A 56169-nucleotide genomic window follows, 5' to 3' on the forward strand; every position below is an offset into this window, starting at 1 on the left:
ACCAAAGGCCTTGAGGTCGTCCAGGGTGGGCGCGGCGTGTTCCAGGCCACGTATCAACGGAATGCGCCGGCCTGCCAGGCCGCCGATGTGATAGCCCAGCAGCGGATAGAAACTGTCATCGACGTGACCCAGCGCCGGCACGTCGACGATCAGCCGGGCCTTGCGCGGGTCGTCGAGATGGCAGCCGGTCAACGGCGCTCGCCCGCACAGGGCAATGCAGATATCGAGGAAGTCCGGGTACTTCTGCGTACGCGCGCCCAGCACGCTGTTGGCGTAGACCACGGCGTTGGATTCAGCCCAGACGATTTGTTCGCCGGCCTTTGGCGCGGTGTCCAGCAGGTAGGGGGCGCAGGTGAAACTCAGTTGCGCGCCCATCGCCATGTAGGCATCGCCCAAGGCACTGGCCGGCTCGCCCAAGGCCGGATCGACACCCAGTTCCCGCCAGCGCCGCTGGTCCACGGAGATGGAGTTGAGCGTGGTGGGGACGCGAACCTTTGCCCCCCACTGCACCAGTTGCTCGGCAAAGCGCAGGCTGGCTGGACCTGTGTAGATGCAGCCGTCGATGTGGGCCTGGGTCACGTCCAGCAGTTGCGTGGCGCCCTGGATCTCGGCCATGCGCAGCACGATTTGCATCGCCACTTGGGCAGCCTTGCCGTGGGTGCCGTCGAGCAATGCCCGGTCCTGTTCGTTCAGCTCCAGGGTTGAGAAAGTGGACGGCTGCGGCGCTGCGTCGGAACCTTGCCAACCGTCGTTTGGGGGCCGGCCAGACAGTGTCAGGACGTCGCCTTCCAGGCGCACGAAACCTTGGCCGCGCAGCCCATTGAAGGCCTCATGCCCCACGCACACCACCGGCAGCGAGCGTTGGAAAATCACCTGCGCCACCAGCACGCCCAGGGTCAGGATTTCATCGGCTTCGGCGAGCACCAGGGCCGCGGGTGCGTGGCCGTTGCTGATCAGCTCCATCAAGACGCTGCTGCCAGTGCAGGAGCCGCGTCCGCTGGGGATCGCCAGCACGCGCCCCGCCAGGCGCTGACCACTCAAGGGATGGTGGCGGTCGATGACCTCGCCGCTGGCTGGATCGACCCCGCCCCAGAAACTCAGCCCCACCTCGGCGAACAGCAGGGCGCCCTGGGCGGCACCCTCCACCAGGCTGCGGCCTTTCACACGGACAGGCGTGCTTGGCATGCGCCGATCCTCAGTAATAGACCTGGGGAACGGTCAGGTTGGCCGGCGGGATGTCGCTGCCCACCCATTTGACGAACAGTTCCTTGTAGCGACCCGTGCGCACCTGCTGGTTGACGAACAGGTTGAGGTAGTTGAGCAGGCCGTATTCGCTGCGCTTGGCACCGAGGGACACGTAGTCGATGACGTAGGGCGCGTCACCGGCGATCTTCAGGCCCTTGTACTTGCCCGACTTGATGGTCGCGGCGGCCACGGTGTTGGTTACCACGGTGGCATCGATGTGCCCCTGGGCGACGGCCAGCAAGGTGTCGTTCTGCGACTGGTAGGCGCGGAAGCTGCCGCTGCCCCAACTCTTCTGGTCCTTCTCCAAGGCGATGGCTTCGTAGGTGCTGCTGGTATTGCCCAGGGCTTTGCCCTTGAGGTCGGCGTAGCTGTTGATGCCGGTGTTGTCGCGGGTCAGCACGACCATCTGGAAGGCGAAATAGGGCACAGTCAGGCCCACGGTCTTGGCTCGCTCCAAGGTGTCGGATGTGGAGGCGACGATGACATCGGCGCGACCGGACAGCAGCGCGGGGATTCGGTCGGAGAATGGGGTTTCCACCACTTCGGCATCTACACCGAGGACCTTCGCCAGATCGTTGCAATAGTCCACGTCGAATCCCGCCGGTTTATTGCTTCCGTCGCGAAAGCCCATCGGGGGGAAGTCCAGGGTCACGGCGCAACGCAGCTTGCCGGAGCCGATGATGTCGTCGAGCTTGTCGGCGTGGGCGGGGGCGATGAAAAGCGGGGTGAGGACAACGCTGAGGGCTACGGCCAATGCAGGGTTTTTCATAAATGCCTCGCTGTCGAATAAATGCGGTGAGATATCGTATTGAGGATTTCGTATACGATATTAGATAAGCAATCAGCGTGCCTGTTTCTGGTAGAGCCGCAGTAATGCCACCGGAGGGCTGGTCTAGAGGCTTTCATGCCGGGCGGTAACGAGCAGGGCAAGGGTGGTGCTGGCGCCAGGGTGTTACAGATGGGAGCACCCACGGGGCTCGATGCCCCATGAGGGAACAAGGGTCAGCGCTGATTCTCGCGATATTGGCTGGGGGACAGGCTGGTCAGGGCCCGGAACTGGCGGCTGAAGGCGCTGTGGTCGGTGTAACCGCAGCGCAGGGCGATCTCGGTGATCGGCAGGTCTTTGTCGAGTAACAGCCGCGAGGCTTCTTCCAGCCGTGCCTTGTGAATCATCTGTCGCGGCGTGAGTTGGAAGATGCGCTTGCAGTGCCGCTCCAATTGCGCCACCGACAATTCTGCAATGGCGGTCAGCTCGGCAAGGCTGATGGGGCGGGCGAAGTGTTGCTTGATATGGGCGTCCACCGCCGCCAGTTTGTGGAACGCCGGATGGCCCGATTGCGGCAGTTGCAGGTCGCGGGAAATACCGGCCAGGCCGACGATCTGGCCGTTTGGATCGTGCAGGGCGAGCTTGTGGGTCAGGCACCATACGGGTTGGTTGCCGTAATACAAATGCAGTTCGAGCTGGTCGGCCAGCTCCCGCCCGCTGGCCAGCACCCGGCGGTCCTGTTCGGTGTACAGCGGGCCGAAGCGCTCGGGGAACACCTGTTCGGCGGTGAGGCCGAGCAGGTCGCCGCTGTGTTTGAAACCGCAGCGGCGGGCCAGGGTCTGGTTGACGAAGGCGTAGCGGGCCTGCTTGTCCTTGATGAAAAACACCACGTCCGCGAGGGTGTCCAGCAGCGCGGAGATGGGCTGCAGGCTGCGCAGCAGGGTGTCGAGGTCGCAGGGGGCGAAGGGGGTGAGCGAGGGGTACATGGCCGGCGTTGTCTTTTTTGTGGGAGCGATGTCGGAGTGTCAATCGAAAATGCGCCGTCTGTCACGCCGCTATCGCGAGCAGGCTCGCTCCCACAGGGGATTGGGGTGAGTGCAGATCAGTCAGGTGGGTGGGGTTTCTTCCAGGGCCAGCAAGGTTTCGATTCGCGCCGGGCTGAAGGGCGGGCGGGGGGCGGGCGGTGTCCAGCCGAACAGGTGTTCCAGGGCGGCGCCGCACACTCGGCCCTGGCAGGCGCCCATGCCGCAGCGGCTTGCCAGTTTTGCTTCGCGCCAGTTTTCGTGGCCGACCAGTTCGCCGTACGGTACGTCTTCGCAGCGGCAGACCAGGGTGTCGCTGCGGGCCAAGGTCTTGAGCCGTGGATCGAGGACGAAGGCCTGGTTCAATGCCCCGGCGAAACCCTGCCAACGTGCGCGGCGCGGCCACAGTTGCTGGGCAGCCGCGCTATTGCCGACGGCGGCATGGCCGGCGATGGCGCCTTCCACCAGCGCCAGTTCGCTGCCGCCGAAACCGGTGCATTCGCCTGCCGCATAATGTTCATGGCGAGTGGTCGCTTGCCAGGCGTCAACCGCCAGCGCCTGGTCTTCAACCGCGCAACCCAGGGCCTGGCCTAATTGGGTATTGGGAATGAGCCCGAAACCACAGGCGAGCCGGTCGCAGGCCAATTCAATCGTCTTGCCTTGCTGATGCAGGCGCACGCCCTCCAGCCGTTCCCGACCGAGCGCTTCCACCACGTGGGTGTCGGTGCGGTAGTGCCGGTCGAACAGACTGAACGATTGGAAAAACTTCCCCGGCCAGCGCGGCAGTTGTGCGGCGAAACCGGCGACGGCGCCGCGACGGGCCTGCTCGGCGATGCGCAGCACCTGTGCACCTTGATGCTTTGCCGTGGCGGCGCTGGCCAGCAGCAAGGGGCCGCTGCCGGCGATGACCAGCCGTTCGCCGCGCACCGGCAAGCCACCCTTGATCAGCGCCTGCAAGCCGCCAGCACCGGTCACGCCGGGGAGTGTCCAGCCGGGAAACGGGAGCAGTCGTTCGCGGGCACCGGTGCAGAGAATCAAGCGCTCGTAGCTGATCTGCCAGCCGCGCTCGGCATCTTCCACCAGCAAGGTTTTATCCGCCGCGCAGGCGATCACACGGGTGCCGGCATGGCAACGTACGTTGGCGCAGGTTTGCAGTTGCTCGCGCAGGCGTCGGGCGGCGCTGGGCAGGTTGGCCTGGGGGCCGTCGCGCCAGATCTGCCCACCGGGCAGCGGGTTGTCGTCGAGCAGCACGATGCGCGCGCCGCTGCTGGCTGCGGCGAGGGCAGCGGCCATGCCGGCGGGGCCGGCGCCGATGATCAGCAGGTCGGTGGTTTCGTTCATGGTCGGGTCTGGACCTGCATGCCGTCGAGGCACAAGGTCTGGCAGGCCAGGCGTCGACGACCGTCGATCAGCACCCGGCACTCCTGGCAGATACCCATGCCGCACAAGGGCGCACGGCGCTGGCCGCTGACCGAGGTGCGACTGCAACCATCCGCGCCCAACGCCAATGCCGCCGCGACGCTGGTGCCGTTGGCCACTGACAAGGGCTGGCCGTCGAGGAATAGATCAGGCATAGGAGCAATCCTCCAGGGGTAAAGGGATATCAGCGCCCAACGCCCATCCCGTGGCGAGGGAGCTTGCTCGCGCTGGGGCGCGCAGCGGCCCCGACAACGATCTGACAACTCGGTGTATCAGGCCAGTCCAGGGGACTGCTGCGCAATCCGGCGGGAGCAAGCTCCCTCGCCACAAGGACTTGTGTCGGGCTTCAAGCATGGGCCGGCTCTCCAAGGAAACGCTGCGGCAGGTAAGCTTGAGGCGCGAGCGGCGAGGTTTCGTTGAACAGTTGGGCGACCAGCAGGTCAGCCGTCGCCGGTGCCGTGGTGACCCCCAGGCCTTCGTGACCCACCGCCAGCCACAGTCCCTGGCGCTGTGGATGTTGGCCCACCAGGGGCAAGCCGTCGGGGCTCGCTGCACGAAAACCGGTCCAGGCCCTGATGCCGTTCAAATGCGCCAATCCTGGCAGGTATTCGACGGCGCGCTTGAGCATCTTCGCCAGCATCCAGCCTTCCACCCGGGGGTCAAGCGTGCCGAACTGCCGCGAGGCGCCAATGAACAATTGCCCGGTCGGGCGCGGCTGTATATTGCACGCCACTGACGGTCCGCTGGCGTTATGGGCGCTGGTGACATAGCCCAGTTCCACCAGGGTGTGGGTGACGGTAGCGGGGTAGCGGTCGGTGATCAGCAGGTGGCCCTTCTTCGGCACGATCGGCAGCTCCGGGCACAAATCAGTGGCCTGGATGCCATTGGCGAGGACCACCGCTTCGGCGCTCAACCAGCGACCGTCGTCAAGGCGCACGCGATGACCGTCAACTTCGCTGACCTGCGCCCGCTGCTGGCGAATGGTGGGCGCGTCCAGCATCCAGCGCGCGGCCGCCGGGGCGTAGAGGATGCCGTCACCCTTGATCAGCAACCCACCTTCCAGCCCCGGGCGCAGCTCGGGTTCACGCTGATGCAGCGCGGCGTGGCCGATCAGCTCACAGGCTTCGCCATGGGCCAGCAGGTTCAGGTATTTGCTATGGGCCACCGCCATTTCTTCGGCATTGGCCGCCAGCCACAAGGTGCCGTTGTTGCGCCAGGCGCAGCCGTCGGGCAGGGCTGGGGCCAGCTCGCGCCAGCGTTGCAGGGAATATTGACTGAGGGCCAGCTCCGCCGGGTTGTCATCGAGCACCAGCAGGTGCCCCATGCCGGCCGCCGTGGCGCCGTGCCAACCGGCGTCCAGCACCAACACGTTGACGTTGCGTCGGGCCAATGCCTGGGCACAGGCCGCACCGATGATGCCCGCGCCGATGATGATCACGTCGGCGACATGGCCCTCGCTCACGGACGAATGCCCCAGGCGAACGGGTCATCGGTTTCGATAATCAGTGTGGTTTCGGCGCTGATGTAGGCGCGACCGCGAATGGTCGGCACGATGCGCTCGCCCGAGCGCTCGTAGGAGGCCTCGAACTCGCTGCCTATGACGCTGGCCTGGCGCCAGATCTGGCCGGGTTGCAGTTTTCCATCGGCCGCCAGGCACGCCAGTTTGGCACTGGTGCCGGTGCCGCAAGGGGAGCGGTCATAGGCCTTGCCCGGGCAGAGTACGAAGTTGCGGCTGTCGGCTTGCGGGTCGTCGGCAAACAGTTCGATGTGGTCGATCAAGCCGCCGTCCTCGCCGCGAAAACCCTGCTGCTCCAAGGCTTGCTGTACGGCGTAAGTGTAGGCGGTCAATGCGTCGAGGTTATCGCCGGCCACACGCTGGCCATGTTCGGCGATCAGGAAAAACCAATTGCCGCCCCAGGCCACGTCGCCCACCACCTGACCGATGCCGGGCACCTCCAGGGCCAGGGCCTTGCGGTAACGGTAGGCCGGCACGTTGCGTACGCTGACCGAGCGGTCTTCGTGCAAGGTTGCCTGTACCGTGCCCACCGGGGTTTCGATGCTGTGCACGCCGGGGCCGATCCTGCCCAGGTGGGCCAGTGATGCCACCAGGCCGATGGTGCCGTGGCCGCACATGCCCAGGTAGCCGCTGTTGTTGAAAAAGATCACGCCGGCACAGGCGCTCGGGTCCACCGGCTCGCAGAGCAGCGCCCCCACCAGCACATCGCTGCCCCGCGGTTCCAGCACGCAGGCGGTGCGCCAGGCGTCGTGTTCCGTGGCCAGGCGTTGCTTGCGCTCGGCCATGCTGCCCTGGCCCAGGTCAGGAAAACCGCCAATGACCAGTCGGGTCGGTTCGCCGCCGGTATGGGAGTCGATCACGGTGATGCGTTTCATGGGAGGGCCACGTCCGTTCAGATGAGTGACGGCAAGCGTGGCCCGCGCCAGGGGGCGACGGCTTGATGGTTTTACCTGTCGCCGATGACGAAATCGGCACAGTGCCGGCCCATCAATGGCTGGAAGGCAGGAACTTGAACAAGGTCTCGCAGACCCCGGCGATGTGTTCGTCCAGCAGCATCACGGCTCGCTCGACGTCACCGGCGCGGCAGGCCTTGATGATTTCCCGGTGCTCGTGATCGGCGCGCTCCTTGCCGGCCGAAAGGCTCATCTGCATGCGCAAATAACGCTCCAGCTTGTCGTGGACCGAGCGGATCAGACTCACCATGAACGGCCGCTGCGCCGGTTCGTAGAGGCAGGCATGCAGCTGCCAGTTCAGTTCCGCCCAACGCCCTACGTCGTCTTCACCGATGAACTCCCGGCAGATGCTTTCGGCGCGGGCGAAGGTGGCTTCGGTCATGTTGGGAATCGCCAGGCGCAGTACTTTGTCTTCCAGCAGCATCCGCACTTCGAACATTTGCGCCAGCTCTGCCTCGGAAATGCGCGTCACCATCGCCCCGCGATTGCGCTGGAACATCACCAGGCCCTCGGCCTCCAGGCGCTTGAGGGCTTCGCGCACGGGGATCTTGCTGACGTTGAACTGCCGGGCGATGTCATCCTGGCGAATAGGCTCGTCCTCGGCAAAGTGCCCGGCCACGATGGCATCGCGCAGATGGCGGGTGATGATTTCCGAGGTGGAAGGGGTGTTGCCCAGATCAGGCAGGTTGAACTTGGATAAAGTCACGGCGGCGGGTCGTTCGGCTTAGGTGGGGATATGGTATACGACTTTGCCGAGCGCAGTGTCGAGCTGTCCAAGGCTTCCCCAATCCTTCAGTCAGCCTCTGTGGCGAGGGAGCTTGCTCCCGCTCGATTGCGCAGCAATCGCAGAATGTTGGGGTCGCTGCGCAACCCAGCGGGAGCAAGCTCCCTCGCCACAGGTTGGTTGTTTCAGCCGTGGGACAGGTGGCTCACATAAGCCTCGGTCCGGACGATGCGCCATCCGGTAACAGACACCCCAGCCAACAACGCCAGGCCGAACACGATCAACGCCACGTCCGCGCCGAAATGATCGGCCAGCAACCCGGTCACCACCACCGGGATGCTGAACCCGACATAGGCGAACAGGAAAAACCCGGCACTGACCCGGGCCTTTTCCGCGCCAGCCATGGCCGTGACGGCCGACAACCCACCCAGGTACAGGAAACCGTAGCAAGCGCTGCTGGCGCCCAGCGCTCCCAGCAACACGGCGAGCAGGGAGCCGGCGCTCGCGCCCCAGGCCAGCAACGCGTAGCTCGCAGGCAGGATCAACAGGCCCAAGCCCGTGGCCCTGGCCGGCTGCATGCGTCGAACCCAGGGCTGGAAGAGCAAGCCGCAACTGATCACCGTAAAGGTCGACAGGCCCGACCAACGCTGCAAGTCGTGGGTCGCCAGCACCGATGGCAATATGGCAATGACCAGGCCCGAGGTCGCCCAGGCCAACAGCATGGAAAAACTGTAGGGCAGGCTGCCGGCGGGAAACAACGGCAGGCGCAGCAACGGTGCATCTTTGATTTTCTGCGCCGGGTCCGGTAAGCGCCAGACCACGACGATCGCCATTGCAGCCAGCATCAACTGCAACCAGAAGCTGCCGGGCGTGGCGCTGTGATGGACGAACAGGAACAGACTGGTCAACGCCGCGCCCAGGCCAAAGCCCAGGGAGGTGCTGGCGGTGACCCGGTTGGCCGGCGAGCGGGGATCGCGGGTTGCCATGAGCTCGGCCATATAGGCGGTTGATGTGGCCGAGGCCAGCCCTGTGCCGACCCCCATCATCAGGCGCGCCACGCCCAGGGCTTCCAGGCTCGGCCAGAGCAGTGTCACCAGCGTCGCCAGCATCGACAGCCCGAGGGCGACCAGGATCAACGGCTTGCGTCCCACCCGGTCGGCCAGCCCGCCGAACGCCAGCAGGACCGGCAGTACGCCCAGCACATAACCGGAAAACGCCACCGCCGTGGCTCCGGCCCCGTAGCCGGACAACTGCGCGTAGGTGGTGTACAGCGGCGCCTGCAGGTTGACCGCAAGGGTGATCAGGCAAAGGCCGAAAGCCAGTCCCCAGGAATGTCGATGCGATGGGTTCAAGGGTGTTCCTTAGAGGTGTGCATGAAGTCTCGGGGACTATCACTGCCGGGCACAGCGCAAACAAGGAACAGACCCAGGCCATTTGTGCTTAACTGTTCGCTCGAAATTCGAGAACACTTAGCCAAGAGTGCCAGCCGTGGACCTGAAGATTGATCGCAACGTTGCCGAGCCTGTGATCCGGCAGCTCGTGACGCACCTCATGGGCTGGATCAACGCCCATGGCATCCGCCCCGGTGCGCGCATGCCGTCCATTCGTCAACTGGCCCGGGAAAACAGCTTGAGCCTGTCGAGCGTGATCAAGGCCTATGATCAACTCGTTGCCAGCGGGGTACTGGAGTCTCGACATGGCGCGGGTTTTTTTGTCGCGCAGCAGTTGGTCCGACCCGTGGAGCCGGAGCCGGAAACGGATAACGCGCGGTGGCGGTTGTTCGACAATGAGTCGACGCAGCTCAAGCTGGGGTGTGGCTGGCTGCCCGATGCCTGGCGCGACGACACCGACCTGGGCCAGGCGATCCGCCAAGTGGTGCGCAGCGACAACCATGCGTTGTTCAACTACAGCACCCCGCTGGGCTCGCCTCATCTGCGCCTGCACCTTCAAAAGCGCCTGGGCCTGATCGATATTCATGTCGACCCGACGCAAATCATCACCACCCAAGGTGCCAGCCAGGGCCTCGACCTGCTGGTGCGAACCCTGCTCAAGCCCGGTGACCTGGTGCTGGTGGAAAGTCCTGGCTACTACAACCTGTTCAATCTGCTGAAACTGAATGGGGTCAAGACCGTGGCGGTGCCGAGAACCGCCCAAGGCCCGGACATCGTCCGCCTGGAACAGCTTCTCGGCGAGCATAAGCCCTCGTATTTCTTCATCAACAGCATGTACCAGAACCCCACTGGCACCAGCCTGGCGCCAAGCGTGGCTTATCGTCTGCTGCAACTGGCAACGGCCCATGACTTTCGCCTCATCGAGGACGACATCTACGCCGATTTCCAGAATGGTCCGACCTCACGCCTAGCCTCCCTGGATGCCCTGGACCGGGTGATCTACCTGGCGAGTTTTTCCAAGACGCTGTCCAGTTCGCTGCGCATCGGTTACGTGGTCGCCCATCCCGAGATCATCCAGCGCCTGGCCGAAGTCAAGATGATTACTGGCATCGGTTGTTCGCTGCTGGCAGAAAACGTGGTGGCGACGTTGCTGGCCAACGGTGCTTATCGCAAGTTGATCCAGCGCTTGCGCCAGCGCCTGAACAAGCAGATGGCAAATACGCTGCGCCAACTGGACCCAGCCCACTGGGAGGTGTTTGCCGAGCCGCTGGGGGGGATGTTCGTCTGGGCCAGGCCTCGGTACCTGGCGGCACAACGGGTGCAGCAGATCGCCCGGGAGCTGCAAATCCAACTGTCCCAAGGCTCGACGTTCCTGCCCCAGGGCGAGGCGTGCGATTGGTTGCGGTTGAATGTGGCCTATACCCAGGATCATCGGGCGCAGGTGTTCTTCCAGCGGGTGGAGCAGGAGTCGACTGCGGTGGCTCAGTAGGGTTTGGGAAATTGTTCTGCGTCATCGCGAGCAATCCCCTGTGGAGCAAAGCTTGCTCGCGATGACGGACTGACCGGTCACAAAAAATATCGGCGTTAATGGGAATAGATATCAAACAGAAATGAGTTGCTGTATCTTTCGCGACACATTCTTGTCAGCCTCCCGACGTGGAGGCTTTTTTCCATTAGGATTGTGCATCGATGCGTCGGATACTCGTTTCACTGTGTGTGCTCCAGGCTTATTCCGTTTCCACCTGGGCTGAACAGCCAGTCCCTGCCAAGCCGGCTTCCCTTGAGTTGCAAGCCACGGATATCGTCGGTAGCGCCGACTATGAATCAGCACAGGGACCGGTGAAGGGCTATCACGCCACCCGTTCGGCCAGTGCCACCCGTACCGACACGGCGATCCATGAAACCCCGCAATCCATTTCCGTGGTGTCTCGCGACGTCGTCGAAGACCTTGGCGCCACGCGTCTGCAGGACGCCCTCGATTACGCTGGAGGAGTCGGCCGGGGTAACAACTTCGGCGGCCAGGGCCTGACTACTTTCACCGTACGCGGTTTCACTACCGGAGAGTTCTACCGCAACGGTTTCCCGATCAACCGTGGCTACCCGAACATGCCTGACGCCAACACCATCGAGCGGCTGGAGGTCTTGCGCGGCCCGGCCACCATGCTCTATGGCCGGGGCGATCCCGGCGGTACCTTCAACGTGGTGTCCAAGCAGCCGTTGGCCGAGCGCACGGTGACCCTGGGTAGCCAGGTCAGCGAACAGGGGATGCGTCGCGGTACGCTGGACGCGTCCGGTCCGTTGGATGAAGAAGGGCGCCTGGCTTATCGCCTGAACGTGATCGGCGAGGGCGGCGACACGTTCCGCGATCACGTCGAGACCGAGCGTTACGGCGTTGCACCCGTGGTGTCCTGGCAGGTCAACGACACCACGCGCCTGACCTTCGAAGGCGACTTCATGCGCAACAATGCGCCGCTGGACCGTGGCTTGACTCATTACGCCGGCCAGCGCGGCACCGCGTCGCGGGATACGTTCTTCGGTGAAAAAGACGTCGGCAAGCTGCATAACGACAACAACATGCTGCAGGTGCGTTTCGAGCACATGCTCAACGACGACTGGACCCTGGCCGGCGGTACCCAATGGCTCGACGGCACCTTGCAGGGCAATGCCATCGAAGGCAACGGCATCGCCGCCGATGGGCGCACCCTGGGTCGCAACTTCAACTACCGCAAGCTGGAGTGGACCGACCGCGACACCCAACTCAACCTCACCGGGCATTTTTCCACTGGCGGGTTCGAGCACACGTTGCTGACGGGTATCGAGTATGAAGACTACGACTACCAGTCCATCATCCAGCGTTCCTCCGGCGTCGTCGGGGCTTACCCGATCGATATCTTCGACCCGGTGTATGGCCAGCCACGCCCGGCATTGACGCGCAAGCCCACCGATGACCAGGAAAACCTCAAGACGTTTGGCGTGTTCGTCCAGGATCAGGTGGCGCTGACTGAGCGCTTGAAGTTGTTGGCTGGGGCGCGTTTCGAGCGGTTCGAGCATGAGTACGAGAATTTTGCTACCGCCAATGGTGACTGGGATGCCAGCCATAACGCCGTCACTCCGCGTCTGGGAGTGATCTACGACTTGACCGACACGGTGGCTGTCTACGCGAATACGGCTCGTTCTTTCAAACCCAACACCGGACGCAATGCGCAGGGTGGTGGATTCAAGCCTGAAGAGGGCAAATCTTATGAAATGGGCATCAAGTGGGAAGCGCTGGATCGTCAGGTAAGCGTAGATGCCGCGGTGTACCAAATCGAAAAACGCAATGTGCTCACCTCAGATCCACAGGACTCGACACTTAATGTGGCCGCCGGTGAAGTACGGAGTCGTGGTTTTGACCTGAACGTGGCGGGAAACCTGACGCCGGAATGGCGCGTGATCGGCGGCTACGCTTATGTGGACGCCGAAGTGGTCAAGGACAACACCTTCGAGAAGGGTAGCCGACTGCTCAACGTACCAAGGAACAGCTTCAGCCTGTTGAACGTCTATGAGTTCCAGGACGGAGGCCTTAAGGGGCTGGGCTTGGGACTGGGGGCCAGGTACGTCGATGAGCGGGCCGGGAAGATGGGCGTCAACCCGTTTTCCATGGACAGCTACACCGTCGTGGACCTGCTCGGTTACTACAAGGTCAACGAGCGGATCCGCCTCAACCTGGACCTGAAGAACCTGTTTGACGCCGACTACGAAGAGGGTGCATTCGGGGGCGTCTATGCCTACCCGGGTGCACCGCGAACCGTGCAGGCCGGCATCTCCTACACGCTCTGAATTCGATGCATCATGAAAACCCCGAAGGTTCTGCCTTCGGGGTTTTTCTTTTACCACTTGCCTCTTTACCACTTGCCTGTGCTCATCCCGCCGTCCACCGGCAGTATCGCGCCAGTCGTGAAATCGGCGCCCGCCAGGTACAACACGGCCTCGGCAATTTCCTCGATGGTGCCCACCCGACCGGCCGGGGCCAGGTTGTCGAGGAATGCGCGGTGCGCCGGGTCGTGCATGGGCGTGTCGATGATGCCGGGGGCGACCGCGTTGACCTTGATGTTGTGGGGCGACAGCTCCAGGGCCAGGGCGCGGGTCATCTGGTTGACGCCGCCCTTGATCAACACCGGCAGTGCTGCCGGCACCTGGATGTTCGGTTGCAGGGCCACGGCGGCTGAAATGTTGATGATAAAGCCTTGTTGGCGCCCGATCATGTGCGCGGCAGCGGCCTGGCTGGCGTAGACCAGACCCTTGAGGTTAGTGTCCAGTAGCGCGTCCAAATCCTGGGGGCTGTATTCGACGAAGGGTTTTGGCAGGAAGAAGCCGGCGTTGTTCACCAGCCCGTCAACGGCGCCAAACGCCGCGACGGCTTGGGTGATGAGGGCGGTTGAGGTGGCCGGGTCAGCGATGTCGCCGGCCACGCCGATGAAGCCGGCCGGGTGGCCGAGGTCGGCGGCGGCAGCCTCCAGGCCGGACGGGGAGCGGGCATTGCCCACCACGTTATAGCCCCGACCCAGGAACGCTTTGACCAAACCCAGGCCGATCCCGCTGGAAGCGCCGGTGATGATGACGGTTTGTTTGAGGCTCATGATTGACTCCTGATCACATTGAGTTGAACCGGTGCGCCTGTGTTGGCGGTGGTTGAGTCCAGGGTATTGATGCGCCAGGGTTTGATAAATAAGGCTTCTGGTACTTGAGTTGATACGTCATGTAATCAATGGTCGGGGCCACACACAATGTTCCCGGCTGATTGCAAACCCAGGTTCGCCGGTAACGCTCACAGGATTGTCGCAGGCAGAAAAAAGCCCGGTCAGTTGGACCGGGCTCGGGAGGGGCAGGGCGTTATTCCTTGGGAAGACTTCGATACTCCGTCGTGGTCATGCCCGCGTATCCCCAGTTATCCGTGTCGACTTCCTCGATCACGATGTGGGTCAAATGCGGGTCCTTGCCCAGTACGCGCTGGAGGGTTTCGGTGATTTCGGAAATCACCTGGGCTTTCTGTTCACGGGTGACGCCGTCTCGGGTAATTCGCACATTGACGAAAGGCATGTTGCACTCCAACTGATGGAAATGAGCGCAGGACAATCCTGCGCGGTGGAAGTCCACTGTATTTATACGCCGCAGACTGATAAACAGGCCTTTGGAAACTTCAGTTGATACGCGGTGTAATGAATCATGAAGCGTCATTTCGAAGACCTGCAGTTGGGCAGCATAGAACTGTTCTGCCTGGCGGCGGAGGCGGGCAGCTTCACGGCGGCGGCGCAGTTGGCGGGGGTTACCCCGGCGGCAGTGAGCCGCTCGATCTTTCGCCTGGAAGAGCGCCTGGGTTCAAGGCTTTTCGTACGCACCACCCGCAGCATCCGCCTGACCGAAGCCGGCAAGACCTATTTCGAGCAATGTCGGCAGGCGTTGACGCAACTGGTCGAGGCGCAACAGGAAATGATGGGCGCGCAATCGGTGCCGTCCGGGCAACTGCGCATCAGCCTGCCCACTACCTACGGCCATCACCGCATCCTGCCGTTGCTGCCGGCCTTTCGAGCGCTGTACCCGCAAGTGACTGTGGACCTGCACCTGAGCAATCGAAACATCGATTTCGTTGCCGAAGGTTATGACCTCGCCATCCGGGTGCGGGCCCAGCCGGACTCCTCCATGATCGCCAGGTTGTTGGAAGACGCGAATCTGGCGGTGGTCGCCTCACCGGACTACCTGCGCAAGGCCGGCACGCCGCAGACCCTTGAAGACCTGGACGATCACGAGTGCATCCAGTTCGAATTGCCCAGTAGCGGGCGACGGATTTCCTGGTTGTTCAATGTCGAGGGCAAAGAAAAGGAGGTGTTCGGCGAAGGGGGATATTGTTGTTCGGACGATGTGCTTGGCGGCGTGACGCTGGCCAAGCATGGCGCCGGGTTGTTCCAGACCTATCGATTCATCGTCGAACAGGAACTCGCGGATGGCCGGCTGGTGGAGGTGTTGCAGCCTTTCGGGGGACGGTCACGACCTTTCACACTGCTGTATCCCCATGGCCGGTACGTGCCGCAACGGGTGCGCGCCTTCGTGGATTTCCTGCTGCAGCACCGGCAGCAATGGGCCTTGGCCTGACACAAGGTGCCAGGGCTGAAAAAGCATCCCTGTGGCGAGGGAGCTTGCTCCCGCTTGAGCGCGAAGTGCTCACTCGATCTCACTCGCCACAGAGATTCCAACCGTCAGATCGCGATCAGAACCGAAACGCCTGACGGCCAATCAGCAGCCACTTGCCATTCTTCTGCTTCTGCCAGATCTGGAAGTTCTCGATTTCCGTCGGAACCACTTCGGTGCCCTTGAGCGCCTGGGCCGAGAAGTGGTTGCGCACCAGCGCTACGTCACCGGACAAGGTGATTTTCTGGTTCTGCATTTCCAGGGTCTTGAACGCGCTCTTGCCCGTTTCGATGTCGGCGATGAAGGCTTTCTTGTCCTGGATATTGCCGCTGGAGTGCCCGTAGGTCAGGTTCTCGGCGGCCAGTGCCTGGAGTTGTGGGATGTCTTTGTGCAGCATGGCTTGGGTCAGGTGGTCGACGGCCTCGGCCACTTCCTGCTCGGCCGAAGAAGGGGCTGCCGCTGCGTAGCCGCTGAACAGGCACAAGAAGCTGACGATCAATGTCGCTTTTTTCATGGAGATTTCCTTGTTGTTGTAGGTATCCGGAACATACGAGCGCTTGCGCTCATCGGTCATCGTACAACTTGTCGAAGGCAACGGGAATAGTCAGACAGCTAGGCCATTTGTGAAATCAGCCAGGTCTGGTCAAAAGAACATCGGGGGGGATGGCCAACAATGTGGCGAGGGAGCTTGCTCCCGCTGGGTTGCGCAGCAGCCCCCACGAATCGGTACCGAGGTGTGTCAGGTTTATTGCGTTGTCTTTTTGGGGCTGCTTCGCAGCCCAGCGGGAGCAAGCTCCCTCGCCACAGGGGGGGCTTTTAGCTGTGGTGGTGTATTCACAGTCCCTCGCGATAAATCCCCTCGCCACAAGGCGCGTCGCATCCAGTTTTTGTGGCGAGGGAGCTTGCTCCCGCTGGGTTGCGCAGCAGCCCCCAGGAATCGGCATCGAGGTGTGTCAGGTTTATTGCGTTGTCTTTTTGGGGCTGCTTCGCAGCCCAGCGGGAGCAAGCTCCCTCGCCACAGGGGGGGCTTTTAGCTGTGGTGGTGTATTCACAGGCCCTCGCGAACCGCTCCCCGAATCCCTTCCAGCAACATGGTGAACGCCGGGTTGTCGTTGTCCTGGCGCCATACCAGGTGCAACTCGCTTTGAACCCCTTCGCCCAGGTCGATCTCGCGAAACACCACCTGCTTGAACACCACGCTGCTGGCGCAACGCGGCACCAGCGCCAGGCCCATGCCGGCATTGACCAGTGCCAGGATCGTCAGCGACGACCCCAGCCATTGCACGAATTGCGGCGCGACCCGGGCCGAGCGCAGCATGCCGGTGAGCAGTTCGTTGAAGGGCGGGTAGGCGGCGTGGGAATACATGAGGAACGGTTGGGCGTCCAGATCCTGGACGCTCACGGTCTCGGCGCTGGCCAGCGGATGTCCGGCAGGCACCGCCAGTACGAAGGGTTCGCGCACCAGGCATTCGGTGGCGTAGCCGGTCTCCAGCAGTGGCGAGCGGACGATGCCCAGGTCGATGCGCCGAGCGCGCAGGGCTTCATGCTGCTGGTAGGTGTTCATCTCCGCCAGGACGATTTTGACCTGGGGCTGTTTCAGCCGGGCCTCGGCAATCACCTTGGGCAGAAACTCGTACACCGCGCTGCCGACGAAGCTGATGGTCACCGAACCGATGTCACCCTGGGCAAAGCGCCGGGCGGCGATGGCGGCTTGTTGGGCCTGTTCCAGCAGGTTCTGCGCTTCGATGAAAAACGCCCGGCCGGCGGCAGTGAGCGCCACGCTGCGGGTGCTGCGGGTGAACAGTTCGACGCCCAAGTGGTGCTCCAGCAATTGGATCTGCCGGCTCAGCGGAGGCTGGGTCATGTTCAGGCGTTCGGCGGCACGACGAAAGTTGAGTTCGGTCGCCACGGTGGTGAAGCAGCGCAACTGGGCCAGTTCAAACATTGATTCAATCCAGGTATCAATCAAGTGCCAAGTTAGATTAGACGGGAACAATCCCCCGCGTCCATCATCGGCCCGTTCCCCACAAAAACAATGATCGGGAGGCACCCCTTGAATAACGTAACGGACTCCACCCATGACAGCACCCTGGCGCTCGCGGCGGCCAAGGTCAAACGTCATGTACTGCCGTTGGTGGTGGTGATGTTCATCGTCAACTACATCGACCGGGTCAACATCGGTTTCGTGCGCAGTCACCTGGAAACCGACCTGGGCATCGGCGCTGCCGCCTATGGGCTTGGCGCCGGGTTGTTCTTCGTCGGCTACGCCCTGTTTGAAGTGCCGTCCAACATGCTGTTGCAACGCTACGGCGCGCGGGCCTGGCTGACGCGCATCATGTTCACCTGGGGCGCGGCGGCCATGGCCATGGCTTTTGTGCGCGGCGAAACCAGTTTCTATGTGCTGCGCTTCATCCTCGGCGCGGCGGAGGCGGGGTTCTTTCCCGGCATCATCTACTACTTCACCCAATGGCTACCTGCCAACGAGCGCGGCAAGGCGATGGCGATCTTCCTGAGCGGGTCGGCCATCGCCTCGGTGATTTCCGGCCCGGTGTCCGGCGCCTTGCTGCACATCAGCGGGATGGGGCTGCATGGTTGGCAATGGATGTTCCTGATCGAAGGTTTCGCCTCCATCGTGCTGTGCGGGTTTGTCTGGTTCTGGCTGCAATCGCATCCGAGCCAGGCGAAATGGCTGAGCAGTGAAGAGAAAACCGTATTGATCGCCGCTATCGCCGAAGAGCAACGGGCCCGGGAGGCGGCCCAGGTGATCAAGCCGTCGATGTTCAAATTGTTGGCTGACCGGCAGATCGCGCTGTTCTGTTTCATCTACTTTTCCATCGCCCTGACCATCTACGGTGCCACGTTCTGGCTACCGAGCATGATCAAGAAAATGGGCAACCTGGGAGACTTCCAGGTCGGCTTGCTCAACTCCATTCCGTGGATCATTTCCATCATCGCGATGTACGGCTTTGCCGCCCTGGCCGGCAAATGGAAATTCCAGCAGGCCTGGGTCGCGGTGACGCTGGTGGTCGCTGCGTTTGGCATGTTCATGTCCACCACGGGAGGGCCGATCTTTGCCTTCGTGGCGATCTGTTTTGCGGCGATCGGTTTCAAGGCGGCGTCGGCGTTGTTCTGGCCGATTCCCCAAGGCTACCTGGATGCACGCATCGCGGCGGCGGTGATCGCCTTGATCAACTCCATCGGTAACCTCGGCGGTTTTGTGGCGCCGACGGCCTTCGGTTTCCTGGAGCAGACCACTGGCTCCATCGAGGGGGGCCTGTATGGGTTGGCCGCCACTTCGCTTGTCGCCGCCGTGGTGATCTTTTTCGCTCGCACCGCACCGAAGCGCGATACCCCGAACTCACTGTCCGGCCGGCCCGAAGCCGTTGTCGAAGTCGATCAGTCGCAAACCTCTCAAGCTTTGAAACCTGGCCCATCGGGAGCCGCTGTATGAAGATCAAACGCGTCACCGTCACACCCATCGCTTTTCGCGATCCACCTTTGCTCAACGCCAGCGGCATCCATGAGCCGTTCGCGTTGCGCTCGATCATCGAGATCGAGAGCGACAACGGTTACATCGGTCTGGGGGAGAGCTACGGCGATGCGCCGGCCCTGGCGATCCAGCAGCAGTTGCAGAGCCAGTTGATCGGCCTGGATCCGTTCAACCTCAACCAGTTGCGGTCTATCGTCCAGGCGACCGTCGCCGCGCACAAACCGGCCAGCGTTGCCGGTGCCGAACTGGCGCCGGGTTCCCACGCGAGCAAGGCGGTGAGCAATGCCTATTCGGCGTTCGAAGTGGCTTGCCTGGATTTGCAGGCCCATTACCTGGACGTGCCGTTGGTGGACCTGCTGGGCGGCGCGATCCGCGACGAGATTCCGTTCAGCGCCTATCTGTTTTTCAAGTACGCCGAGCACATCGATTCGCCGTACCCGCCCGACAGTTGGGGCGAGGCGCTCAACGAACAACAGATCGTTGCCCAGGCCCGGCGGATGATCCAGGACTATGGTTTCAAGAGCATCAAGCTCAAGGCCGGCGCTCTCGATCCGGAGCATGAAGTCGCCTGCATCAAGGCGCTGAAACGGGCATTTCCCGGCTATCCGTTGCGCATCGATCCCAACGGTAACTGGTCCCTGGAAACCTCGATTCGCATGGCCGAGCTGCTGGGGGATGACCTGCAGTACTACGAAGACCCGACACCGGGGCTGGAGGGGATGGCCGAGCTGCACAAGCGCACGGGGCTGCCCCTGGCGACCAACATGGTGGTCACCGATTTCGATGAGTTCCGCCGTAGCGTGGCGCTGGACAGCGTGCAGATCGTGTTGGCCGACCACCATTACTGGGGCGGCCTGCGCGACACCCAGGCCCTGGCGAAAATGTGCAGCACCTTCGGCCTGGGCGTGTCGATGCATTCCAACTCGCACCTGGGCATCAGCCTCATGGCCATGGCCCACGTGGCGGCAGCGGTGCCGAACCTGGACTACGCCTGCGACACCCATTACCCGTGGCAGGAACCGGATGAAGAAGTGATCAAGGGTGGCAAGCTGCCGATTGTCGACGGCTGCGTGAAGATCACCCGGGCGCCGGGCCTGGGCTTGGAACTGGATCGGGATCAACTGGGCAAGCTGCATGACCAGTTCCTCAGTTGCGGCATCCGCCAGCGCGACGATGTGCGGCAGATGCAGCGTTACCGGCCGGAGTGGAAGACCGTCAAGCCGAGGTTCTGAGGAGACAGCGAAGGGGCCTGCTGCGCAGGCCAGCGGGAGCAAGCTCCTGTGGCGAGGGGATTTATCCCCGTTGGGCTGCGCAGCTGCCCCCTGGATCTGTCAGGCAGGTTTTAGGGCCGCTTCGCGCCCCAACGGGGATAAATCCCCTCGCCACAAGGCCAGTGGTATTTAGCACCAACCCAACATCCTCCCAGCCCACCCAGCGGCCCACACCCAAAGTACCGCGCCCGTCGGCAAGGCAGTCTTACACCTAAGCTGTCGCACCCGCCAGCCTCGCCGTCTTACACCCAAACTGCCGCGCCGGCCCGGCGCTTCCAAAGCATCCGCCAATTGCCTCCAAGGCAGCGTATGACGCGCCCTGGCGCCTTTCGATAATCGCCTCCGACATCCAGTCCCCTGTTGCGGAGCGCGCCATGCACAACAATAAAAATACCCGCCAACGTTTTTTGCCTGCGGTCATCGTAGGTGTTTCGAGCCTGGGCCTGATGCCTTGGGCCAACGCCGAAATCATGCTGTACGACAAGGACCAGACCACCTTTTCCACCGACGGCTACATCAACGCCTTTTACGTCAACAGTGACGTCGATCGCGCGGGTGAGCAGTACGACCGTCGGCAGGCGCGGGTCAAGATGGGGTTCTTGCCCAACTACCTGGGCTTCAACATGGGCAAGCAGGTCGATGACCTCAAGCTCGGTGCCCGGGCTTCGTTCTGGGTGACCATCAACGACAGTGAAACCAATGGCACCGACACCGCCATCGACGTGCGCCAGTTCTACGGCACCGTGGCGAATCCGGAGTGGGGCGAAGTGCTGATCGGCAAGGACTTCGGCCTGTTTGCCCGCTCCAACATCCTGCTGGACGAGTTGCTCGCCGGTTACGGCCAGGTCAGTGACACCCTGGGCCTGGTGGACGGCGGTGGCGTGTCGTTCGGCAACATCGGCAGCGGTTACCCGTACCCGTTCCCGACCTCGCAGATCACCTACCGCACGCCGGTGATGGAGGGCCTGCGCGTGGCGGTGGGGATCATGGACCCGGTGGACACCAACGACAACAGCGCCACGGGCAAGGCCTATCAGGAAAACCCGCGCACCGAGAGCGAGATCACCTATCAGTTCGATCTGGGCGGGGCGAAGATCTACAGCTGGCTCAACGGCAGCTACCAGACCTCGGACAACACCGACTCCACCGTCGAATCGGTCACTTCCAAGGGCCTGGGGTATGGCGTGCAGGCCAAGATGGGCGGGTTGTCGCTGACCGGCTCGGGGTTCCAGGCCAAGGGCATCAACCCGTTCTTCACCAACAACGCCGGTGAAGCCACCCTGCGCAATGTCGACAGCAAGGGCTACCTGTTGCAGGGCTCCTACAAGCTGGGCAAGAACCGCTTGGCGTTGTCCTACGGCAAGACCGATGACGACGGCAACGGTGTGGTGGGCAGTGGCGCCGATTACGAAACCCGTGGCATCGCGCTGTTCCACGACATCAACGACAACCTCAAGCTCGTGGCCGAGTACAACCAGTTCGAAATCAACGGCCACGACACCAGCGCCCAGAACGAAGACACCGATACCTTCGCGGTGGGTGCGGTGCTCACCTGGTAAGGGTGACTCCCTTCAACTGAGGCGTGTCAGGTCGGCTTTTGGGGCTGCTGCGCAGCCCAGCGGGAGCAAGCTCCTGTGGCGAGGGGATTTATCCCCGTTGGGCTGCGCAGCAGCCCCTATAAGCTTCTCATTTGATCAGGCTGATACACCGGGTTGCCCTGTCTGAGGGCTGCTGCGCAGCCCAACGGGGATAAATCCCCTCGCCACAATAGGCATTCCAACTGGACACCGTCGCAGTCTTTTGTGGCGGGGAAGTTTGCTCCTGGGGGCTGCGCATCAGCCCCCTTTTTTCAGTGTGACGTCCCCTCGGCGAACTCGATCTTGTTGCCGACGTTGTACTTGCCCGACGGCTTGTTCATGGGCAGGCGCTTGATTTCCTCGAGGGTGTTGCTGTCGTAGACAATCAGCGCGCCATCGGTATCCCAAATGCTCAGCAGCAGGTAGCGGCCGTCGCGAGTGAACTCGACGTGGGCGGCGGTTTTACCGGGCATGGGCCGCAGGGTGTGGGCGATTTCCAGGGTCTGTTTGTCGATCAGGTGGATGGCATCGTTGTCCGGGCCGAAGAACACGTCGGTCCAGGCGTAGCGGGAATTGGCATGGCTGCGCAGGAAGAAACCCGGCCCCAGGGTAGGGATCTGCTTGATGACTTTCCAGGTGTCGAAGTCGATCACCGAGATCAGCCCCTTGCTGATGTTGGGCGTGGCGAACACCCAGTGTCCATCGCGTTTCCAATAGGTCCCCGAGCCCAGGTGCGGCATGCCCGGCAGCGCGATATCGGTGACAATCCGCCCCGTGTCGAGGTCGATCACCTGGCCGCCCTGGGCCTTGCGCGAGGTGGCGAGCAATTGCCGGTAATCGGGCGAGAAGGAAAAATCATCGAGGTAATCCTCGGCCTCGATACGCCTGGGCACAAAGTCCGGATTCGGGCCGGTGGACAGTTCCCAGACCTCTTTCACATCTTTCAAGGCGACGATGAAGCTGTTGCGCGGCGGCGCGGTATAGACCGCACTGACCCGCGACGCCTGGCCGTCCAGCCCCACCGTTGCAACGGTCTTGACCAATGACAGGTCGCGGGCATCCAGCACCACCAGGTTGCCGGGCAGGGTGTTGCCCACCAGCACCCAGCGCCCGTCCTTGCTCACCGCCAGGTTGCGGGTATTGAGCCCGGCTCGCACCTCGGCGATGAGCGTGAGGTTGTGCAGGTCATACAGGCTGATCCAGCCGTCCCGGGAGGCGAAATAGACGAAGCGTCCGTCCGGCGAAAACTTCGGTCCGCCATGCACCGCGAAATGTGAGGCGAAGCGCGCCAGGACCTCGAAACGATCCCCGTCGACGATATCGACGTGATGATCGCCAGCTTCCACCACCACGAACAGGTTCAGCGGATCGGCGTGGTGCTGGGGTTTGTCGGGCAAGGTCGCGACATCCGCCAGCAGGCGATGGCTGCGGCGAGTATCGTCCTCGCTCCAGGTCGGTTCGACGGCCGGCGGACGTTGGAGATAGTGGGTCAGGCCATCGATCTGCGCGGGCTCCAGCACCGCGCCGAATGCCGCCATCTGGCTGGCCGGGCGTCCATGCTCGATCACCTGGCGGATTTCGTCGGGCTTGATCCGGCTCAGGCTCTGGGGCAACAGCGCCGGCCCGGCGCCGCCGATGCGATTGACCCCGTGGCATTGCTGGCAGTGTAGCTGGTAGTTCTGTTCGGCCAACGCCAGGTCCGGGTCAGGCGCCGTGGCGCCGTGGACGGCACCGATCCACAGTAATGGGGCAAGCCAGCCGATCCTCATGAGGCCACCCTCGCGACAGTTGGCTGGAGCGGTAGGGCCGGGTGCAGGCGCGCCGGATGCTCCAATACCTGATGGGCAAACAAGCCAACCACCTTGCCGATCACCGTCAAGGTCGGCAGGCCTTCGGCGCATGCCAACGCCATCTCCGGCAATTGCTGGAGGGTGCCGCGCAAGACCTGCTGGTCGGGGCGTGTGCCGTTGCTGATCAAGGCCGCCGGCGTATCAGCCGCCAGGCCCGCCGCGATCAGTTGTGCGGCGATGGTGCCGAGGTTTGACAGACCCATGTAGAACACCAGGGTCTGGCTGTCATCCGCCAGGCTTTGCCAGGGCAGGTTCAAGTCACCTTCGCGTTGCAAATGACCGGTGATGAAGCGACAGGAATTGACCAGGTCGCGATGGGTCAGGGGAATGCCGGCATAGGTGCTGCAACCGGCCGCGGCGGTGATGCCGGGCACGACTTGGCAATCGATACCGCGGGCCAGCAGATACTCCAGTTCCTCGGCGCCGCGACCGAAGATGAACGGATCACCGCCCTTGAGGCGCACCACCCGCTGTCCCTGGTCGGCCAGGTCGGCCAGCAGTTCGTTGATCTGTGGCTGGGGCAGGCTGTGGCAACCGGCGGCCTTGCCGACGTAGTGGCGGGCGCAGGTCAGGGGGATCAGGCCGAGCAATTGCGAGCTGATCAAGCGGTCGTAGACCACCGCGTCGGCCTGCATCAACAGGCTCCAGGCGCGCAATGTCAGCAGGCCCGGGTCACCGGGGCCGGCGCCGACCAGGGCGACTTCACCCGGTCTGAAGGACGATTGCAGGGCAGCGGGCAAAACGATGGAGGCAGGCATGGGACTTCCTTGGTTCGGTATCGGGTTCGCCGTCGGTTGATCAGGCGCAGGGCATCGCAACGCTGGGGATCGCGTGCAAGCCGATTTCTTCGTCGCTGAGGTGGCAGCCAGGGTCTTGGCCCCATAGGTCACCGTCGGCCCAGGCCCGGGTGCGGGTATTGCCGTTGCAGATCGCCAGCCAGCGGCATTGTCCGCAGCGACCGCCAACGGCCCGTGGGTGTTCGCGTAGCTTCAGCAGCAGGGCATCGGGGCGATTGAGCCAGAGCGTCTTGAATGGTGTCTGGCGGACATTGCCCACCGAGTGCTGCCACCAGTACGTGTCGGGGTGAACCTCGCCGGTATTGTCGATGTTGGCGATGCCGCTACCCGACGCGTTGCCGCCCCAGGCTCGCAGCATCTGCTCGAGTGCGGCGTAGTGTTGGGGCAGACGCCGGGCGACCCATTGCAGCAGCAGGATTGCGTCGGCGTCGTTGTTGCCGCTGACGAAGTCACTGTCGCGGCCTTGTTCGATGTCGCGCCAGGCCCGTTCGAAGATCAAGGCCATGGCCTCGCGGCTCATCTGTTGCTGGGCATCGAGCTTGCGACTGCGCTTGCCCCGGCCGCTGTAGTTGAGGTGCGACAGGTAGAATTTCTGTACGTCGTACTCATTCATCAAATCCAGCAAGCGCGGCAACTGGGCATGGTTTTGCTGGGTGAGGGTGGTGCGCAACCCGACCCGGATGCCTTGCTCGCGGCAAAGCCGGATGGCCGCCATGGAGCTGGCGAAACTGCCCTTGAGCTGACGGAATTCATCGTGGGTCGCTTCCAGTCCGTCGATGCTGATGCCTACGTAATCAAAGTTCGCCGCAGCAATCTGTTCGATATTGGAAGCGTCAATCAGCGTGCCGTTGGTGGACAAAGCGAGGAAAAAACCTTTGTCGCGGGCATAAGTGCTGAGTTGGAACAGGTCCTCGCGCAACAGCGGTTCGCCGCCGGAGAGGATCAACACCCGCACGCCGGCCTCGTGCAGGTCGTCAATGACCTGGAGCGCCGCCGGTGTGTCCAGTTCATCGCGAAACACGCTATCGGCCGACGTTGCATAGCAGTGCTTGCAGGTCAGGTTGCAGCGCCTGAGCAGGTTCCAGATCACCACCGGCGGGCGACTGCTGCCCGGTGGCGCGACGCGTGGAGCGGGGCAATGCCCGGCCAGGGCTCGCAGGTAATGGCTGATCCTCAACATAAGGCGCTCCTTCAGTCGGCGTGCGGGTTCAGCGCGAGGCGGGTGACAGGCGCAGGCCGGTTTTTTTCAGGATGCGGCTGCTCACCAGCATGTCGTCGGCGACGCAGGCGTCCCCCAGCAGGTAGCGCAGGTGTTCGCGGTAGCTGTCGATTTCTTCGCGGCTGCGGCCATGGACCATGGCGAACAGGTTGTAGCGCCAGCCGGGCTGGCGCGGGCGCCGGTAGCAGTGGCTGACGAAGGGCTGCGCCCCCAGCAGGGCGCCGAGACGCGAGATGTCGGCATCGGCCACGTCCCAGACCGTCATGCCGTTGTGGCGATAGCCCAGGCGATAGTGATTGGGCACGGCGGCAATGCGGCGGATCGCACCGTCGGCCTGCAGGCGCTTGAGCAGGTCGAGGGTGGATTCCACGCTCAGTTCCAGTTGCTCGGCCAGCCAGGCCCAAGGGTCTTCGAGCAAGGGCAGGCCGGCCTGGGTCAGTTCCACCAGGCGCAGCGCCAAGGGTGTTTCATCCAGCCGTGGCGCTTGCCACAAAGACTCAGACGGGGAAATACAGGCCGACATGGTAGGTCTCCTCTTTGGGCAGGTTCAGCGGCACCAGGCCGGTCAGGTGTTCGATGTGCAGCAGGGTGTCGTCGATCGCCTGTTCGCTGGGGCAGGCGAGCACGAACCACATGTTCCAGGTGTGCTCGCGGCGGTAGTTGTGGGCGACCTCGGGCATGTCCGCGAGCAGTTCGGCGATGGCCTCGAAACGCGGTTCGGGCACCGCCAGCGCCGCCAGGGTGAACGCACCGCCCAGGCGATCGATATCGAACATCGGGCCGAAGCGGGTGAGTACACCGTCGTTGAGCAGCTCATGCAGGCGATCGAGCAATTCGCTACTGCTGCTGTCCAGCTCTTGGGCCAGGGCCTGCCAAGGGTGGCGCACCAGCGGCAGGCCCAGTTGCAGGCGATTGATCAGGCGGCGGTCCAGGTCATCCATCGATATGGGCTCCGACCGGGGCGGCGTAACGTGCGCCGCATTGCTTGAACAGGTGCGTGCTGAACAACAACTGGTGGGGCAAGTCGTCCAGCCGATGTTCTTCAAGCAGCGCCTGGATCTGGGCCTCGACACGGTCGCGCTGGCGACCGTGGATCATGCAGAACAGGTTGTATTGCCACTGGGGCAGGCGCCTGGGGCGTTGGTAGCAAAGGCTGATGCCGGGCGTTTGCCCGAGGCGACGCCCGACTTCATCGACCAAGGCGTCCGGCACGTCCAGCACGAGCATGGCGTTGGCGGCAAACCCCAAGGCGCGATGGTTGACCACCAGGCCGACACGGCGGAACAGCCCCTGTTCATGCCAGTGCTGCACCTGTTCGAGCACCTGTTGCTCGCTGGCCTCGATCTGCTCGGCCAGGGCCTGGAAGGGGCGCGATGTCAGGGGCAGGCCGGTTTCCAGCAAACGGCGCAGTGCCAGTGACTGTTGTTCGTTCAGGGCGTTTTTCATGGGGTGGCCTCCAGGGCAAAGCCCAGGTCGATGCGATAGGCGGTCAGCATGGGTAGGTCCAGTGGCGTGAGACCGGTGTCGTTCTCCAGTTCCTGGAGGATGTTTTCCAGGTGGGCGCGGTTGGGGCCGGTCAGCACGAACCAGAGGTTGTAGCGATGTTCGCGGGCATAGTTGTGATTGACTTCCGGGTATTGGCTGATGCGTGCCGCCACCTGGTGCAAGCGCTCTTCGGGTACGGCCAGAGCGGCCAGGGTGCTGGCCCCGGCCCGGGTGTGTTCGAACACCGGGCCGACCCGCGACAAGGTCCCGGCCACTTGCAGGTGTTGCAGGCAGTCGATGACCTGGGCTTCGCTGCAGCCCAAGGTCTGGGCCATGGCCCGATAGGGCTCGGCGCACAACGGCAGGCCATGCTGGAATTGATCGATCAGGCGCCGGGCCAGTGAGCTGGAGGTCATGGTCAGTACCCCGGCTTGTGCGCGCGGCTGCTGAAGAAAATGCCGCTGGGGCTGAGGGCCGGCAGGCTGCTCAGGTGCTCGAGCCGATACGGGTTCCAGACCTGGACCTCGCCACCGTCCCGGGCAGACAACCACAACTGGTCACCCCGCGCGGTGAACTCCATGTGCAGCACCGCCGGGCCTGGCCGCAGATCCGCGACGATGGCGTGGGTCTGGGTGTCGATGACCTGGACGCGGTCGTTGTCCGGGTAGGCGAAGTTGACCCACAGCTGCCGACCGTCCGGACGCGCCGTGACGAACACTGGTTGACCGGCCACGGCGATGGCGTCGGTCTGTTGCCAATCCTGGGCGTTCATCACCAACACCTGGTGATGCCCGACCGCAGGCACGAAAGCTTGCTGGTCGGCCATGGCCCAGCCTTCCAGATGCGGCATCTTGTACACCGGGAGCCGCTCCTGGCCGCGACCGTAATGCCCCAGTACCCGTTTCACCCCAAGCTCCGGGTGCCAGAGATCGAGTTGGGCCATGCCGTCTTCACCGAACAGCCCGGCCATGTAATAACGCCCGTCCGGGGTGATCAGGGCATCGTAGGGTTGCTGGCCGATAGCGGTGAAACGTTCGATGCGCGGGGTGAGGCCTTGGCTGAAGTCGGCGGTCCAGATCTCACCCGTGTCGAACAGGCTGAACACGAAGCGTTGCCCCGGCGCGTCCACCAAGCCGACCACCCGTGAGCGCTTTTGTCCGCCGGGCAATGGCGTGGCCGGGATGTCGGCGACCTGTTCCAGGGTCTGGGCATCGAATACCTTGACGCCGCCGGGCTCGTAGTTGGAGACCGCGATCAGCTTGCCGTCCTGGCTGATTGCACCGCCGATGCTGTTGCCGCCCTGGATGATGCGCCGCTCGATGCGCGCACTCAGCAGGTCGACTTTGCTCAGGCCTCCATCGCGGCCGAACACGTAGGCGTAGCGTTGGTCGCGGGAGAACACCACCGAGGCGTGGGACAAGTCGCCCAGGCCTTCGACGCGGCCCAGGGCGGTGCGGGTGTCGCTTTCAATGATTTGCAGGCTGCCGGTGGCGCGCTCCACCACCACGCCCAAATCGCCGGTGCCGCGCAACGGTGTCTGGGCGCAACCGCAGAGCAGCAGGGCGATGGCGGAGGAGGAGAGGATAGAACGGATCATGAGGCGGGTTTTCCTTGAAGGAGCCGGTCCACCAGCCAGCGGATGTCGTCGGGTGCAAGCAACGGTGCCCAACCGGGCATGGCGCTGCCGGGCCGTCCGAGGGTGACGGTGGCGATGAGGCTGTCGCGGGATTTTCCGGCCAGGGCTTCGTGGGTGAGGGGTGGGCCGAGGCCGCCGGTCATGTACAGGCCGTGGCAGGCGCCACAATCCTGGTCCAGCAGGTGTTGCAGTTGGGCCTGGCGCTGGCTGTCGGGAGCGGCCAGCACGCTGGAGGAAAAAACCAAGAGCAGGGCGGTCGCCAGGGTTGTAGCACTGTGTCGTTCCATGACGTCCTCCTGAATCAAAATCGTGCGCGGTCCTGTGGCGAGGGAGCTTGCTCCCGCTGGGCTGCGAAGCAGCCCCGATAACGACCTGACGACTCAGTGTGTCAGGCAAAACCAGGGGGGCTGCTGCGCAGCCCAGCGGGAGCAAGCTCCCTCGCCACAGGGTTTGTGTCAGACAGGTCTCCCTGCCGGGTTTATTTAAGGGTCAGGACCCACGCCGCCAGGATCTTGGCTTCCTCTTCCGTCACGGGGTTGGCCGGCATTGGCATCGGTCCCCAGTTGCCTTGCGTACCTTCCTTGATGTGCTTGGCGAGCAGATCCTGTGCTCCGGCGACGCCGGCGTTTTTCGCCGCGACGTCCTTGAGCGCCGGGCCCACCACCTTGGTATCAATGGAGTGGCAGGCCGCGCAGGGCTTGCTCTTGAACAGCGTCGGGCCGTCTTGCGCCAATGCCGGCAGGCTGTAGGCGGCAGTCAAGGCCAGGGCAATCAGAATAGGCTTCATGGTTTTTCCTCTTATTGATGGGGCTCAATAGATGTCGTGTTGGGTGTTGTAGACGTTGAATTTCCCCGTCGGGGTGATCAGGCGTTTGTCCTTGATCACGTTCTTGACCTTGAGGGTCTTGTCGTCGATCACCACCAGGGCCGACTCGTCTTCCTGACCACTCCAGACCGAGAACCAGACCTCGTCGCCGGCCTTGTTGTATTCCGGTTGCACCACACGCAGCGCGCCTTTCTTGATACCGGCGTACTCGGCAATCGGCAGCACGGTGTAGCCGGCGTCGAGCTTGTCGATGTTGAACACCGCTACCGACTGGCTGAGCTTGGCGTCGGGGCTGAGGGTGGTGTCGACATACAGATGACGAGACGCGGGGTGAGTCTTGATGAACAGCGAACCGCCACCCTGGCCCTGGAGCGAACCGACCTGTTTCCAGGCGTATTGCGGGTGATTGACCGGGTCGGTGCCGATCAGCGAAACGCCGGCATCGCCCAAGTGGCTGGTGGCCCAGACCGGTCCGTAGAGGGGGTGGTTGAAGTTGGCGCCGCGGCCCGGGTGCGGGGTCTTGCCAACGTCCACCAGGGCGGTGAGCTTGCGTTCCTTGGAGTCGATCACCGCGACCTTGTTGGAGTTGTTGGCGGCCGTCATGAAGTAGCGATGGCTGCTGTCCCAGCCGCCGTCATGCAGGAACGGTGCGGCGTCGATGCTGGTGATGGTGAGGTTCTTGATGTCCTGGTAATTGACCAGCATCACCTTGCCGGTTTCCTTGACGTTGACGATGAACTCCGGCCACTCGTGGGAGGCGATGATGGCCGCGACCCGAGGCTCGGGATGGTACTGCTGGGTGTCGACGGTCATGCCGCGGGTCGAGACGATCTGCTTGGGCTCCAGGGTCTCGCCGTCCATGATGGTGAACTGCGGCGGCCAGTACGAGCCGGCGATGGTGTACTTGTCTTCGTAGCCCTTGAACTTGGAGGTTTCCACCGAGCGGGCCTCGATGCCCACCTTGATTTCCGCGACCTTGGTCGGCTCTTTCGGCCACAGGTCGATCATGTCGATCTTGGCATCCCGGCCGATCACCAACAGGTAGCGACCCGACGCCGAGATGCGCGAGATGTGCACTGCATAACCGGTGTCGATCAGCTTGACGATCTTCTTGCTGTCGCCGTCGATCAGGGCAATCTTGCCGTCGTCGCGCAGGGTCACCGAGAACAGGTTCTGCAGGTTGAGCGTACTGATCTGTTTGGTCGGCCGGTCTTCAGGCTTGACCAGCACTTTCCAGGTCTTGCGGGTTTCCGCCATGCCCCATTCCGGTGGCGTCGGCGGGGTGTGCTGGATGAACTTGGCCATCACCGTGATCTGGTCTTTGGTCAGGGCATTGGAGGTGCCCCAGTTCGGCATGCCGGCGGCCGAACCGTAGGTGATCAGCGCCTCCAGGTAGGCTTGGCCGCGCGATTGGGTGATGTCGGGTGTCAGCGGCTTGCCGGTGGCGCCTTTGCGAAGCACACCGTGGCAACCGGCGCAGCGCTGGAAGTAGATTTCCTTGGCCGTGTCGAAGTCGGCCTGGCTCAGGTCGGGCGCGCCTTCGGTCTTGACCACGCGGGGTTGCTCCGGCGCGGCGGTTTGGTCGGCGAAGGCGTGGGGGGCGGCCAGCGCTGTACACAGCGCCGTGACCCGCAGGGCCCACGATTTTTTGTGGCTGATCAGCATTCCATTTCTCCTCAGGCGTGACCCGCGCTGCGCTGTAATTGACGTTCGGCGCGCAGGTTCTTGGTGCGGTGCAAGGCTATGCCCAGGCCGGTGGTTAGCCGCTTGACGGCGATCAAGTTTGCCGGCCGCAGCCCTTGCCAGGTTGTCGCAGGGCACCGTAGCGTGGCCTGCAATCGTGTTGTCTGATCAGGTCTTGCCATGAACGCTATCCACACTTTGCAGCACCCCGACGAACCCTTTTATCAACCCCAGGACAACGAGCAGGCGATGTTCGAGCAGGCCTGGCATCACGGCATGCCGGTGCTGATCAAAGGCCCGACCGGCTGCGGCAAGACCCGTTTCGTCCAGCACATGGCCCACCGCCTGAAACTGCCGCTGTACACCGTGGCCTGCCACGATGACTTGAGCGCGGCCGACCTGGTGGGCCGTCATCTGATCGGCGCCCAGGGCACCTGGTGGCAGGACGGGCCCTTGACCCGGGCGGTGCGCGAGGGCGGTATCTGTTATCTGGATGAGGTGGTCGAAGCGCGCCAGGACACGGCCGTGGTGTTGCACCCGCTGGCCGATGATCGTCGGCAGCTGTACCTGGAACGCACCGGCGAAGTGCTGCAGGCGCCGCCGTCCTTCATGCTGGTGGTGTCGTACAACCCCGGTTACCAGAACCTGCTCAAGGGCATGAAGCCCAGCACTCGCCAGCGTTTCGTGGCGATGCGCTTTGGCTATCCGGCGGTGGCCGATGAAGAGCGTATCGTTGCCCGCGAGGCGGGCGTCGATCTGGCCCTGGCGGCTCAGGTGGTGCGATTGGGGCAGGCGCTGCGCCGGCTCGATCAGCATGACCTGGAGGAAGTTGCCTCGACGCGCCTGCTGATTTTCGCCGCGCGCATGATCGGCTCCGGCATGGACCCACGCCAGGCCTGCCTGGCGTGCCTGGCCGAGCCATTGAGTGACGACCCGCAGACCGTTGCAGCGTTGATGGATGTGGTCGATGTCCACTTTGGCTGAAACCGTTGCCGTGCCCCGACGTTTGCCCGGGGACCTGGCGATGTGGTTTTTCATCCTCGCCGAGTTGTCGGTGTTCGCGTTGTTGATCCTGACGTTCACCGGCGCCCAGGCGTTGTACCCACAGACTTTCAGCGAAGGCCGGCAATTGCTGGACCGCTCCACGGGCCTGGCGATGACCCTCAGCCTGCTGACGGCCGGGTTGTTCGCCGCCCTGGCCCAGGAGCAGGTCAGGCAGGACCGGCCACGTCGGGGGGCGTTGTTGCTGTGGGTGGCGTTGCTGCTTGCTTCGGGCTATGTGGGGATCAAGCTCACGGAGTACGCCCATCTGTTGGCGAACGGCCTGGGGATGGAGCACGACACCTTCTTCACTTTGTACTGGATCCTCACGGGGTTTCATTTCCTCCATGTGCTGCTGGGCATGGTGATCCTTGGCTGGCTGGCCGAGGGCTGCCGGCGCCGTCGCTATGGGGCGCAGCGCAACAGTGGGCTGGAATCCGGCGTGCTGTATTGGCACATGGTCGATCTGGTCTGGGTGCTGTTGTTCCCGGTGGTCTACATCCTTGATTGAGCGGAGGTGCTCATGTCGGCTTCCCGTGTCTTGATTGCTTGCTGGATGACGCTGGCCGTGCTGAGCACCGGCACCGTTGCCCTGGGCCAGATCGCGGCTGCCGGGCTGGTGTCCATCGCCATCCTGGTGGTCGCGGTGACCAAGGCCTGGCTGATCGCCGACGGCTTCATGGAACTGCGCCATGCGCCGCGCCTGTGGCGCGGGTTGATATTGAGCTGGGCGGTGCTGTTGGCGGTGCTGATCGCCTCGACACTTCTGTCAGGCACATAACCCGTGGCGAGGGAGCTTGCTCCCGCTGGGCTGCGCAGCAGCCCTATTCCTAACAACCTCACTCTACCTGACACACCGTGCCGGCAGGTTTTGGGGCCGCTTCGCGACCCAGCGGGAGCAAGCTCCCTCGCCACGGGATCGGTGCTGCAGGAACAACCCACCAAAACCATCGGAGATTCTTGATCGCCATCAAGCGGTTTCCGACCCCTCGCTTCCTAGAATGAACACGCCAAGCAATGAGGAAGTGACCATGTCAGATACTTTCACCAAAGGCATGGCCAGGAATATTTACTTCGGGGGAAGCATCTTCTTCTTCCTGATATTCCTGGCCCTGACCTACCACACGGAACAGACCTTTCCAGAACGCAGCAACCAGGCGCAATTGACGGAATCGGTGATACGCGGCAAGGGCGTCTGGGAGCGCAATAACTGCATCGGCTGCCATACCCTGCTGGGCGAGGGTGCGTACTTTGCGCCGGAGCTGGGCAACGTGGTCAACCGTCGCGGTGGCGATGAAGCCTTCAAGCCGTTCCTGCAGGCCTGGATGAAAATGCAGCCGCTGAACGTTCCGGGGCGTCGGGCCATGCCGCAGTTCAACCTGAGCGAGCAGGAGGTCGACGACATCGCCGAGTTCCTCAAATGGAGCTCGAAAATCAATACCAATGGCTGGCCGCCAAACAAGGAGGGCTGAGAGATGAGCATGGCTAATCCGCATCTGAAATTCGCCTCGCAGGCCGTCGCCAAACCCTACTTCGTATTTGCCCTGATGCTGTTCCTGGGGCAGGTGTTGTTCGGTTTGATCATGGGGCTGCAATACGTGGTCGGCGACTTCCTGTTCCCGCTGATCCCTTTCAACGTGGCCCGCATGGTCCACACCAACCTGCTGATCGTCTGGCTGCTGTTCGGCTTCATGGGCGCGGCGTATTACCTGATACCGGAGGAGGCCGACCGCGAACTGCATAGCCCGAAACTGGCGCTGTTGCTGTTCTGGGTGTTCGCCGCCGCTGGCGTGGCGACGATCCTGGGCTACCTCTCGGTGCCTTATGCAACGCTGGCGAAGTTCACCGGCAACGACTTGCTGCCGACCATGGGGCGCGAGTTCCTGGAGCAGCCGACCATCACCAAGATGGGCATCGTGGTGGTGTGCCTGGGGTTCCTCTACAACATCGGCATGACCCTGCTCAAAGGTCGCAAGACCACGGTCAGCATGGTGATGATGACCGGGCTGATCGGCCTGGCGGTGTTCTTCCTGTTCTCCTTCTACAACCCGGAAAACCTCGCTCGCGACAAGTTCTACTGGTGGTGGGTGGTGCATCTTTGGGTCGAAGGTGTCTGGGAACTGATCATGGGTTCGATGCTTGCCTTCGTCCTGATCAAGATCACCGGTGTGGACCGCGAAGTGGTCGAGAAATGGCTCTACGTGATTATCGCCATGGCACTGATCACCGGGATCATCGGCACCGGTCACCACTTCTTCTGGATCGGCGCACCCGAGGTCTGGCTGTGGGTGGGCTCGATCTTCTCGGCGATGGAACCGCTACCGTTCCTGGCCATGGTGGTCTTCGCCTTCAGCATGGTGAAAAACCGTCGTCGGCAACACCCGAACCGCGCCGCCACGTTGTGGGCCAAGGGCACCACGGTCACCGCGTTCTTCGGTGCGGGCGTCTGGGGTTTCCTGCACACCCTGGCACCGGTCAACTACTACACCCACGGTTCACAACTGACTGCGGCCCACGGTCACCTGGCCTTCTACGGCGCCTACGCAATGATCGTGATGACGCTGATCAGCTACGCCATGCCACGCTTGCGTGGGTTGGGTGAAGCAGCGGACGAACGTTCCCAGCGGTTGGAGATCTGGGGCTTCTGGTTGATGACCTTGTCGATGGTGATGATCACCTTGTTCCTCACCGCTGCCGGTGTGGTCCAGGTGTGGTTGCAACGCTGGATGACGGATGGCAGTGCCTTGCCGTTCATGGCCACGATGGATCATTTGAAGCCGCTGTTCTGGGCACGACTGGTCAGCGGTATCGGGTTCCTGGCCGGGTTGCTCTGCTACCTGTTCAGCTTCCGTCAACGTGGCCGTGCGGCCCTGCGGGCACCAGCGGCGGTGGTGCCTTCGTGAGTCACCACAGCGACTGAGCCGGACCCATTTGTGGTGAGGGGATTTATCCCCGTTGGGGCGCGAAGCGGCCCCCTACATCCTGTCTGATACACCGCAGTAGCAGACATTTTGGGGCTGCTTCGCAGCCCAGCGGGGATAAATCCCCTCGCCACAATGGGTTCGGCTTAAGAGGAGAATAACCATGGCATTCACCCTGGAGCTGGAAGAATGGGTCGGCAGTGTCTGGCACCGTTTCATCACCCGTCGGGCCAGTGCTGATTTTCCTGAGGCCCGGGTCGAGCTGGTGCCCCGGCAACGCTCGTTGCAGGTGCTGTTTCGCGCCACTGGCGGTGCGCCTCACCTGGGGGTGGAAGCGGTCAGCGACCGCGACCTGTTGTTGCGTCGCAACCTGTTGCAGCAGATTGCCGGCACCTGCAAGCAAGTGCCCCTGGCCTGTTGCGATGGCGATAACCTGCGGCTGCCGGCGAGCCTGGCGACGTTCCCCGATGTCGGGCTCAACGAAGAGCTGTATCGCTGGCTCGCGTTGCTGGCCGCGCAGTCGGGGCCGATGAAGCACTGGGGACGGGACAATCAGCGCTGGACCCTGGCGGTGTTGAAGCGCTACCCGGCGCTGCGCCCTCGCTACCGGCGACTGGTGGAGGCGCACCTGTCCCTGCGCCCCGATCCGGCCACGCTCAACCCGGCCGAAGCCGCCTTGGAACGGGCGTTGTGCCAGGCCTTGCGCGAACCGGGCAGTGTCGAACATTTTCCACGCAGCGAGCGGGCGGCCTGGCCGTTGCCGCTGTGGCTCTACCCACCCCAACACCTGGCCAATCCCCAGGCCGCCAACCTTGAGGAGTCCGAGCAATACCTGGCGACGCCGCCCGGTGAACAGCAGGGCGGGCGCAAGCGCGCCGAGCGAATCGACGACACCACCCGTGACGGTGGGCTGCTGATCGTGCGCCTGGAAAACCTGTTCAGTTGGACCGAACACGTGGACCTGGATCGCTGGGCGGATGACAGCGAAGACCCGGACGCCGCTCGCGTCGCCGAGGACCTGGACCAGTTGACCTTGTCACGTACCCGCATACGCAAGGGCGGTGGTTTGAAACTGCACCTGGACCTGCCGCCGGCCGATGTGGATGACCTCCCGTTGGGCGCCGGTATCCTGTTGCCGGAATGGGATTACCGCAAGCAACGACTGCAGGACGACTTCGTCAGCCTGCAAACCTTTACCCCTCGCGATTGCCAGCCCCAGCCGTTGCCCGCACGCCTGCGAAGCTCGGCCCAGCGCTTGCGTCGCCAGTTCGAACACTTGCGCAACGATCGCCAATGGTTGCGCCAGCAAACCCAAGGCTCGGAACTGGACCTGCAAGCCTGGCTGGATTTCCACGTCGAACGCCAGCACGGGCAGTGCAGTGAACGCGGGCTGTTCATGGACCAGCGTCAGACGCGCCGCGACCTGGCCTGCCTGCTGTTGGCCGATCTGTCGATGTCTACCGATGCCCACCTCAACGACGAACACCGGGTGATCGACGTGATTCGCGACAGCCTGTTGCTGTTCGGCGAAACCCTCTCGGTGCTGGGGGATGATTTTGCCTTGTATGGGTTCTCTTCCTTGCGCCGCCAGCAGGTGCGCATGCATGAACTCAAGGCCTTCAACCAGCGTTATGACGACCACACCCGGGGGCGGATCCAAGGGCTCAAGCCCGGTTACTACACGCGCATGGGCGCGGCGATTCGCCAGGCCACGCAACGGTTGGCGGGCTGCAAGCGGCGGCGCAAATTGTTGTTGCTGCTCAGTGACGGCAAGCCCAATGACCTGGACCTCTACGAAGGACGCTACGGTGTGGAAGACACCCGCCAGGCAGTGCTGGAAGCCCGGCGCCAAGGGCTGACGCCGTTCTGCATCACCATCGATCGCGAAGCGGGGGATTACCTGCCGTACATGTTCGGGGCCAACGGCTACACCTTGATTCGCCAGCCCGAGCAACTGCCGCTGCGTTTACCGCAGTTGTACCGGCAATTGACTCAGGATTGAGGGCTCAGGCGATGCTGCGCGGCAGCCAGAAGAACATGACGAAGCAGAAGATCGTCAAGCCGACACAGAACCAGGTGAAGCGTCGCAACCGACGCTCGCTGGCCTTTGCGGCCTCGACTGGCAGGGGCATGCCGCACTGGCGACATTCGGTCTCGTGTATCGGGTTGGCTTGTTGGCAATACAGGCAAGTGGGCTGCGCGCTCATTCGAATTGCTCCAGGCGCAGGCGATCGAGAATGGCGATCTGGCGACCGTCCTGGGTGATGATTTTTTCATCGATCAGGCGCCGGATGATCCGCGAGAAGGTTTCCGGCTGGATCGACAAGTGCCCGGCGATCAACTGCTTGGCCATCGGCAATTCGAACTGGCTGTCCACGGTTTGCAGGCGCACCAGTTGCGTCAGCAGGTAGCGCACCACGCGGTGAGTGGCGTTCTTCAGTGACAGGGTTTCAATCTCGTTGACCCGTTGGTGCAGGCGTACACAGAGCTTGCCGAGCAGGGCGAAGGTCAGCCGGCTGTTGCTTTGCAGCAGACGCATGTAGGTAGCGTTGGACAGCCGGTATACCTGGGTCGGGCCGACGGCTTCAGCGGACGCGACGTAGTTGGGGGTGTCCATCAGCATCATGGCTTCGGCGAAGGTCTGGCGCTCGCCGATCACCTCGAAGACCTTTTCCTGGCCATCCGGGGTCAGCCGGTAGATTTTCACGGCACCGGAAATCACGAAGTAAAACGCCTGCGCCGGCTCTCCCTGGCGGAACAGCGGATCGCCCCGGTCGATGTTCAGCAGTTGGCTGTTGCTCATCAATTCGTTGAGCTCTTCTTCGTTCAAAGGCTCGAACAGGTGATGGCTGCGCAGAATCTGGTGATGGACGCGGTGGAGCACCATGGCATGGAATCCTTGTAAGGGTGAAAGAGGTGGTCGGGGTCAGACCAGGCTCAGGGACAGGCCGCTGGCTAGCGCCACGACGCAGGAGAGCAAGACGAACCAGGTAAACGGCAGAACGGCGGATTTCATGGATGACCCCGACAAGAAAGGTGATGCCGTGCCTGAGCAAGAGACGGGCCATGCCTGCGGGCGTTGATTCATGGGACGTTAGAGTCAGTGAGGGTAAAAATGACCCTGGCGCAATCGGGTTAAAACAACCACGAAAGGGTCATAAGTACCCCGTTAGGCTACAGTCTCTGTGGGAGCGAGCTTGCTCGCGATGGCGTCGGATCAGTCAGTATTGAGTTGTCTGGCCCACCGCCATCGCGAGCAAGCTCGCTCCCACAGGGGGGTAGGGGTATTTAGCGAATGGCTCGACCCGGTTCGGCAAGCCCCTTGCAAGTGACTGGTCGAGGCACCTGGCTGGCTTGATCTGAGACAAGGCCTGCCAGCGCCGATAGCCGATCATTCGAACCCTGGTTTGTCGTACTTCGCTGGCGGTTCAGCGAGGCAAAAGGAGTGATGTATGCAAGTGCTTGACCGTCGCAAGGCCATGGCCATTCTGCCGCTGTGGCGCCTGGCGTTTCGGCCGTTCTTCCTGGCGGGCTGCGTGTTGGCGCTGTTGGCCATTCCCCTGTGGCTGCTGGCGTTCACCGGGCGCTTGTCGACCTGGCAGCCAGCCGGCGGCTGGTTGGCCTGGCATCGGCATGAACTGTTGTTCGGTTTCGGCCTGGCGATCATTGCCGGGTTCCTGCTGACGGCGGTGCAAACCTGGACCGGAATCCCCGGCCTCAGCGGCAAGCGCCTGGCAACGCTGGCGTTGTTGTGGCTGGGCGCGCGGCTGGCCTGGTTGGTGGATGCGCCCTGGCCGTTACTGACGTTGCTGGAGCTGGGTTTTGCCCTGGCGGTCGCCGCGCTGATGGGCGTGATGTTGTGGCGTGTGCGGCAGAAGCGCAATTACCCAATTGTGCTGGTATTGCTGCTGTTGGCCGCCGCCGATGCGTTATCCGTATACGGCCTGGTGCAGCACGACGAGGGCTTGCAACGCCAGAGCGTGCTCACCGGCCTGTGGCTGGTGGCGGCGATGATGGGGTTGATCGGCGGGCGCGTGATTCCATTCTTTACCCAGCGCGGCCTCGGTCGGGTCGAGGGCGTTACCCCTTGGCCGTGGCTCGATCGCCTGTTGCTGGCAGGGGCGGCGCTGGTGGCGTTGTTGTATGCCTTCGGTCCGGCGCTGGTGACCAGCGTCTGGGTCGGCCTGTTGTTCGCCGCGTTGGCGGTGGGCCACGGGATTCGGCTGGTGCGTTGGCATGATCGGGATTTGTGGCGGGTGCCGCTGCTGTGGTCGTTGCACCTGGCCTACGCCTGGCTGGCGGTGGCTTGCCTGGGCATGGCGCTGTGGCACTTCGGCGTGCCAGTGAACCCGAGCCTGGCGGTGCATGGCCTGACCATCGGCGCCATGGCCGGGTTGATCCTGGCGATGGTTGCCCGTGTCAGCCTGGGCCATACCGGGCGCGCCCTCGAGCCGCCGGCGGGCATGACCCTGGCGTTCATCCTGCTGAACCTGGCGTGCCTGAGCCGCGTGCTGTTGGTGCTGCTGTTGCCGTTGGCCGGGCTGTGGCTGGCGGCGCTGTGCTGGACACTGGCGTTCGGTCTATACGCCTGGCGCTATGGGCCGATGCTGCTCAAGGCTCGGGTGGATGGGCATCCGGGATGAGCCGACTGGGCAGAGGGAATCGATAATGTACGGGGTCTTGCTGGTTACCCACCTGTTGGCGGCCATCGCCTTCATTGGCACGCTGTTTTTCGAGGTCTTCATCTGGCATGGCGCCCGTCGGCCGTTGGCCCAAGGCGTCAAGGACGCTGCCGACCAGGCCATCGCCCAGCGCTCGCGGCACGTGCTGCACGGCGTCGTGCTGGTGCTGTACGGCGCCGGCATGGCCCTGGCCTGGCAGCATCGCGGCGCATTGAGCCAGCCGTTGAGCAACAGCTTCGGCCTGCTGCTGAGCCTGAAGATCCTGCTGGCCCTGAGCATCATCGGTCACTATTTGTGGCTGGCGTACTGGCTCAAGCGCGGTCGCCTGACGCCGAACCGAGCCTGCTGGTTGCGTCGCAGTATCCTGGGGCACATGGTGTTGATCGTGGTGTTGGCCAAGGCGATGTTCTATTGGCAGTTTTGAGCAGGGATGGGAGCAACGAATGCCTGTGGGAGCAAGCTTTGCTCCCACAGGCGTAATGGGCAATGTTTGTGAGAGTTAACGGGCAGGCTTCATCGCATTGACGAACAACACATTGTTTTCCAGGTGGATGTGCTGCATCAGGTCATCACGAAACTCCACCAGCCCGCGATACAGGGCGCGCCAGGTGTTGCAGGCGTCGGCGGGCGGGGTGATCTGGTCGGTCAGGGCGAGCATGGTGTCCAGGGCTTCACCGTGCTGGTCGTGTTCGTAGCGCAGCACCTGGATCGGCGCCGAGGCCCGTTCGCCCAGGCCTTGTTGCAGCATCGGGAACAGCACCTGTTCTTCCTTGAGCATGTGGCCTTCGAGTTCCTGGTACATGTCCTGCAGGTGATCGGCCAGGCCGTTCGGGCAACTGGGTCGCGCACCGTGGACCTGCTCGACGCGCCGGGCGAGACGGATCAGTTCCGGCAGCTGTTCGCGATGGCGTGCGTGGTAGCGCTCCAGGATGTGGCCAATCAAGGTCGCCTGGGGTTCGTCGCGCCAGTCATGGCCCAGCTCCCCAGCGGCTTGCAAGGTGCGCAGGGCGTCGGCGATCAGCAGCGGGTTCAGGCCTTTGCCCAGCGCCGCTTCACGCAAGGACTTTTGCCCGCCGCAGCAGAAGTCGAGGTTGTAATGATGGAAGGTACGGGTTGCACCGGGAATATCGCAGGCCAGTTGGCCGAGGCTTTGTTCCAGCAAATCGAGGCTCATCATGTTTCCTTGGGGTTGAATCCCGGCAGGGACGGATGAACGGACTTTGCAGTCGACGTGCCAGTTTCAACTGATTGAAAATAAAGCATTAAATTTTTGGCAGGGTGATTGTCACCCTGACTGTTGAGGGTCAAACGAACCCTGGAGGGTCATCACTACCATGCTGCGTGAAAGCCTGGCCGCCGACCTGATCGTCGAGCTGCCCAATGCGGTGCGATTGCAGCGCCTGGTGCAGACCCTGCGCGAATACTTCAACAGTGGCGCCGTGGGATTGTTGCGCCTGGACGACGACAGCCTCAGGCCCGTGGCGACCGTGGGCCTGGTCCACGAGGCGCTGGGCCGACGGTTCGTGATTGCCCAACACCCACGCCTGGCGGCAATCATGGCCTCGCGCGAACCCACCTGGTTCGAGCCTGACAGTCGCTTGCCGGACCCTTATGACGGCTTGCTCGACAACCATGTCGGCGAGCCGCTGCCGGTGCACGACTGCATGGGCGTAAGCCTGTATGTGGAAGGCCGGCTCTGGGGCGCGATCACCCTCGATGCGTTGCACGCCGGCACCTTCGACAGCCGCGCCCGAGAGGAACTCAAGCGCTGCACCTTGCAGATCGAAGCGGCGGTGCGAGTCACTCGGCTCGAGCAGGAAAACCGCAGCCTTAGGGCCTCGCGCAGCGACCCGGCGGACCTGCGCCTGCCGGCCGAGGAGGGCGAAATCCTCGGCCGTAGCGAGGGGCTGCAACAGTTGCTCAACGAGTTGGATGTACTGGCCGACTCCGAACTGCCGGTGCTGTTGCTGGGCGAAACCGGCGTGGGCAAGGAATTGTTCGCCCGGCGTCTGCATCGCTTGTCCCGGCGCGCCCACAAACCATTGGTCCAGGTCAATTGCGCGGCGTTGCCGGAGTCCCTGGCCGAAAGCGAATTGTTCGGCCACGTCAAAGGCGCGTTCTCTGGCGCGACCACCGACCGCGCCGGGCGTTTCGACGCGGCCAATGGCGGCACTCTTTTTCTCGACGAAGTCGGCGAGTTGCCGCTGAGTGTGCAGGCCAAGCTGCTGCGCACCTTGCAGAACGGCGAGATCCAGCGCCTGGGGGCGGACAAGCCGCTGCACGTCGATGTGCGGATCATCGCCGCCACCAACCGGCACCTGCCTGACAGCATTCGCGATGGCCTGTTTCGCGCCGACCTGTACCACCGGCTTTCGGTCTACCCGGTGCCGATCCCACCGCTGCGTGAGCGTGGCCACGATGTGTTGATGCTGGCCGGGCACTTTCTCGAACTGAACCGCACGCGCCTGGGCTTGCGTGGCTTGCGCCTGTCACCGGCGGCTGAACAGGCGCTGCTGGCGTACTCCTGGCCGGGCAACGTGCGGGAGCTGGAACATGTGATCAGTCGCGCGGCGTTGAAGCAACTGAGTCGGGGCGCCAGTCGCAGCCTGATCATGACCTTGGAGCCGCAGGTGCTGGATCTGGATGTCAATGCCGGCGCCGTCACGGCCCAGGCGTTGCCGGAGAGGCCCCTGGAAACGCTCGATGCGCCGTTCCAGCCCTTGGGTGAGGCGGTTGATGCTTGTCAGCGACAGGCGATCCTCACGGCTCTGGAGCGTTGCGGGCAGAATTGGGCGGGGGCGGCGCGGTTGTTGGAGGTTGATCCGAGTAACTTGCATAAGCTGGCGCGGCGGTTGGGGCTCAAGTAGCCTTTGATCTGTCAGGCCGCGTTGCCTTCATCGCGAGCGAGCTTGCTCGCGATAGCGCCCTTCAACTCACCACAAGAACCACCATTGACAACGATCAAGGCCCACCATCGCCGCAGAATCCACACTGGCCCAAACCCATCGTGGAGATCACCGTCATGCCCCTTTCCCTGGCCAAAATGCGCCGCCAGTACACCCTCGATGGCCTGGATGAAGTCCAGGCACCCGACGACCCCATGGCTTTGTTCAGGCTCTGGATGCAACAGGCCCGAGACACCGAAAGCCCGCCGGTGGAAGCCAACGCCATGGCTTTGGCGACGGTGGATGAGCAGGGCCGGCCTCACTGTCGGGTGTTGTTGCTCAAGGGCTTCGACGCCCAGGGCTTTTCGTTTTTCGGCAACTATGACAGCGCCAAGGGACAGAACCTGACGGCCAACCCTTGGGCGGCCATGACGTTTTTCTGGCCGGGGCTGGAGCGGCAAGTGCGGATTGAAGGACAGGTCTGCAAGCTTGATCCCGCGTTGTCGGATGCCTATTTCGAGTCCCGTTCCGTCGCCAGTCGCCTCGGTGCCTGGGCGTCGCCACAAAGCCGACCACTGGAGGACAGGGCCGCGCTCGAGACCTTGCTGGTGCAAACCGAACAACGTTTCGCCGATCAACCGGTGCCACGTCCCGCGCATTGGGGCGGCTATTGCCTGCGACCCGAGCGACTGGAATTCTGGCAGGGCCGCGCTGACCGTTTGCACGATCGCCTCGACTACCGCCTGCAGGATGGCGCCTGGCAGCGCAGCCGCCTGGCGCCTTGAGCGCCGAGGGAGGTACCTCCAAGGAGGAATAGGCCCGGCAACGATTGCGGTTCAGGCTGGGCCATCTTTTCTGACAGGACGGCTGATCATGGCCCATCTGACGCAACGCCTCTTTCAACCACTGAACATCGCGGTCCTTACCATCAGCGATACGCGAACCTTCGACACCGACACCTCGGGCCAAACCCTGGCGGACCTGCTGCAAACAGCCGGGCACGTGCTCATCGACCGTGGGCTGGTGAAGGACGATATCTACCAGATCCGCGCCCAGGTCTCCCAATGGATCGCCGACCCCAAGGTGCAGGTGGTGTTGATGACCGGCGGCACTGGGTTCACCCCGCGCGACAACACCCCCCAAGCGGTGGCGCCGTTGCTGGACAAGCACGTCGACGGTTTTGGTGAGTTGTTCCGCCAGGTGTCCCTGGCGGAAATCGGTATGTCCACGCTGCAATCGCGCGCCTTGGCGGGCATGAGCAATGGCGTGCTGGTGTGCTGCTTGCCAGGCTCGCCGGGGGCTTGCCGGACCGGCTGGGAAAAGATCCTGGTCGGGCAACTGGACAGCCGCACTGGCCCGTGCAATTTCACCCCGCATCTCAAGCCGCAGGCCGGCATTGCTCCGACCGCCTGCGAGACACGCTCGTGAGCGGCAAGGTGTGCGACAGCGGCGTGCTGATGCCGGTGGATGAGGCGATTCGTCATCTGCTCGACCAGGCCCCGCCGCCACCGCCCGTGCAACGGGTTGGCCTGGATCAGGCCCTGGCGCGTGTGCTGGTCGCCGACATTCTGTGCCCGATGAACCTGCCGGCCTGGGATAACAGTGCGATGGACGGCTATGCCCTGCGGGCCGCTGACCTGCCGGGTGACGGCTACCTGCTGTTGGGCGGGCGGATCGCCGCGGGTGACGAGCCGGGCGAGCCGTTGCAGGCCGGGCACGTCGTGCGGATTTTTACTGGCGCGCCGCTGCCACCGGGGGCCGACACGGTGGTGCCGCAGGAAAGCTGTCGCGTCGATGGCGAGCGGGTCTGGTTGCCGTCGGTCAACGGCGGTGACCATGTTCGCAAGGAAGGCGAGGAACTGCGTCGAGGAGACCGGCTGCTCGAAGCCGGCACGCGCTTGCGTGCCCAGGAGTTGGGTTTGCTCGCCGGTGCCGGCGTCGGCCAGGTGGACGTCTATCGCCCCTTGCAAGTGGGCTTGCTCAGCAGCGGCGATGAGCTGCGCGAGCCGGGCGAGCCACTGGCGCCAGGACAGATCTACAACAGCAATCGTCATAGCCTCGCCGCACTGCTGCGCGGTTGGGGTGTCGAGGTGCATGACTTCGGGGTCATGCCCGACCAGCTATTGGCCAGTCGACAAGCGTTGCGCCTGGCCGCCGCCGAATGCGATGTGCTGATCACATCGGGCGGTGTCTCGGTGGGTGAAGAAGACCACCTCAAGCAAGCCATCGAAGCCTTGGGCAGCATCGACCTCTGGCGCCTCGCCATCCAGCCGGGCAAGCCCCTGGCCTTTGGGGATGTGGAAGGCAAGCCATGGATTGGGCTACCGGGCAATCCTTCAGCGGCGTTGATTACCGCGTTGATCGTCGTGCGTCCCTTCCTGTTCCACGCCCAAGGCATGCGCGACGTGCTGCCTGTACCGTTGCAACTGCCGGCCGGGTTCGATTGGCTCAAGCGCAACCGACGCCGGCAGTACCTGCGGGCCAGGTTGGTCCCGGATGCCAACGGCCACCTGTGTGTGGAACTGCACCCTCAGCAAAGTTCGGCGATGCTGACGGCCGCTTGCTGGGCCGATGGGCTGGCGGTGGTGGAGTGTGAGGCGCAGCTGCACAAGCACGACAAAGTGCTGTACCTGCCATTCGCCGAGCTGATGCATTGACGGCAATTGATTGCCGTCAAGGTCGCCGGCCGAGGGCTGGCTAGACTGGCGGCGCTTGAGTTTTTCTCATGAGGATGCCCCATGCAACTGGTTTGCCCGGCAGGGAATCTGCCTGCCCTCAAAGCGGCGGTGCGCCAAGGCGCCGATGCCGTCTATGTCGGCTTTCGCGATGACACCAATGCCCGGCATTTCGCCGGGCTGAACATGGACGACAAGCAGTTCGACGCGGCTGTCGCACACATCCGTCAACACCAACGCAAGCTGTACGTGGCGGTCAATACCTACCCGCAGCCCAAGGGCTGGGAACGTTGGCAACGGGCGGTGGACCGTGCCGCCGATTTCGGCGTGGATGCCCTGATTGCCGCCGACCCCGGCGTGCTCGGCTACGCCAGCCAGCGCCACCCGAAACTGGCGCTGCACCTGTCGGTACAAGGCTCGGCGACCCACGCTGCGGCCCTGGCTTTTTACGCCCAGCGCTATGACATCCGCCGCGCCGTGCTGCCGCGGGTACTGTCCCTGGCCCAGGTGCGACAGGTGGCGGCTGCCAGCCCGGTGCCGATCGAAGTGTTCGGTTTCGGCAGCCTGTGCATCATGGCTGAAGGCCGTTGCCACTTGTCTTCCTACATCACCGGCGAATCGCCGAACCTGTGCGGCGTCTGCTCGCCCGCCAAGGCGGTGCGCTGGAGCGAGGATGCCCAAGGCCTCAGCGCACGCCTGAGCGAGGTGCTGATCGACCGCTACACCCCCGAAGAACCGGCCGGTTATCCGACCCTGTGCAAAGGCCGCTTCCTGGTAGGCGGCAAGCGTTTCCATGCGCTGGAAGAACCCACCAGTCTCGACACCCTTGACCTGTTGCCGGAGCTGGCGGCCATCGGCGTCGAAGCGGTGAAGATCGAAGGTCGCCAACGCAGCCCGGCCTATGTTGAACAAGTGACCCGGGTCTGGCGCGCCGCACTGGATGCCCACCTGGTCGCGCCGCAACGGTTCCGGGTGCGGGAAGAATGGCGCCAGGTGCTGGCTGGCTTGTCCGAAGGCAGCCAGACCACCCTGGGTGCCTACCATCGATCATGGCAATGAGGGGAGGCCAGATGAAACTCAGCCTGGGACCGGTCCTGTTTTACTGGGACAAAGCGCAACTGGGGAATTTCTATGCCGAGATGTCGGCATTGCCGCTGGACGTGATTTACCTGGGGGAAACTGTGTGCTCCAAGCGCCGGGCCTTTTCTCTGGATCAATGGCTGGGGCTGGCGCGCGAGCTACAGACGTGCAGTCAGGCACAGATCGTGTTGTCGAGCCTGACACTGATCGAAGCGGCTTCGGAGCTGTCTTCGCTGCGCCGTCTGTGTGACAACGGCCAATTATTGGTGGAAGCCAATGACATGGGCGCGGTGCAGTTCCTGGCCGAACGCAAGCTGCCTTTCGTGGGCGGTCCTGCGTTGAATTTGTACAACGGTCACGCCCTGGGCCAATTGCTCGACAGCGGCATGGTCCGCTGGGTGCCACCGGTGGAGTGTTCGGCGGCGCTGATTGGCGATGTGCTGGAGCAAGTGCGAGACATGGAGCGTGAGGTGCCTGAAGTCGAGATCTTTGCCTACGGCCATCTGCCCCTGGCTTACTCGGCGCGCTGCTTCACCGCTCGTGCCGAAAACCGGCCCAAGGATGACTGCCAGTTCTGCTGCATCAATTACCCCGATGGCCTGGCGCTGAGCAGTCAGGAGGGCCAGCCGTTGTTTACGCTCAATGGCATCCAGACGATGTCCGGTGAGGTGAGCAACCTGCTGGCTGATTACAACGCTCTGGTGGCTTGCGGGGCCGACATCCTGCGCTTGAGTCCGCGAGCCCAGGGCATGGCCGAGGTGGTCACAGCCTTCGACAAGGTTCGCCAGGGCGAGGCACCGCCGCTGTTCGTCGAAGGGTGCAACGGCTACTGGCACGGCCATGCCGGCATGTTGAAGGTAGAGGAGGCGGGCCTGTGTTGAGTCCGAAGAAGTGGGTGCTCAAGGGCGCTGATCGCTTGCTGCCCCTGGTGGGCAAGGTGCCGTTCGTGGTGCAGCGCCTGGCGTTGCAACAGGCGCTCAATCGTTGCCTGGCCGAGCCGCTGCGCGATGGCGGGTTCGATGTGCTGCGTGGACGCTGGTTGTGCCTGCGGGTGCCGGACCTGAAGTTGTGCTGGTACCTGACCCTGGCGCGCGATGGATTGCGCATCGCCGAGCGGGCCGAGGCCCAGGTCACCATCAGCGGTAACTGGCGCGAGTTCCTGTTGCTGGCCAGCCGTCAGGAAGACCCCGATACGTTGTTCTTCCGGCGACGGCTGGTGATCGAGGGGGACACGGAGCTGGGGCTGGCGCTGAAGAACCTGATCGACAGTCTTGATCCGGAGGTATTGCCGCCTTGGTTGTGGCGCAATCTGGAGCGGGCGGGCAAGGGGTTGGCCGCAGTGTGATGAAAGCCCCAACCCTATTGCCCCTGGTGTATTCCTGTTCCGGTTGCTCCAACGTGGCGCAACTGGCCAACAACGTGGCCTTGCGCCTGGACCGCGCTGGCCTGGCCGAGATGTCCTGCATCGTCGGGGTCGGCGGGCATGTGGCGTCGCTAGTCAACAAGGCACGCTCGGGGCGGCGGATCATTGCCTTGGACGGTTGCCCGTTGCAATGCGTCCAGGCGTGCTTGCAGCAACACGACCTGGAAGCGGATGTGCATGTGATCCTGAGTCAGTTGGGCTGGCGCAAGCGTTTCGGGGTCGAGTGCTCGCAAGAAGAGGGCGATGCGTTGTTCGAGCGGTTGATACCGATGATAGGGGTTGATGAGATCGATGGGCCGAGCGGCGAGTAAAGAGCCCATACACTCCCTGTGGCGAGGGGATTTATCCCCGCTGGGCTGCGAAGCAGCCCCAAAGCTGAGTCTGCGGTGTATCAGGCAGTTGAGGGGGCGCTACGCGCCCCAGCGGGGATAAATCCCCTCGCCACAGGGGGACGGGGTGCCCGCTGTATAGGATTCGCAGCTATTGCTGGTAAGCCTCCAACGCTTCCTCGGCCAGGATACGAATGTTGCGCCGTTCCATGGCGATCAGGCCACCGTCCACCAAGCGATGCAGAATGCGCGAGAAGGTCTCTGGCTGAATCCCCAGCTTGGAGGCCACCAGGCGTTTGGACACCTGCAGCACCAACTGACCGTTGCGTGGATCGCGCTCCTGCAGCAGGAAATTGATCACCCGCCGACTGGCGCTGGCCAGGGTCAGGTTGTCGATGTCCTTGAGGCGTTGGTGCAGGTGGATGCTCATGCTCGCCAGGATCGCCAGGCAGACTTTGGGCTGGTCCTCCAGGGCCTTGCGGTAGTGGGTGCCCTCGATGCTCACCAGTACGCTGTCCTTGATTGCCGACGCACTGACCGGGTAGCACCGGGCCTCGCTGAATAGCAGGGCCTCGGCGAAGGTCTGTCCGGGCTGGATGATCTCCACCAGGTTCTCCTGGCCTTCGCCGGTGACCCGGAACAGCTTGATCTGGCCACTGACCAGCAGGAAAAACCGCTTGGCCGGGTCGCCCTGGTGCATGAGCGTGCTGTTGCTGTCCAGGCGCCTGAGGACGGCCAGGCTGCAGACATCTTCAAAGACCCGCTCCGGCAATTGGCTGAACAGGTGATGACGACGCAACAGTAAAACGATGGAAGGGTGGGTCAGCATGGCGTACCTCCGCGTGCCGTCATGGTAGGGCCCAAATCGTCGCCGGCCTATGCCTCGGCAGGCCTACCTCGGAAGAGGGAGGCCTGATGACTATCCTTGTGGCGAGGGAGCTTGCTCCCGCTGGGCTGCGTAGCAGCCCCAAAAAACAGGGCCGCTGCGCGCCCCAGCGGGAGCAAGCTCCCTCGCCACAGGTTATGTGTTGCTCATGGAATCTATTCGCCTGGCCTAACCCGCCCCGCGCAGATGTTCCATCGCCCACACCGCCGCTTCGACCCGTGAACGCAAGCCGAGCTTGTGCAGCAGGTTCTTCACATGCACCTTGACCGTGCCTTCGGTGATGCCCAGCTTGTGCCCGATGACCTTGTTGCTGTAGCCGCCAGCGATGGTCTTGAGCACCTGGCGTTCGCGCTCGGTCAGTTCTACATCGGCCTGGCGCGGTGGCGAGCGCAGCGCCTGGGCCATGACGCGGGTCAGGCCGGGGCTGATCACCAGGGCGCCGTTGAGGGCATCGCGGATGTACTGGATCAGCAACTCCGGCTCCATGTCCTTGAGCAGGTAGCCGTTGGCGTCCAGGCGCAGGGCGTCGCGAATGTCGTCCTCGGCATCGGACACGGTGAACAGCAGCACCTTGCCGGTGTAGTGCATGGCGCGCAGCCGGCGCAGGGTCTCGATGCCGTTCATCTGCGGCATGTTGTTGTCCAACAACACCAGGTCGGGCTTGAGCGGTTCGATCAGGGTCAGGGCTTCTTCGCCGTGGCTGGCTTCGCCAACGATCTGCAAATCGTCTTCGAGCTCAAGCATCTGACGGATGCCGCGACGCATCATCGGATGATCGTCGACCAGTAGCAGGGTGTGGCGCAGGGGGGCGTTCATGTTGCGAGGCCTTCGGTGTGTTGGCCCAGGAATTCCGGTTGGAAATGCACCTGGATGCGGGTGCCCTGGGGGGTACGGGAGTGAATCTGGAGCTGGCCGCGCAGGCTGCGGGCCCGTTCGTTCATGATGTTCAGGCCATGGTGTTCGCGCTGGTCCACCTCGCCGCTGAAGCCCCGGCCATCGTCTTCGATCGACAGCCGCACGGTCTCGCCTTCCTGGCGCAGTTCGAGCCAGGCGTTTTCGGCATGGGCATGGCGCAGGCAGTTGGACAGGGCCTCACGGGTGATCTGCAGGATGTGGATCTGCTCGCTGGCCGACAGCTCGAAGGCCAGGGTGTCGACGAACAGATGCACTTTGAAGTCCCCGCGGTTGGAGAACTCCTCGGCAGTGTCCTTGAGTTCTTCGACCAGGCCGTCATCGTGGATCTGCAAGCGGAAGGTGGTCAGCAACTCGCGCAACTGGCGATAAGCATTGTTGAGCCCTTCGCGCAGTTCACCGGTGACGGTCTCCAGGGTCTGCACCGGTTCGCCCCGACGCATCAGGGTCTGCATGCGGCTGACTTGCAGCTTCATGTACGACAAGGCCTGGGCCAGGGAGTCGTGGAGTTCGCGGGCAATGATCGTGCGTTCATCGAGCAGCAGCAGACGATGGTCCTGTTCGCGCTGGCGCTTGAGCGATAGCGACGTACCAATCAGGTTGGCCAGGGCCTGGATCAATGCGGTTTCCCAGGGCTGCGCGGCGTGGCCGTCGACAAAATGGGCCTTGAGCTCACCCAGTTCGTTGCCCTGGTTGCTGATGCTGAAGGCTTGCGGGCGTGCAGCGTTGTGTTTATGACAACTGGCGCAATCGCTGCTGGCGCAGACCTGGCGGCTGTCGGCGCCATGCAACGCCAGCAGGTGCCTGGCCGGTGCCTGCAATTGCCCTTGCAGGCACAGCGTCAGGCGCAGGCCCGGCAGGCGTTGTTGGAAGCGTCGGATCAGTTCATCCAGCCCTTCGGCATTGGCCTGTCGCGTCGCCAGGCTGCGACTGCTTTGGTACAGCAGTTCCAGGGCGGCGTTGGCCTGTTGCAGGTTCAGGGTCTTTTGCTGGACCTGGTTTTCCAGGGTGCGGTGCGATTGCTCGATGGTCTCGGCCATGGTGTTGAAACTGGTCGCCAACTGGCCCAGTTCATCTTCGGACTGGTGATTGACCCGCACCTGGAATTCGCCACGACGAAAGCGCTGGGTGGCGTCCACCAACTCCTGCAAGGGCGTGACCACGCCGTACTGCAATTCATACAGTCCGATCAGCAGGATGATCATGGTGCTGAACAGCGCCGCGCCCTGGATCACCTGCTGCCAGCCTTGCTTGTGCTCGCTCTGACGTTGCAGCAGGGTGACGAACTGGTCCAGTTGATCGACGAAGGTGTTGGCGCTGGCCTGGAAAAATGCCGAGTCACCACGCTCGATGGCCGGGCGCAAAGTCTGGTTCCAGCGCTGCACAAGGTCGCGATAGCTCTTGTGCAGGGAGGTTTCCGGCCCATCTTCCAGCACGGCGCGCAGGGCAGGGCTGTCGAGGCGTTGTTGCAGGCTGGCGATGATCGCGGGGACGTCGTCGTTGGCCCCCGCCGCCAGTTTCCAGCTCAGGTGGTAGGTCTCCATGCGCACGGAGCCAGCGGTATTGATAGCAGCAGCGTCGCCCTGGCTGAACCAGGCGATCAATCCGGCGCTCAAGGAACTGGCCAGGGCCAGGATGGCGATGAGGATCACCGCCAGCCCGGCGCGAGCGGGCAGGGAGCTGCGCAGCCAGCGCATCATCGACGCGGGCCTGCGGGGCAAAACTGTGATGCGAGCATAGGGGCGCCCTGGACCTGGGGGGGTGTAGCAGCCAATCCTGGGCGCACTACCTCTAAAGAGTTGTCGGCCGCTCCATTTCCATAAAAGCTTCGGCAGACTTGTTCAAGATATTGATAAATAAAGGGTTGTATCAATATCCGGGTCTACCTCCTTGGAGGTAGACGGGGCAAGCATAGGCCTGGACCGCCCCGGCACACGTTGACCCAAGTCAAGTTTTTGCGGGGTTCGTATCACTAGGCTGCGCTCATCGAACTGACGGAGTGCATCGTGATGCGAGCGCAAGTGCAACAAGGGCTGGTACTAGGGATGAGTACCCTGGCCTTCACCGTGTGCTTCATGGTCTGGATGATGTTTGCCGTGCTCGGCGTTCCGATCAAGGAGCTGCTGGCCCTCAACGAGACCCAATTCGGCCTGCTGGCGGCCACGCCGGTGCTGACCGGCTCGCTGGTGCGTTTGCCCCTGGGGCTTTTGACCGACCGCTTTGGCGGGCGGATCGTGTTCTTCCTGCTGATGCTGTCCTGCGTCCTGCCGCTGTACTTGATCACCCTCGCCACGGCCTTCTGGCAGTTCCTGGTGCTGGGCCTGTTCGTCGGCCTGGCCGGCGGTTCGTTCTCGGTGGGCATCGCCTATGTCGCCAAGTGGTTCGACAAGCAGAACCAGGGTTTCGCCATGGGCGTGTTCGGTGCCGGCAACGCGGGTGCGGCGGTGACCAAGTTCCTCGCTCCGGCCCTGATCGCGTTCGGCTCCTGGCACCTGGTGCCCAAGGTGTTCAGCGCCATCCTGTTCATCACCGCGCTGCTGTTCTGGTTTCTCACCAGCGAGAAAAAGGAGCACAGCGGCACCGGCGGCGCCACATTGCGCGAGCAGTTGAAAACCCTGAAAGAGCCGGCCGTGTGGCGCTACTGCCAGTACTACTCGATCGTCTTCGGCGGCTACGTGGCCCTGGCCTTGTGGATGACCAAGTACTACGTGCAGGAATACGGCTTCAGCCTGCAAAGCGCGGCGCTGCTGGCGGCGTGTTTCTCCCTGCCTGGTGGCGTGCTGCGGGCCGTCGGTGGCTGGATGTCCGACCGCTGGGGCGCCCAGAGCGTGACCTGGTGGGTGTTGTGGGTCAGCTGGATCTGCCTGTTCCTGCTCTCCTACCCCCAGACCCAACTGCAAGTGCAAACCGTCAACGGCATCGTCGATTTCCATATCGGCCTCAACGCCACGCTGTTCACCGTGCTGCTGTTCGTGATGGGCATCGCCTTTGCGTTCGGCAAGGCCTCGGTCTTCAAGTACATCGCCAACGACTACCCGAAAAACATGGGGGCAGTGTCCGGCATCGTCGGCCTGGCCGGCGGCCTGGGCGGGTTCGTGCTGCCGATCATGTTCGGCGCCCTGGTGGACCTCACCGGCGTGCGCTCGTCCTGCTTCATGTTGATGTACGGCGTGGTCTGGGTCTCCCTGGCCTGGATGTACTTCAGCGAAATACGCAAGCGCCCGCTGCTGGGTAAACAGCCGCCGGCCATTCAATCCCCGTTTTCCAGCATTGCCCAAGGAGAAGAACATGTCCGTTCTGCAAACGCCTGAAAAGGGCCCGGTCATTCATGACTGGCGTCCGGAAGATCCTGCTTTCTGGGGCAGTAGCGGCAAACTGACCGCCCGGCGCAACCTGTGGATTTCCATCCCGGCGCTGCTGTTGGCCTTCGCTGTGTGGATGGTCTGGAGCACGGTGATCGTGCGCCTGAATGCCATCGGCTTCAGTTTCAGCACCGACCAGCTGTTCTGGCTGGCGGCATTGCCGGGGCTGTCCGGTGCGACCTTGCGCATCTTCTACTCGTTCATGGTGCCGATCTTCGGTGGCCGGCGCTGGACCGCCCTGAGCACCGCATCGCTGCTGATCCCGGCGTTGTGGATGGGCTTCGCTGTGCAGAACCCGGCCACGCCCTACAGCGTGTTCGTGTTGATCGCGTTGCTCTGCGGTTTTGGCGGCGGCAACTTCGCCTCGAGCATGTCCAACATCAGCTTCTTCTACCCCAAGTCCCAGCAAGGCACGGCCCTGGGCCTGAACGCCGGGCTGGGTAACCTGGGGGTGTCGGTGATGCAGTTCAGCGTGCCGTTGGTGATCTCTTTCGGCGTGTTCGGCTTCATGGGCGGCCAGCCCCAGATGTTGGCCGATGGCAGCTCGCTGTGGTTGCAGAACGCCGGTTTCATCTGGGTGCCGTTCATCCTCGCCGTGACCCTGATTGCCTGGTTCGGCATGAACGACCTGTCCAGCGCCCGTGCTTCGTTCAGCGAGCAGGCGGTGATCTTCAAGCGCAAGCACAACTGGCTGATGTGCTGGTTGTACCTGGCGACCTTCGGCTCGTTCATTGGCTTTTCCGCCGCGTTTCCCCTGCTGATCAAGACTTCGTTCCCGGAAGTCATCGCCCTGAAATTCGCTTTCCTCGGCCCGCTGGTGGGCGCGCTGGTGCGGCCGTTGGGCGGCTGGCTGGCGGACAAGCTCGGTGGGGCCAAGGTCACCTTGTGGAACTTCGTGCTGATGATTCTGATGGTGTTCGGGGTCATGCACTTTTTGCCCCAAGGCGGCCAGGGCGGCAACTTCTACGGCTTCCTGGGCATGTTCATGTTGCTGTTCATCACCACGGGTGTGGGCAACGGTTCGACCTTTCGGATGATCCCGGTGATCTTCCGCACCCTGCATGAAAAAGCCGCCCTGGGCAAAAAGCCCGAGGTGCGCGAGCAAGCGCTCAAGAATGCCGGCAAGGAGTCGGCCGCGGTGCTGGGCTTCAGCTCGGCCATGGGCGCCTTCGGGGCGTTCTTCATCCCCAAATCCTTCGGCACTTCGATGGCCCTGACCGGCGGCCCGGAGATGGCCTTCTACATGTTCGTCGGCTTTTACCTGAGCTGCATCGTGGTGACCTGGTGGTGGTACGCCCGCAAGGGCGCGGCGACACCCTGCTAAGACGAATTCAACTATTGCGTGGGCGGGGCGCAGACCCCGCGGAGCAAGCCTGAGAGGAACACACTGTGAGTCATTTATTGGATCAACTGCGGTTTTTCAACCGTAAGCAAGGCGAGTTTTCCGATGGGCACGGCGAGACCCGCAAGGAGTCCCGCGACTGGGAGAACGTCTATCGTTCGCGCTGGCAGTACGACAAGATCGTGCGTTCCACCCATGGGGTGAACTGCACCGGTTCGTGCTCGTGGAAAATCTACGTCAAGAACGGCTTGATCACCTGGGAAACCCAGCAGACCGACTATCCGCGTACCCGCAACGACCTGCCCAACCACGAACCACGCGGCTGCCCTCGCGGCGCGAGCTACAGCTGGTACATCTACAGCGCCAACCGGCTCAAGTACCCGAAGATTCGCAAGCCATTGCTCAAGCTGTGGCGCGAAGCCCGGCAGACCCTGCCACCGGTGGAAGCCTGGGCCAGCATCGTCGAGGACAAGGCCAAGGCCGACTCCTATAAAAGCAAGCGCGGCATGGGTGGCTTCATCCGTTCCAACTGGGAAGAAGTCAACGAGATCATTGCCGCCGCCAACGTCTACACCGTCAAGACGCACGGCCCGGACCGGGTGGTGGGCTTCTCGCCGATCCCGGCCATGTCGATGGTCAGCTATGCCGCCGGCTCGCGTTACCTGTCGCTGATCGGTGGCGTGTGCCTGAGCTTCTACGACTGGTATTGCGACTTGCCGCCCGCTTCGCCGATGGTCTGGGGCGAGCAGACCGACGTGCCGGAATCGGCCGATTGGTACAACTCCAACTACATCATTGCCTGGGGCTCCAACGTCCCGCAGACCCGTACCCCTGACGCCCACTTCTTCACCGAGGTGCGCTACAAGGGCACCAAGACCGTGGCGATCACCCCGGACTATTCGGAAGTCGCCAAGCTCACCGACCTGTGGCTCAACCCCAAGCAGGGCACCGACGCCGCACTGGCCCAAGCCTTCAACCATGTGATCTTCAAAGAATTCCACCTGGACAAGCCCAGCGCCTATTTCACTGAATACGCCAAGCGCTACACCGACCTGCCGGTACTGGTGATGCTCAAGCCGATGCTTGGCGCTGCGCCGGGCGCGGGTTACCAGCCGGACCGTTTCCTGCGGGCCAGCGACCTGACCGACAACCTCGGCCAGGACAACAACCCGGAATGGAAAACCATCGCCATGGATGCCGCCGGCGAACTGGTTTCGCCCCAAGGCTCCATCGGCTATCGCTGGGGCGAGAAGGGCAAGTGGAACATCCTTCCCCGTGAAGGCGGCGAGGGGCGTGAGATCGACCTCAAGCTGAGCCTGATCGGTGGCGACGTCGCCGAGGTGGCGTTCCCGTACTTCGCCGGCGAAGCCCAGGAGTACTTCCAGCACGTGGCCGGTGATGCGGTGCAGTTCCGTCGGGTGCCGGTGCACAGCGTGGTGCTGGCCGATGGCAGCGTGGCGAAAGTCGCCACTGTATTCGACCTGTCGGCGGCCAACCTGGCGATCGACCGTGGCCTGGGCGGCGCCAACGTTGCCAAGGACTATGACGACGCTTCGGTGCCCGGCACCCCGGCCTGGCAGGAGCAGATCACTGGCG

General features: G+C 63.1%; 56 protein-coding genes (2 of these 56 running past the window's edge). 25 read left to right on the top strand and 31 right to left on the bottom strand.

Features of this window, described 5'->3' with window-relative positions:
- The 9 genes from BLO97_RS21225 to BLO97_RS21265 all read right to left on the bottom strand — a co-directional run.
- Nucleotides 1-1185 carry the 5' portion of a cis-3-hydroxy-L-proline dehydratase gene (locus BLO97_RS21225; protein WP_092347849.1) on the bottom strand. The gene continues 591 nt to the left of window position 1, outside the view, so 1185 of the gene's 1776 nt are visible here — the first part of the coding sequence; the start codon lies at nt 1183-1185; the stop codon falls past the left edge of the window.
- Nucleotides 1186-1195: 10 nt separating this feature from the next.
- Entirely contained in the window at nt 1196-2014 is an 819-nt protein-coding gene (locus tag BLO97_RS21230) for an ABC transporter substrate-binding protein (RefSeq protein WP_092347852.1), read from the bottom strand.
- A gap of 233 nt (nt 2015-2247) precedes the next feature.
- On the bottom strand, nt 2248-2997 hold the full coding sequence (locus tag BLO97_RS21235) for an AraC family transcriptional regulator (protein ID WP_092225212.1): 750 nt from the start codon (nt 2995-2997) through the stop codon (nt 2248-2250).
- A 120-nt stretch (nt 2998-3117) separates the two neighbouring features.
- Nucleotides 3118-4374: an NAD(P)/FAD-dependent oxidoreductase gene (locus BLO97_RS21240; protein WP_092347855.1), complete on the bottom strand. Its 1257-nt coding sequence runs from the start codon at nt 4372-4374 to the stop codon at nt 3118-3120.
- Nucleotides 4371-4607 carry a 2Fe-2S iron-sulfur cluster-binding protein gene (locus BLO97_RS21245; protein ID WP_092225215.1) on the bottom strand — a complete coding sequence of 79 codons (237 nt, stop codon included), beginning with the start codon at nt 4605-4607 and terminating at the stop codon, nt 4371-4373. Before BLO97_RS21245 ends, BLO97_RS21240 begins: the two co-directional genes overlap by 4 nt.
- Before the next feature lie 191 nt (nt 4608-4798).
- Nucleotides 4799-5914: an NAD(P)/FAD-dependent oxidoreductase gene (locus tag BLO97_RS21250; RefSeq protein ID WP_092347858.1), complete on the bottom strand. Its 1116-nt coding sequence runs from the start codon at nt 5912-5914 to the stop codon at nt 4799-4801.
- Nucleotides 5911-6843 carry a 4-hydroxyproline epimerase gene (locus BLO97_RS21255; protein ID WP_092347861.1) on the bottom strand — a complete coding sequence of 311 codons (933 nt, stop codon included), beginning with the start codon at nt 6841-6843 and terminating at the stop codon, nt 5911-5913. Before BLO97_RS21255 ends, BLO97_RS21250 begins: the two co-directional genes overlap by 4 nt.
- Before the next feature lie 112 nt (nt 6844-6955).
- Entirely contained in the window at nt 6956-7627 is a 672-nt protein-coding gene (locus BLO97_RS21260; protein WP_063320817.1) for a GntR family transcriptional regulator, read from the bottom strand.
- Between the two features lie 203 nt (nt 7628-7830).
- The gene (locus BLO97_RS21265; protein ID WP_092225220.1) at nt 7831-8997 is read right to left on the bottom strand and encodes an MFS transporter; all 1167 of its coding nucleotides are present in this window, start codon (nt 8995-8997) and stop codon (nt 7831-7833) included.
- 136 nt (nt 8998-9133) lie between these two features.
- Between BLO97_RS21265 and BLO97_RS21270 the strand changes: the two genes are divergently transcribed.
- Together BLO97_RS21270 and BLO97_RS21275 are read left to right on the top strand one after the other, a co-directional pair.
- The gene (locus BLO97_RS21270; RefSeq protein ID WP_092347864.1) at nt 9134-10525 is read left to right on the top strand and encodes an aminotransferase-like domain-containing protein; all 1392 of its coding nucleotides are present in this window, start codon (nt 9134-9136) and stop codon (nt 10523-10525) included.
- Nucleotides 10526-10725: 200 nt separating this feature from the next.
- On the top strand, nt 10726-12855 hold the full coding sequence (locus BLO97_RS21275; RefSeq protein ID WP_092347867.1) for a TonB-dependent siderophore receptor: 2130 nt from the start codon (nt 10726-10728) through the stop codon (nt 12853-12855).
- A 65-nt stretch (nt 12856-12920) separates the two neighbouring features.
- Here the strand turns inward: BLO97_RS21275 and BLO97_RS21280 are convergent, their stop codons facing one another.
- Together BLO97_RS21280 and BLO97_RS21285 are read right to left on the bottom strand one after the other, a co-directional pair.
- On the bottom strand, nt 12921-13655 hold the full coding sequence (locus tag BLO97_RS21280) for an SDR family NAD(P)-dependent oxidoreductase (protein WP_092145806.1): 735 nt from the start codon (nt 13653-13655) through the stop codon (nt 12921-12923).
- A 253-nt stretch (nt 13656-13908) separates the two neighbouring features.
- Nucleotides 13909-14115, bottom strand: coding sequence for a tautomerase family protein (locus BLO97_RS21285; RefSeq protein ID WP_025213530.1), 207 nt, complete (start codon nt 14113-14115; stop codon nt 13909-13911).
- Between the two features lie 126 nt (nt 14116-14241).
- Between BLO97_RS21285 and BLO97_RS21290 the strand changes: the two genes are divergently transcribed.
- Complete coding sequence (locus BLO97_RS21290) at nt 14242-15165, top strand: LysR family transcriptional regulator (RefSeq protein WP_092225226.1); 924 nt, start codon at nt 14242-14244, stop codon at nt 15163-15165.
- 115 nt (nt 15166-15280) lie between these two features.
- Here BLO97_RS21290 and BLO97_RS21295 read toward each other — a convergent pair whose 3' ends face one another.
- Both BLO97_RS21295 and BLO97_RS21310 read right to left on the bottom strand, forming a co-directional pair.
- Entirely contained in the window at nt 15281-15715 is a 435-nt protein-coding gene (locus tag BLO97_RS21295) for a nuclear transport factor 2 family protein (RefSeq protein WP_063325053.1), read from the bottom strand.
- A gap of 534 nt (nt 15716-16249) precedes the next feature.
- Nucleotides 16250-17146 carry a LysR family transcriptional regulator gene (locus BLO97_RS21310; RefSeq protein WP_063320823.1) on the bottom strand — a complete coding sequence of 299 codons (897 nt, stop codon included), beginning with the start codon at nt 17144-17146 and terminating at the stop codon, nt 16250-16252.
- Nucleotides 17147-17236: 90 nt separating this feature from the next.
- Here BLO97_RS21310 and BLO97_RS21315 point away from each other — a divergent pair, with 90 nt between their 5' ends.
- From BLO97_RS21315 to BLO97_RS21325, 3 genes are all read left to right on the top strand, one after another.
- Nucleotides 17237-18652 carry an MFS transporter gene (locus BLO97_RS21315; RefSeq protein ID WP_092225230.1) on the top strand — a complete coding sequence of 472 codons (1416 nt, stop codon included), beginning with the start codon at nt 17237-17239 and terminating at the stop codon, nt 18650-18652.
- Nucleotides 18649-19923: a glucarate dehydratase family protein gene (locus tag BLO97_RS21320; RefSeq protein ID WP_092145800.1), complete on the top strand. Its 1275-nt coding sequence runs from the start codon at nt 18649-18651 to the stop codon at nt 19921-19923. The genes BLO97_RS21315 and BLO97_RS21320 overlap by 4 nt, the downstream gene beginning before the upstream one ends.
- 413 nt (nt 19924-20336) lie before the next feature.
- Nucleotides 20337-21521, top strand: coding sequence for a porin (locus tag BLO97_RS21325; RefSeq protein WP_092145796.1), 1185 nt, complete (start codon nt 20337-20339; stop codon nt 21519-21521).
- A gap of 290 nt (nt 21522-21811) precedes the next feature.
- Here the strand turns inward: BLO97_RS21325 and BLO97_RS21330 are convergent, their stop codons facing one another.
- The 12 genes from BLO97_RS21330 to BLO97_RS31140 form a co-directional block, all read right to left on the bottom strand.
- Nucleotides 21812-23308: a nitrite reductase gene (locus BLO97_RS21330; RefSeq protein WP_092347876.1), complete on the bottom strand. Its 1497-nt coding sequence runs from the start codon at nt 23306-23308 to the stop codon at nt 21812-21814.
- Nucleotides 23305-24147, bottom strand: coding sequence for a uroporphyrinogen-III C-methyltransferase (cobA, locus tag BLO97_RS21335; protein ID WP_092347879.1), 843 nt, complete (start codon nt 24145-24147; stop codon nt 23305-23307). Before cobA ends, BLO97_RS21330 begins: the two co-directional genes overlap by 4 nt.
- A 40-nt stretch (nt 24148-24187) precedes the next feature.
- Nucleotides 24188-25366: a heme d1 biosynthesis radical SAM protein NirJ gene (nirJ, locus tag BLO97_RS21340; RefSeq protein WP_092225237.1), complete on the bottom strand. Its 1179-nt coding sequence runs from the start codon at nt 25364-25366 to the stop codon at nt 24188-24190.
- 28 nt (nt 25367-25394) lie between these two features.
- On the bottom strand, nt 25395-25928 hold the full coding sequence (locus BLO97_RS21345) for a siroheme decarboxylase subunit beta (protein ID WP_092347882.1): 534 nt from the start codon (nt 25926-25928) through the stop codon (nt 25395-25397).
- Complete coding sequence (locus BLO97_RS21350; RefSeq protein ID WP_092347885.1) at nt 25903-26346, bottom strand: Lrp/AsnC family transcriptional regulator; 444 nt, start codon at nt 26344-26346, stop codon at nt 25903-25905. The genes BLO97_RS21345 and BLO97_RS21350 overlap by 26 nt, the downstream gene beginning before the upstream one ends.
- Complete coding sequence (locus tag BLO97_RS21355; RefSeq protein ID WP_092347888.1) at nt 26339-26851, bottom strand: siroheme decarboxylase subunit beta; 513 nt, start codon at nt 26849-26851, stop codon at nt 26339-26341. The genes BLO97_RS21350 and BLO97_RS21355 overlap by 8 nt, the downstream gene beginning before the upstream one ends.
- Nucleotides 26848-27306: an Lrp/AsnC family transcriptional regulator gene (locus BLO97_RS21360; protein WP_063320832.1), complete on the bottom strand. Its 459-nt coding sequence runs from the start codon at nt 27304-27306 to the stop codon at nt 26848-26850. The genes BLO97_RS21355 and BLO97_RS21360 overlap by 4 nt, the downstream gene beginning before the upstream one ends.
- A gap of 2 nt (nt 27307-27308) precedes the next feature.
- Entirely contained in the window at nt 27309-28487 is a 1179-nt protein-coding gene (locus BLO97_RS21365) for a cytochrome D1 domain-containing protein (RefSeq protein WP_092347891.1), read from the bottom strand.
- Nucleotides 28484-28813 (bottom strand): c-type cytochrome, encoded by a 330-nt coding sequence (locus BLO97_RS21370; RefSeq protein ID WP_092347894.1) that lies wholly within the window; start codon nt 28811-28813, stop codon nt 28484-28486. Before BLO97_RS21370 ends, BLO97_RS21365 begins: the two co-directional genes overlap by 4 nt.
- A gap of 191 nt (nt 28814-29004) precedes the next feature.
- Nucleotides 29005-29313 carry a c-type cytochrome gene (locus BLO97_RS21375; RefSeq protein ID WP_063320835.1) on the bottom strand — a complete coding sequence of 103 codons (309 nt, stop codon included), beginning with the start codon at nt 29311-29313 and terminating at the stop codon, nt 29005-29007.
- A 24-nt stretch (nt 29314-29337) separates the two neighbouring features.
- Nucleotides 29338-31017, bottom strand: coding sequence for a cytochrome D1 domain-containing protein (locus BLO97_RS21380; protein ID WP_092145780.1), 1680 nt, complete (start codon nt 31015-31017; stop codon nt 29338-29340).
- Between the two features lie 11 nt (nt 31018-31028).
- Complete coding sequence (locus tag BLO97_RS31140) at nt 31029-31217, bottom strand: hypothetical protein (RefSeq protein WP_139197715.1); 189 nt, start codon at nt 31215-31217, stop codon at nt 31029-31031.
- Nucleotides 31218-31284: 67 nt separating this feature from the next.
- On the opposite strand from BLO97_RS31140, the gene BLO97_RS21385 reads away from it, so the two are divergent.
- The 6 genes from BLO97_RS21385 (at nt 31285) to BLO97_RS21410 (ending at nt 36999) form a co-directional block, all read left to right on the top strand.
- Nucleotides 31285-32019, top strand: coding sequence for a CbbQ/NirQ/NorQ/GpvN family protein (locus BLO97_RS21385; protein WP_371856181.1), 735 nt, complete (start codon nt 31285-31287; stop codon nt 32017-32019).
- Nucleotides 32003-32587, top strand: a complete 585-nt coding sequence (locus BLO97_RS21390) for a cytochrome c oxidase subunit 3 family protein (RefSeq protein ID WP_092347897.1) — start codon at nt 32003-32005, stop codon at nt 32585-32587. Before BLO97_RS21385 ends, BLO97_RS21390 begins: the two co-directional genes overlap by 17 nt.
- A gap of 12 nt (nt 32588-32599) precedes the next feature.
- The gene (locus BLO97_RS21395; RefSeq protein WP_063320838.1) at nt 32600-32857 is read left to right on the top strand and encodes a cytochrome C oxidase subunit IV family protein; all 258 of its coding nucleotides are present in this window, start codon (nt 32600-32602) and stop codon (nt 32855-32857) included.
- Between the two features lie 250 nt (nt 32858-33107).
- A complete protein-coding gene (locus tag BLO97_RS21400; RefSeq protein ID WP_003202495.1) occupies nt 33108-33548 on the top strand; it encodes a c-type cytochrome in 441 nt (146 codons plus the stop codon).
- Nucleotides 33549-33551: 3 nt separating this feature from the next.
- Nucleotides 33552-34979: a cbb3-type cytochrome c oxidase subunit I gene (locus tag BLO97_RS21405; protein ID WP_063320840.1), complete on the top strand. Its 1428-nt coding sequence runs from the start codon at nt 33552-33554 to the stop codon at nt 34977-34979.
- Between the two features lie 181 nt (nt 34980-35160).
- Nucleotides 35161-36999, top strand: a complete 1839-nt coding sequence (locus BLO97_RS21410; protein WP_063320841.1) for a nitric oxide reductase activation protein NorD — start codon at nt 35161-35163, stop codon at nt 36997-36999.
- Nucleotides 37000-37003: 4 nt separating this feature from the next.
- Here the strand turns inward: BLO97_RS21410 and BLO97_RS21415 are convergent, their stop codons facing one another.
- Both BLO97_RS21415 and BLO97_RS21420 read right to left on the bottom strand, forming a co-directional pair.
- A complete protein-coding gene (locus BLO97_RS21415; protein ID WP_092347900.1) occupies nt 37004-37204 on the bottom strand; it encodes a protein DnrP in 201 nt (66 codons plus the stop codon).
- The gene (locus BLO97_RS21420; RefSeq protein WP_003202487.1) at nt 37201-37884 is read right to left on the bottom strand and encodes a Crp/Fnr family transcriptional regulator; all 684 of its coding nucleotides are present in this window, start codon (nt 37882-37884) and stop codon (nt 37201-37203) included. Before BLO97_RS21420 ends, BLO97_RS21415 begins: the two co-directional genes overlap by 4 nt.
- Nucleotides 37885-38449: 565 nt before the next feature.
- Between BLO97_RS21420 and BLO97_RS21430 the strand changes: the two genes are divergently transcribed.
- Nucleotides 38450-39640, top strand: a complete 1191-nt coding sequence (locus BLO97_RS21430; protein WP_092145770.1) for an NnrS family protein — start codon at nt 38450-38452, stop codon at nt 39638-39640.
- Nucleotides 39641-39665: 25 nt separating this feature from the next.
- Nucleotides 39666-40103: a hypothetical protein gene (locus BLO97_RS21435; RefSeq protein ID WP_063320844.1), complete on the top strand. Its 438-nt coding sequence runs from the start codon at nt 39666-39668 to the stop codon at nt 40101-40103.
- 75 nt (nt 40104-40178) lie between these two features.
- Here the strand turns inward: BLO97_RS21435 and ytfE are convergent, their stop codons facing one another.
- A complete protein-coding gene (ytfE, locus tag BLO97_RS21440) occupies nt 40179-40853 on the bottom strand; it encodes an iron-sulfur cluster repair protein YtfE (protein WP_092145768.1) in 675 nt (224 codons plus the stop codon).
- Nucleotides 40854-41013: 160 nt separating this feature from the next.
- Between ytfE and norR the strand changes: the two genes are divergently transcribed.
- The 8 genes from norR (at nt 41014) to BLO97_RS21480 (ending at nt 48053) form a co-directional block, all read left to right on the top strand.
- A complete protein-coding gene (gene norR / locus BLO97_RS21445) occupies nt 41014-42546 on the top strand; it encodes a nitric oxide reductase transcriptional regulator NorR (protein ID WP_092347906.1) in 1533 nt (510 codons plus the stop codon).
- A 155-nt stretch (nt 42547-42701) separates the two neighbouring features.
- Nucleotides 42702-43349 carry a pyridoxamine 5'-phosphate oxidase gene (gene pdxH / locus BLO97_RS21450; protein ID WP_092347909.1) on the top strand — a complete coding sequence of 216 codons (648 nt, stop codon included), beginning with the start codon at nt 42702-42704 and terminating at the stop codon, nt 43347-43349.
- A gap of 88 nt (nt 43350-43437) precedes the next feature.
- On the top strand, nt 43438-43992 hold the full coding sequence (moaB, locus tag BLO97_RS21455) for a molybdenum cofactor biosynthesis protein B (protein WP_072347918.1): 555 nt from the start codon (nt 43438-43440) through the stop codon (nt 43990-43992).
- A complete protein-coding gene (gene glp, locus BLO97_RS21460) occupies nt 43989-45221 on the top strand; it encodes a molybdopterin molybdotransferase MoeA (RefSeq protein WP_092347912.1) in 1233 nt (410 codons plus the stop codon). The genes moaB and glp overlap by 4 nt, the downstream gene beginning before the upstream one ends.
- Nucleotides 45222-45302: 81 nt before the next feature.
- Nucleotides 45303-46298, top strand: a complete 996-nt coding sequence (locus BLO97_RS21465; protein WP_092347915.1) for a ubiquinone anaerobic biosynthesis protein UbiU — start codon at nt 45303-45305, stop codon at nt 46296-46298.
- Nucleotides 46299-46309: 11 nt separating this feature from the next.
- The gene (locus tag BLO97_RS21470; RefSeq protein ID WP_092347918.1) at nt 46310-47200 is read left to right on the top strand and encodes a U32 family peptidase; all 891 of its coding nucleotides are present in this window, start codon (nt 46310-46312) and stop codon (nt 47198-47200) included.
- Nucleotides 47194-47664, top strand: coding sequence for a ubiquinone anaerobic biosynthesis accessory factor UbiT (locus tag BLO97_RS21475; protein WP_092347921.1), 471 nt, complete (start codon nt 47194-47196; stop codon nt 47662-47664). Before BLO97_RS21470 ends, BLO97_RS21475 begins: the two co-directional genes overlap by 7 nt.
- On the top strand, nt 47664-48053 hold the full coding sequence (locus tag BLO97_RS21480) for a putative zinc-binding protein (protein ID WP_092347924.1): 390 nt from the start codon (nt 47664-47666) through the stop codon (nt 48051-48053). Before BLO97_RS21475 ends, BLO97_RS21480 begins: the two co-directional genes overlap by 1 nt.
- Before the next feature lie 169 nt (nt 48054-48222).
- Here the strand turns inward: BLO97_RS21480 and BLO97_RS21485 are convergent, their stop codons facing one another.
- From BLO97_RS21485 to BLO97_RS21495, 3 genes are all read right to left on the bottom strand, one after another.
- On the bottom strand, nt 48223-48900 hold the full coding sequence (locus BLO97_RS21485) for a Crp/Fnr family transcriptional regulator (RefSeq protein ID WP_063320852.1): 678 nt from the start codon (nt 48898-48900) through the stop codon (nt 48223-48225).
- 225 nt (nt 48901-49125) lie between these two features.
- Nucleotides 49126-49773, bottom strand: a complete 648-nt coding sequence (gene narL / locus BLO97_RS21490; protein WP_003202460.1) for a two-component system response regulator NarL — start codon at nt 49771-49773, stop codon at nt 49126-49128.
- Nucleotides 49770-51569 carry a HAMP domain-containing protein gene (locus tag BLO97_RS21495; protein ID WP_092347927.1) on the bottom strand — a complete coding sequence of 600 codons (1800 nt, stop codon included), beginning with the start codon at nt 51567-51569 and terminating at the stop codon, nt 49770-49772. The genes narL and BLO97_RS21495 overlap by 4 nt, the downstream gene beginning before the upstream one ends.
- Before the next feature lie 309 nt (nt 51570-51878).
- Between BLO97_RS21495 and BLO97_RS21500 the strand changes: the two genes are divergently transcribed.
- The 3 genes from BLO97_RS21500 to BLO97_RS21510 form a co-directional block, all read left to right on the top strand.
- The gene (locus BLO97_RS21500) at nt 51879-53180 is read left to right on the top strand and encodes an MFS transporter (RefSeq protein ID WP_371856951.1); all 1302 of its coding nucleotides are present in this window, start codon (nt 51879-51881) and stop codon (nt 53178-53180) included.
- Entirely contained in the window at nt 53158-54555 is a 1398-nt protein-coding gene (locus tag BLO97_RS21505) for a NarK family nitrate/nitrite MFS transporter (protein ID WP_072347932.1), read from the top strand. The genes BLO97_RS21500 and BLO97_RS21505 overlap by 23 nt, the downstream gene beginning before the upstream one ends.
- Before the next feature lie 65 nt (nt 54556-54620).
- On the top strand, nt 54621-56169 hold the 5' portion of the coding sequence (locus BLO97_RS21510) for a nitrate reductase subunit alpha (RefSeq protein WP_092347930.1). It continues 2225 nt past the right edge of the window; the window shows 1549 of its 3774 coding nt (coding positions 1-1549); its start codon is at nt 54621-54623; the stop codon falls past the right edge of the window.

The sequence above is a fragment of the Pseudomonas sp. NFACC05-1 genome (genome assembly GCF_900100135.1).
Taxonomy (GTDB): domain Bacteria; phylum Pseudomonadota; class Gammaproteobacteria; order Pseudomonadales; family Pseudomonadaceae; genus Aquipseudomonas; species Aquipseudomonas fluorescens_Q.

Coding starts and splice junctions, on each gene's coding strand:
- narL (WP_003202460.1), bottom strand. CDS start 49,773: ATGAACGCCCCCCTGCGCCACACCCTGCTACTGGTCGACGATCATCCG.
- BLO97_RS21240 (WP_092347855.1), bottom strand. CDS start 4,374: ATGAACGAAACCACCGACCTGCTGATCATCGGCGCCGGCCCCGCCGGC.
- BLO97_RS21470 (WP_092347918.1), top strand. CDS start 46,310: ATGAAACTCAGCCTGGGACCGGTCCTGTTTTACTGGGACAAAGCGCAA.
- BLO97_RS21290 (WP_092225226.1), top strand. CDS start 14,242: ATGAAGCGTCATTTCGAAGACCTGCAGTTGGGCAGCATAGAACTGTTC.
- BLO97_RS21500 (WP_371856951.1), top strand. CDS start 51,879: ATGCGAGCGCAAGTGCAACAAGGGCTGGTACTAGGGATGAGTACCCTG.
- pdxH (WP_092347909.1), top strand. CDS start 42,702: ATGCCCCTTTCCCTGGCCAAAATGCGCCGCCAGTACACCCTCGATGGC.
- BLO97_RS21295 (WP_063325053.1), bottom strand. CDS start 15,715: ATGAAAAAAGCGACATTGATCGTCAGCTTCTTGTGCCTGTTCAGCGGC.
- BLO97_RS21355 (WP_092347888.1), bottom strand. CDS start 26,851: ATGAAAAACGCCCTGAACGAACAACAGTCACTGGCACTGCGCCGTTTG.
- norR (WP_092347906.1), top strand. CDS start 41,014: ATGCTGCGTGAAAGCCTGGCCGCCGACCTGATCGTCGAGCTGCCCAAT.
- BLO97_RS21390 (WP_092347897.1), top strand. CDS start 32,003: ATGTCCACTTTGGCTGAAACCGTTGCCGTGCCCCGACGTTTGCCCGGG.
- BLO97_RS21230 (WP_092347852.1), bottom strand. CDS start 2,014: ATGAAAAACCCTGCATTGGCCGTAGCCCTCAGCGTTGTCCTCACCCCG.
- BLO97_RS21345 (WP_092347882.1), bottom strand. CDS start 25,928: ATGTCGGCCTGTATTTCCCCGTCTGAGTCTTTGTGGCAAGCGCCACGG.
- BLO97_RS21505 (WP_072347932.1), top strand. CDS start 53,158: ATGTCCGTTCTGCAAACGCCTGAAAAGGGCCCGGTCATTCATGACTGG.
- BLO97_RS21245 (WP_092225215.1), bottom strand. CDS start 4,607: ATGCCTGATCTATTCCTCGACGGCCAGCCCTTGTCAGTGGCCAACGGC.
- BLO97_RS21400 (WP_003202495.1), top strand. CDS start 33,108: ATGTCAGATACTTTCACCAAAGGCATGGCCAGGAATATTTACTTCGGG.
- BLO97_RS21420 (WP_003202487.1), bottom strand. CDS start 37,884: ATGGTGCTCCACCGCGTCCATCACCAGATTCTGCGCAGCCATCACCTG.
- BLO97_RS21415 (WP_092347900.1), bottom strand. CDS start 37,204: ATGAGCGCGCAGCCCACTTGCCTGTATTGCCAACAAGCCAACCCGATA.
- BLO97_RS21275 (WP_092347867.1), top strand. CDS start 10,726: ATGCGTCGGATACTCGTTTCACTGTGTGTGCTCCAGGCTTATTCCGTT.
- BLO97_RS21485 (WP_063320852.1), bottom strand. CDS start 48,900: ATGCTGACCCACCCTTCCATCGTTTTACTGTTGCGTCGTCATCACCTG.
- BLO97_RS21350 (WP_092347885.1), bottom strand. CDS start 26,346: ATGGATGACCTGGACCGCCGCCTGATCAATCGCCTGCAACTGGGCCTG.
- BLO97_RS21330 (WP_092347876.1), bottom strand. CDS start 23,308: ATGAGGATCGGCTGGCTTGCCCCATTACTGTGGATCGGTGCCGTCCAC.
- cobA (WP_092347879.1), bottom strand. CDS start 24,147: ATGCCTGCCTCCATCGTTTTGCCCGCTGCCCTGCAATCGTCCTTCAGA.
- BLO97_RS21435 (WP_063320844.1), top strand. CDS start 39,666: ATGTACGGGGTCTTGCTGGTTACCCACCTGTTGGCGGCCATCGCCTTC.
- BLO97_RS21405 (WP_063320840.1), top strand. CDS start 33,552: ATGAGCATGGCTAATCCGCATCTGAAATTCGCCTCGCAGGCCGTCGCC.
- BLO97_RS21480 (WP_092347924.1), top strand. CDS start 47,664: ATGAAAGCCCCAACCCTATTGCCCCTGGTGTATTCCTGTTCCGGTTGC.
- BLO97_RS21380 (WP_092145780.1), bottom strand. CDS start 31,017: ATGCTGATCAGCCACAAAAAATCGTGGGCCCTGCGGGTCACGGCGCTG.
- ytfE (WP_092145768.1), bottom strand. CDS start 40,853: ATGAGCCTCGATTTGCTGGAACAAAGCCTCGGCCAACTGGCCTGCGAT.
- BLO97_RS21385 (WP_371856181.1), top strand. CDS start 31,285: ATGTTCGAGCAGGCCTGGCATCACGGCATGCCGGTGCTGATCAAAGGC.
- BLO97_RS21255 (WP_092347861.1), bottom strand. CDS start 6,843: ATGAAACGCATCACCGTGATCGACTCCCATACCGGCGGCGAACCGACC.
- BLO97_RS21370 (WP_092347894.1), bottom strand. CDS start 28,813: ATGGAACGACACAGTGCTACAACCCTGGCGACCGCCCTGCTCTTGGTT.
- BLO97_RS21315 (WP_092225230.1), top strand. CDS start 17,237: ATGATCGGGAGGCACCCCTTGAATAACGTAACGGACTCCACCCATGAC.
- BLO97_RS21465 (WP_092347915.1), top strand. CDS start 45,303: ATGCAACTGGTTTGCCCGGCAGGGAATCTGCCTGCCCTCAAAGCGGCG.
- BLO97_RS21320 (WP_092145800.1), top strand. CDS start 18,649: ATGAAGATCAAACGCGTCACCGTCACACCCATCGCTTTTCGCGATCCA.
- BLO97_RS21410 (WP_063320841.1), top strand. CDS start 35,161: ATGGCATTCACCCTGGAGCTGGAAGAATGGGTCGGCAGTGTCTGGCAC.
- BLO97_RS21375 (WP_063320835.1), bottom strand. CDS start 29,313: ATGAAGCCTATTCTGATTGCCCTGGCCTTGACTGCCGCCTACAGCCTG.
- BLO97_RS21285 (WP_025213530.1), bottom strand. CDS start 14,115: ATGCCTTTCGTCAATGTGCGAATTACCCGAGACGGCGTCACCCGTGAA.
- BLO97_RS21395 (WP_063320838.1), top strand. CDS start 32,600: ATGTCGGCTTCCCGTGTCTTGATTGCTTGCTGGATGACGCTGGCCGTG.
- BLO97_RS31140 (WP_139197715.1), bottom strand. CDS start 31,217: ATGGCAAGACCTGATCAGACAACACGATTGCAGGCCACGCTACGGTGC.
- BLO97_RS21310 (WP_063320823.1), bottom strand. CDS start 17,146: ATGTTTGAACTGGCCCAGTTGCGCTGCTTCACCACCGTGGCGACCGAA.
- BLO97_RS21280 (WP_092145806.1), bottom strand. CDS start 13,655: ATGAGCCTCAAACAAACCGTCATCATCACCGGCGCTTCCAGCGGGATC.
- BLO97_RS21430 (WP_092145770.1), top strand. CDS start 38,450: ATGCAAGTGCTTGACCGTCGCAAGGCCATGGCCATTCTGCCGCTGTGG.
- BLO97_RS21360 (WP_063320832.1), bottom strand. CDS start 27,306: ATGACCTCCAGCTCACTGGCCCGGCGCCTGATCGATCAATTCCAGCAT.
- BLO97_RS21235 (WP_092225212.1), bottom strand. CDS start 2,997: ATGTACCCCTCGCTCACCCCCTTCGCCCCCTGCGACCTCGACACCCTG.
- BLO97_RS21365 (WP_092347891.1), bottom strand. CDS start 28,487: ATGATCCGTTCTATCCTCTCCTCCTCCGCCATCGCCCTGCTGCTCTGC.
- BLO97_RS21325 (WP_092145796.1), top strand. CDS start 20,337: ATGCACAACAATAAAAATACCCGCCAACGTTTTTTGCCTGCGGTCATC.
- moaB (WP_072347918.1), top strand. CDS start 43,438: ATGGCCCATCTGACGCAACGCCTCTTTCAACCACTGAACATCGCGGTC.
- BLO97_RS21495 (WP_092347927.1), bottom strand. CDS start 51,569: ATGATGCGCTGGCTGCGCAGCTCCCTGCCCGCTCGCGCCGGGCTGGCG.
- nirJ (WP_092225237.1), bottom strand. CDS start 25,366: ATGTTGAGGATCAGCCATTACCTGCGAGCCCTGGCCGGGCATTGCCCC.